Raw genomic sequence first — 55,592 nt, 5'->3', positions numbered from 1 at the left:
CGTCGGTGACGCCCATGTCGGCCTTGGCCTTGTCCACGCCCGCGGCGGCGGCGTCGTTGAACGACGCGTCACCACGGCCCCCGATGTCGAACGCGAGCGCGACCCGCAGCTTGCTGGCGTCGACCCGCTCGCCCGCGGCGCTCGAACTCGTCGACGCCGCGGTGGCCGCCGGCGCCTGTGCCGTCACGCAGGAACCGGCCGCGGCGTTGTCGTTGTTGCTGCTCCCGCTGGTGCCGGAGTCCTTCGCACACCCCGCCAGCGCGAGCGCCGCCGCCATGGCGGTGGCAGCCAGTGTGGTGGCACGCGTCTTACGCACCCTGTCTCTCCCTCCCCGCTGGTGTTCCAGCGGACCCGAGAACGACCCGGCTCATTGCCGGGCTCGACGGGCGAACGGTACCCGCCTGTGAGCAAATGGCCATGCCAGAGCCACAGCACGTAACCTAAATGTTTGCTTGTTCTCCGGCACGGCGACAGTTCAATCACATTGAGTCACGCCCACCCGACCGAGTGAGCGAGATTCACCTCACTTCGCGAAGTTTGGGCGACGTGCTAACGGGGATGAGACCTGCGACACGCAGAGGGTGTCTGGTCGATCACACACACCAACCACAGGTTGAGTGCGGTATGGCGAGCAGGTCTAGCATCCCCTTTATCCAAGCTCGATGGCCTTGAACACCCCGCCGGGGCGCCTGCGAAGTCCCAGGTGGACGCTCCCGCGGCCCGGTGGATTCGCAGGTCAGCCGGGCACAGTCCAACCACGACGTTGGAGGCCGTACACCGATGTCCACCACGGCGAGCACCGCCGCCGACCAGACGGCGGCGGAGGCGAGCGATCGGGCGGGTGCCTCACGCCGGAGCGGGACCTTCTACCGGGGCGACCCGGGCATGTGGTCCTGGGTCCTGCACCGGATCACGGGCGTGCTCACCTTCTTCTTCCTGTTCGTCCACGTCCTCGACACCGCGCTGGTCCGGGTTTCCCCCGACACGTACAACGAGGTCATCGAGACCTACAAGACCCCGCTGGTCAACCTCATGGAGGTCGGCCTGGTCGGCGCCGTGCTGTTCCACGCGCTGAACGGCATCCGGGTCATGCTGGTCGACTTCTGGTCGAAGGGCACCAAGTACCAGAAGCACATGCTGTGGACGGTCGCCGTCATCTGGGTGCTCGTCATGATCCCCGGTGCCATCGCGATGATGTGGCGCACGGTGTCGGAAATGTTCGGAGGCTGAGCGAGAGATGGCAACCGAGACCCTCGCACTCGACAAGCCGCGCTCGCCGCGGCGCCCCGCCGCCCGCCGCAGCAACTTCGAGCTCTACAGCTGGCTGTTCATGCGGATCTCCGGCCTCGCACTGGTCGTACTGGTGCTCGGCCACCTGTTCATCATGAACATCCTCGACGGCGGCGTGCACCGGATCAACTGGGGCTTCGTCGCAGGCCGCTGGTCCTCGCCGTTCTGGCAGTTCTGGGACCTGGCGATGCTGTGGCTGGCCCAGCTGCACGGCGGCAACGGCCTCCGGACGGTCATCGACGACTACGCACGCAAGGACAGCACGCGCTTCTGGCTGAAGATCGTGCTCTACGTGTCGATGGTCATCATCCTGTTCGTGGGCACCCTGGTGATCTTCACCTTCGACCCCGACATGGCCGGCAGCTGACCCACCACCACCCGAGGAAGAAGCGGACATGCAGTTCCACAAGTACGACGTGGTGATCGTGGGCGCCGGTGGCGCCGGGATGCGCGCCGCCATCGAGGCGGGCCAGCGGGCCCGCACCGCGGTCCTCACCAAGCTCTACCCGACCCGCTCCCACACCGGCGCGGCTCAGGGCGGCATGTGCGCCGCGCTGGCCAACGTCGAGGAGGACAACTGGGAGTGGCACACCTTCGACACGGTCAAGGGCGGCGACTACCTGACCGACCAGGACGCGGCGGAGATCATGGCCAAGGAGGCCATCGACGCCGTGCTCGACCTGGAGAAGATGGGCCTGCCGTTCAACCGGACGCCGGAAGGCAAGATCGACCAGCGCCGGTTCGGCGGGCACACCCGTGACCACGGCAAGGCCGCGGTGCGCCGGGCCTGCTACGCGGCCGACCGCACCGGTCACATGATCCTGCAGACGCTGTACCAGAACTGCGTCAAGCACGGGATCGAGTTCTTCAACGAGTTCTACGTGCTCGACATGATCACGACCGAGACCGAGAACGGGCCCGTCGCCACCGGCGCGGTCGCCTACGAGCTCGCGACCGGCGAGATCCACGTCTTCCAGGCGAAGGCCGTCGTGTTCGCCACCGGTGGCTTCGGCAAGGTCTTCAAGACCACGTCGAACGCGCACACCCTCACCGGCGACGGCATGGGCATCTACTACCGCAAGGGCCTGCCGCTGGAGGACATCGAGTTCTACCAGTTCCACCCGACGGGCCTGGCCGGCCTCGGCATCCTGCTCACGGAGGGCGCCCGCGGTGAGGGCGCGATCCTGCGCAACGCCTCGGGTGAGCGGTTCATGGAGCGCTACGCCCCCACCATCAAGGACCTCGCGCCGCGCGACATCGTCGCCCGGTCGATGGTTCTGGAGGTCCTCGAAGGCCGCGGCGCCGGCCCGCACAAGGACTACGTGCTCCTCGACTGCACGCACCTGGGCGCCGAGGTCCTGGAGACGAAGCTGCCGGACATCACCGAGTTCGCCCGCACCTACCTGGGTGTGGACCCGGTGAAGGAGCCGGTGCCGGTGTACCCGACCGCGCACTACGCGATGGGCGGCATTCCGACGAACGTGCACGGCGAGGCCCTGCTCGACAACGACACCGTCCTGCCCGGCGCCTACGCCGCCGGCGAGGTCGCGTGCGTGTCGGTGCACGGCGCGAACCGGCTGGGCACCAACTCGCTGCTGGACATCAACGTGTTCGGCCGCCGCGCCGGCATCGCCGCCGCCGAGTACGCCAACAACCACGACTTCGTCGAGCTGCCGGAGAACCCGGCCAAGATGGTCGAGGGCATGGTCGACCACCTGCGCACCGCGCACGGTGGCGAGCGGGTCGCGGACATCCGCACCGAGCTGCAGCAGACCATGGACACCAACGCGGCCGTGTACCGCACCGAGGACACGCTGAAGACCGCGCTGACCGACGTGCAGCGGCTCAAGGAGCGCTACGGCCGGATCTCGATCCAGGACAAGGGCAAGCGGTACAACACCGACCTGCTCGAGGCGATCGAGCTGGGCTTCCTGCTCGACCTGGCCGAGGCGCTGGTCAACGCGGCGCTGGCGCGCAAGGAGTCCCGCGGCGGGCATGCCCGCGAGGACTACCCGAACCGCGACGACGTCAACTTCATGCGGCACTCGATGTCGTACAAGATGCTGCCGGAAACGCCCGACCCGGACGCCCCGCTGGGCATCAACGGGTTCATGGCCGACATCCGGCTGGACTACAAGCCGGTGACCTTCACCCGGTACGAGCCGATGGAGCGGAAGTACTGACATGACCGCGGTAGCCGAACAGAAGACCGTGAACGGCATTCCCGCGCCCGAGGGCTCGGTCACCATCACGGTGAAGATCCAGCGGTTCAACCCGGAGATCGACGACGCGCCGCACTGGGAGTCCTACGAGGTCCCGGCGCTGCCGACCGACCGGGTGCTGAACCTGCTGTTCAACATCAAGAACTACGTGGACGGCACGCTGTCGTTCCGCCGGTCGTGCGCGCACGGCATCTGCGGTTCGGACGCGATGCAGATCAACGGCATCAACCGGCTGGCCTGCAAGGTGCTCGTCAAGGACCTGCTGGCGAAGGACGGCAAGGAGACCACGGTCACCGTGGCCCCCATCAAGGGCCTGCCGACGCTGAAGGACCTCTACGTCGACATGGAGCCGTTCTTCGAGGCGTACCGGGCGGTGAAGCCGTACCTGATCACCTACGGCAACGAGCCCACGCGCGAGCGGATCCAGTCGGCGGCGGACCGGGAGCGGTTCGACGACACCACCAAGTGCATCCTGTGCGCGGCGTGCACCTCGTCGTGCCCGGTGTACTGGAACGACGGGTCGTACTTCGGCCCGGCGGCGATCGTCAACGCCCACCGGTTCATCTTCGACAGCCGTGACGAGGGCTCCGAGGAGCGGCTGGACATCCTGAACGACGCCGAGGGCGTGTGGCGCTGCCGCACGACCTTCAACTGCACCGACGCGTGCCCGCGTGGCATCCAGGTGACGAAGGCGATCCAGGAGGTCAAGCGCGCGCTGCTGTTCAAGCGCGTCTGAGGTTCCTGCGGAAGAGGCCCCCTCGCCCTTGGTGGCGAGGGGGCCTCTCTCGTTGGTGGTGCGTCGGTCAGGTGCGGCGGCCGCGGACGGCGAGCACGATGATCGCGGCCACGACCACGACGGCCGCGCCGCCGAGCCAGAACGGCCAGACGGGCGTGCCTTCACCGGTCGTCGCGGCGACGGGCGTGGGCTCGGCGGTTTCGGTGGGCTGGTCGCCGAAGACGCCGCCGCTCGGGGTCGTGTAGTCCGGGCCGCGTTCCGGCGTGCCTGAGACCGTGAGATCCAGCGTGACCGGGACCGGGACGTTGTCGCCCTCGTCGAAGGTCGCGCCCAGCTTGACCGCGATGTAGTACCAGCCCGCGACGGCCTGCGTGCGCACCGTCGAGTTGTCGGCCTCGCGGTTGTGGTAGCGCACGGGCGCGGTGGCGATCGCGTCTTGGGCCGGCAGCACGCCGCCGGAGCCGGTGAAGACCGTGGTGTCGGAGTCGATCTCGGCGCGGTACGGGTTGTAGGCGGTGGTGGCGATGTTCGAGATGTTGTCGACGCCGCTGCCGCCCGCCTGTCCGAAGTGGACGCGGTAGGCCAGGCCCTGGCCCCAGCCCAGCTTGACGCGGTAGAAGACGTACTCACCGCGCTGGAGGGTGTCGGTGTAGCGGCCGCTGCCCGTCAGCGGGGCGGCGACGTTGAACGAGCCGCCGCCGACCACGGGCGTGCCGGCGCCGGTGGGTTCGGTGAACGCGGTGGTGGGCAGGACGGCCTTGGAGCCGCCGTCGGTGACGGCGGGCTCGACGCCGACGAGCAGTTCGACGGGCAGCCGCTCGGGCACCTGGGCCGACACGCGGTCCCAGGTCAGGGCGAAGTAGTACCGCCCGCCGCCGCGGCAGTTGTCGGTGCTGCCGCTGCCCTTCTTCGGCTCGGTCGCGCCGTCCCAGGCCTTGGCGATGGTGAGGGCGACGCCGTCGCTGGACATGGTCGCCTGCTCGGCCAGGAAGGCGTGGCAGTCCTCGCCGCCCGCGCCGTAGACGCGCAGCTGGAGCGAGTTGATGTCGTCGAGCCGGTCGACGCCGGGCAGGCGGGGGAAGGAGATCGTGCCGCTGAAGTAGGCGGTGGCGCCCTGCGGGACGTCGACCGCGTAGTAGCGGGTTTCCTTCTGGCCGAGGGTGTCCAGGTGCTGGCCGGAGGCGGCGACCGGCGCGGTGTCCCAGCTCGCGGCGCCGGTGATCGGGGTGCCCGCGGGCTCGTAGGTGCGCAGCGCGGTGGCGGAGACGCGCGGCAGGATGCGCTCCAGGGTCTTGCCGTCGGGCGCGTCGCTGTAGGTGCCGCCGGTGACCTGGGCGATGCAGGTGAGCTGCTCGCGGGACTTGGCGTCGACGTCGAAGCCGACCGCGTGCACGACGACCTTGGCGCCCTGGGCGGTGAGTTCCCTGGCGACCTCGCACGGGTCGGGCGGGGCGCAGGTGTCCTCGCCGTCGGAGACGAGGACGATGGCGCGCGGACCGGTCTGCGGAAGCTCCGCGGCGGCGGTGCGCAGGGCGGTGCCGATCGGGGTGTAGCCGCTGGGCTGGATGCCGTCGACGGCCGCGGTGAGGGCGGGTTTGTCGATGGTCTTCGGGGGGCTGAGGACCTGGACGTCCTGGCAGCCCTGGGCCTTCTCGGCGTCGGACGAGCCGGTGCGGGTGCCGTAGACGGTGAGGCCCACTTCAGCCTGCGCGGGAGCCGACCCGATGAACCGGCGGAGGGCGCTCTTCGCGGCGTCCATCTTGGTGCCGGTGGCGTCCGCCTGTTTCATCGAGCCGGACCCGTCGAGGACGAGCATGGTCGGGGCGTAGGCGGGTTGCTGCGCTTCGGGCTGAGCCTGCGCGTGGGCTGGGGCGAGCCCGACGGCCAGCAGACCAGCGACGGCCGCCGGGAGGAGCCTGGAAAGTCGGAACATGATCCCCCATCCGTGTGATCGATGCCGCTTGGATGCGATCGCAAACGGATGGGTTCCGCCTACTTCCGGAAGACGGTGGGCAACGGCCCGCGCGCGACGGCGCGTTCCAGGGTGAAGCCGAGCGCACGGGCAAGCGTGGCCAGCGTGCCGACGAATTCGGCCGCCGGTCGTTCGACAGCGGGAGCGGGATCAAGCCTGGCGGCGCCTAGCCATGTCGCGACAGCGCCGCGCGGGCCGGCTCTACGGGACGCCCTTCTCCAGGAGAGCTATCCACTCACCGCAAGCGGCTACCCCGCACCTTCGGCGGCGCGATGCTCCAGCACCCACTGCCAGCCGGTCAGGCGTCGACCTTCTCGGGGCGCTTCGTGCGCAGCCCGCGCCATCCGATGATCCCGATGATCGTGCCCAGCGTGAAGCTCACGATCGCCAGGATGAGGTGCACCACGAAGAACCCGGTGGCCGACCCGTCCGGCCCCCACGAGTTCTCGCTGGCCCACAGGTTCTTCACGAACGTGATCCAGATGACCCAGGACCAGATCCCGAAAGCCAGCAGGAACCACGCCACACGTCGAGACATGCTCCGAGTATCCCCCGATCGGATCAGGGCGCCGCGCCGGGGAACCCGTACGCGCGTCCTCTAGCCTGCTTTGGTGCGACGCGGTTTTCTGCTCTCCCTCGTTCTGGTCGTGTTGTCCGGTCTCGTGCCGTTCGCCGGCACCGCGGCGGCCGCTCCCGCCGTCTGCCCCGATGCGGTCGTGCCACCCCCGCCGGTGGACACCTCCGAACAGCCACCGCCCGGCGTCGCCTCGCCCGCTCCCCTTCCCGTGCCCAAGGCGGCCGTCGGCGGGGCTCGCATGGGCGAGTGCGGTGTCGTCTACCCGTCCGGCGCCGCCGTTCCGCCCGACACCACCGCCGCGTCCTGGGTGCTGCAGGACCTCGAAACCGGCGAGGTGCTCGCCGCGAAGAACCCGCACGCCAGGCAGCGCCCGGCGTCGCTGATCAAGACGCTGCTGGCGCTCGTGGTGATCCGCGACCTCAAGCCGGACCAGGTGATCGTCCCGACGGTCGAGGACGCCAGCCAGGAGTGCACCTGCGTCGGCCTCGTCGCGGGCGGGCGCTACACCGTCGACCTGCTGCTGCACGGCCTGCTGATGCACTCCGGCAACGACGTCGCCCACGCCTTCGCGACCGCGCTGGGCGGGGTGCCTGCGACCGTGCGGAAGATGAACGAGCTGGCCGCGGAACTCGGCGCGACGGACACCCGCGCCGCGACGCCGTCCGGCCTCGACGGCCCGGGCATGTCGGCGTCGGCCTACGACATGAGCCTGATCTTCAACTACGCGATGAAGCAGCCCGAGTTCGCCGACTCGATCGCGACCCGCGCGGTCCAGATCCCGGCGCAGCCCGGCAAACCGGCGTTCTCGATCGTCAACGACAACAAGCTGCTCGGCACCTACAACGGGTTCCTCGGCGGCAAAACCGGCTTCACCGACGACGCCCGCCACACCTACGTCGGCGGCGCCGAGCAGAACGGCCGTCGCGTCGCAGTGGTCCTGATGCGGGCCGAGAACCGCCCGACCCCGGTGGTGAACCAGGCCAAGGCGCTGCTGGACTACGGCTTCGCGCTGGCCCGGTCCAACGCCTCGCCCGTCGGGCACCTGGTGTCGCCCGTGGTGTCGGAGGAGACCGCGGGCAGCACCTCGGACGTCGCCGGTGTCTCCGACGCCGGGGCCGCCGCCGGGGAGAAGGATCCGTTCGGAGTGACGGGGTGGATCCTGACGCTGGTGGTGGCGGTGATCATCGTGGCCGGGTTCGTGATCGGGCACCACCGCAAGAAGGGGCAGGGGCCGCAGGCCTACTGACCGCCTTCGGACCGGCCGGCGCTGTTGTGCGGGAGCCGCGCTGCTACCGCCGGCGCCGGCCGAGCCAGGCCAGCATCGCGCCGGCGCTGAACGCTCCTGCCACGGCGCCCGCGCCGGGGCCGCGCCGCACCTCCACCGTCGGGCGGATGACCGCCGGTGGCGGGGGCTCGACCGTCGTCACGAGGTTCTCCCGCGCGGTCGCCGTCCAGGCCGTCACGAACAGCAGGAACCGGGACACCAGGTTGGCGAACACCAGCAGACCGATGATCGGCCCGAACAGGGCCCCGCTCGGCGAACTGGTCACGCTCGCCAGGTAGATCGAACCGACCTGCTTCAGCACCTCGAAACCCACCGAGGCGATCGCGGCGCCCTTGATCGCGCTGCGCGCCGACACCTTCTCCCGCGGCAGCCGCGACAGCACCCACAGGAACACCAGCATGTTCGCCAGCAGCGACAACAGGATCGTCGCCAGGCGGAGGATGAACACCGCCCACCCCTGGTCGTCCAGGCCGACCCACCGCAGGATCAGGTTGCCGACCCCGGCGCCGATCGCGGTCAGGCCGAACGACACCACCAGCGCCAGCCCGAGCCCGGCCAACGCGAGCAGGTCCTTGATCGTCGTCGAGACGATCGGTCGGCTCTTCTTCTCCTGCCCCCACTGGGCGGTCAGCGCGTCCCGCAGGTTGCTCATCCAGCCGATGCCCGAGTACAGGGCCAGCAGCAGACCGAACACCCCCGTGCCGCCGCGCGACTTCAACGCCGTGTCCACGATGTTCGCGACGAAGTCCCCGATGCCCGCCGGCGTCGACGACACGATCCCGTCACGCAGCTCGTTCAGGGCGGCCTCGTTGTTCGCCAGCACGAACCCGGCGATCGAGAACCCGACCATGAGCAGCGGGAACAACGACAGCACGCTGAAATACGTGATCGCCGCCGCGTAGTGGTTGCCGTAGCGCTCGCCGAACGCGTCGTTGGCCCGCACCAGGTGATCGAGCCACGGGTACTTCCGGCGCAGCCGCGGGACCAGCTTCTCCTTCTCTTCCGCCACGGGAAAACGCTAACGACCCCGCCCCGACCTCGCAATTCGGGGCCGGGGCGAGTCCACTGTGGACGTCAGGACGCGGGCGGCAGGAATCCGACGCTGTCGAACACCCGGGCCAGCGTCCGCGACGACACCTCGCGCGCCTTCTCCGCGCCGCGGGCCAGGACCTTGTCCAGTTCGGCCACATCGTCCAGATAGGACTGCACGCGCTCCTGGATCGGGGTGACCCACTCGACCAGGACCTCGGCCAGGTCCTTCTTCAGGTCGCCGTACCCCTTGCCCTCGTAGGCCGCCTCCAGGTCCGCGATCGTGCGGTCGGTCAGCGCCGAGTAGATCGACAGCAGGTTCGACACGCCCGCCTTGTTCTCCCGGTCGAACTTGACCTCGCGGCCGGTGTCGGTGACCGCCGAGCGGATCTTCTTAGCCGAGCGCTTCGGGTCCTCCAGCAGCTCGATGATGCCGTTCGGCGAGGACGCCGACTTGCTCATCTTCACCGCCGGGTCCTGCAGGTCGTAGATCTTCGCCGTGCCCTGCACGATGTGCGGCTCCGGCACGGTGAACGTCTTGCCGAAGCGCTGGTTGAACCGCTGCGCCAGGTTGCGGGTCAGCTCCAGGTGCTGGCGCTGGTCCTCGCCCACCGGCACCGCGTCCGCCTGGTAGATCAGGATGTCCGCGGCCATCAGCACCGGGTAGGTGAACAGGCCGACGCTCGCGTGGTCGGTGCCCTGCTTGGCGGCCTTGTCCTTGAACTGCGTCATCCGGCTGGCCTCGCCGAACCCGGTCAGGCACTCCAGCACCCAGGACAGCTGCGCGTGCTCGGGCACCTGGCTCTGCACGAACAACGCGCTGCGCTCCGGGTCCACACCCAGCGCGAGCAGCTGCGCGGCCGAGACGCGGGTGCGCTGCCGCAGCACCTTCGGGTCCTGCTCGACCGTGATCGCGTGCAGGTCGACGACCATGTAGAAGGTCTCGTGCGTGTCCTGCATGCGCACCCACTGCCGGAGGGCGCCGAGGTAGTTGCCGAGGTGGAACGAGTCGGCGGTCGGCTGGATCCCGGAGAGCACGCGCGGGCGGGCGGTGGTTTCTGGCGCTTCGGACACGACCCTGATTGTCTCAGGCCCCGCGGACGGCGATCGCAGCGAGGTCCGCCGCCGGGCCGCGCAGCCGCGACCCGGCGCGCCAGACCAGCCGGAGCTCGCGGTGCAGGTCGAGTCCGCCGACGTCGACGGCGACCAGCGTGCCCGCAGTGATTTCCGCGGCGACCGTGTGCGCGCCCAGCACGGCCGGGCCGATGCCCTCCATGACCGCCGACTTGATCGCCGTCGTCGACGAAAGTTCCAGCAGCGGCTCGGCCAGCTCCGCGGGCGCCAGCGCGACTTCCAGCGCGCGGCGGGTGCCGGAGCCGCGTTCCCGGCTGATCAGCGGCGTCGCGGCCAGCTCGTCCGCCCGCGTCGGCCGCCGTCGCCGGGCCCACGGGTGGCCGGGAGCGACGACGAGCCGGAGTTCGTCGACGGCCACCGTCTCGGCCTCGAGTCCCGCCGGCAGGTCCGGCCCTTCGACGAACCCGAGGTCGACCTCGCGGGCCAGCACCTGCGCGGCGACCTCCCCCGAATTGCCCGAGGTGAGCGCCACCGCGGTGCCCGGGTCGAGGCGGCGCAGCGCGGCGAGCCACCGGGGCAGCAGGTACTCGGCGACGGTCAGGCTGGCCGCCACGCGCAGGTGCTCGTCACGGCGGGCGCGCAGCGCGGCGATCCCGGCTTCCAGGTCGGTGGCGGCCTCCACGACCGGCCGGGCCCAGTCGGCGACCAGCGCGCCGGAGTCGGTGAGCCGGGAGCCGCGCGGCGACCGGTCGACGAGCGCGACGCCGATCTGCGCCTCCAGCTGGCGGATCCGGGCGCTGGCCGCGGGCTGCGAGATCCCGTGGGCACGCGCGGCCGCGCCGATGCTGCCGAGCTGCGCGACGGACAGCAGCAGCTCGAAGCCGGCGAGGTCGGTGACACGCAGGGGCATAGACACAGGTTATGAGCTCATCGGCCGGTGATCCCTACCGGATGCGGCGTGGTGGACCGAACGTGGAGGCATGCTCGAACGCGCGCCGCGCCTGTCCCGCCCCGGCACCACCCCGAACTGGTTCGCTTCCGTGATGGGCAGCGGCATCGTCGCGACCGCCCTCCCGGCGCCGCTGTCGGTGCTGCGGCCGGTGGTCACGGTCGTGTGGGCGCTGGCCGCGGTGTGGCTGGTGGTGCTGGTCTGGCAGCTGGTCGCGGACCGGCGGCGGCAGCACCGGCACCTGCGCGACCCGGTGCTGGTGCACTTCTGGGGCGCGCCGCCGATGGCGCTGCTGACGATCGGAGCGGGCGCGGTGGCCCTGGGCCGGGACTGGATCGGCACCGGCCCGGCGCTGGTGGCCGGCGCGGTGCTGTGGACCGCGGGCACGGCGCTGGGGCTGGTGACCGCGGTGGGCGTGCCGTACCGGATGATCACCGGCCGCATCCCGGCCGCGGAACCGTTCGCGGGCTGGCTGATGCCGGTCGTGCCGCCGATGGTCTCGGCGGCCACCGGCGCCGCGCTCGTGCCGCACCTGCCGGCCGGGCAGCCGCGGCTGGCGCTGCTGCTGGCGTGCTACGCGATGTTCGGGATCAGCCTGTTCGCCACGGTCGTGCTGCTGCCGCAGATCTGGCACCGGCTGGTGACCGCGGGGACGGAGGCCGCCCGGGTGCCCGCGCTGTGGATCGTGCTGGGGCCGCTGGGCCAGTCGATCACCGCGGCGAACCTGCTGGGCGCTGCCGCACCGGGGGTGCTGCCGTTCGGGGCCGCGGCGGAGGCGTTCGGGTTGTTCTACGGCCTCGCCGCGTGGGGGTTCGCGATGCTGTGGCTGGCGATCGCGGCGGCGGTCACGTTGCGGACCGTGCGCGCCGGGATGCCGTTCTCACTCACCTGGTGGAGCTTCACGTTCCCCGTCGGCACCTGCGTCACCGGCACGAGCGCGCTGGCCGCGGTGACCGGTTCGGCGTTGTTCGGCGGGGCCGCGGTGGCGCTCTACGTTTTGCTCGTGGGCGCCTGGGTAACCGTCGTACTGCGGACGGGTCAGACCTGGGGACGCCGGTAGGGGGTCAGAGCCGGGCGCGTGGGCTCTTCGGAGGTCTCGACGACGACGGGGACGACGGCCTCCGCCTGGGCCTTGCGGCGCTGGCGCACGATGCCCAGTGCCATGCCGATGATGCCGAGCAGGACCGCGGCGAGGCCGACGGGGCCGAGCAGGCCGAACGAGACGCCGGTCGGTTCGGCCTGGGTGGCCGGCGACGCCGCGGCGACGCCGGTGGTGGTCGCGGTCGCGAAGACCGCCAGGACCAGGCCGGCCCGCAGTACGTGCACTGTTCGGTTGCGCACCGGTGTGCCTCCTGAGACGAGACTGCCGTTCCAAGGTGTGCGTCACCCTAATGGGCGACGGTTACCAGCGTGAAAACTACCGACCGTGTCAAGGCCGATCGTTTTTGATCACGTGCGGGGCAGAGAGTAGCGCCCAACGGAGTGCCGGGGACACGGGGGCCACACCCGAACCAGCACCAAGCACGACGTGCCAGCTCAGACGGCTCGCGCTAGTCGGTCTGCTTCGGGTGCCCGACGCCCGCGTGCTGAACCCAGACCGTCCGCCGCGGCTCGTCGAGGAGGTACCAGACCCGGGCCGCGCCGGTCACCTCCAACTGCCACCGCGGGAGGCTGCGCCCCTGGTGCGTCCCGTGCGCGAGTCCGCCCTTGAGCTGGTGGTGGCGGCTGGTCGGCTTCCCGGGGCCCGGACCGGGGTCCGTCCGCATGGTCTCCCAGGCCTTCCGCAGGTTCCCCCGGGCCGCCGCTTCGAGTTCGTGCCGGCCCTTGACGGCTTCCGTGGTGCTGAACCGGATATCCCACTCGCCGCCGACGGCAGGCGGAGCGACCGGGTCACCACGCTTGGGGCTCACGCGTCCGCTGCCCCCGGAGCTGGGACCGGGCCGAAGTCGTCTCCGTCCCGCTGCAGCACGGCGAGCAGCTCGGGATCGGCGTAGACCTCCGCCGTGTGCCGCCACGAGGTGATGACCTGAGCCACGGGAGCCGGATTGCGCAAGGCCTCCGCACCTTCGAGCGCGTCGACGAGTTCGACGACGAAGGCCTGCACGTCCTCGCGCGGCAGGAAGCGCACCCACGGGAAGGCGTCTGGCACGACCTCGGTGACCAGGGACCGGATCTGGTCGTCGTGCTTCATCAGCGCCAGGAACAGCCGGGTGGTGGCGGACGCGGCTTCGTCCGCCTGCTCGGCCCGGCTCGACGTGGTCAGGACGAGGTCTTCCTCGTCCGCCGCGCGGCGGTGCACCCGCAGCGTCCGGGCACGCCGCAGTTTGCTCAAGGTGTCCTTGGGCTTGTTGAGCAGGTCGGAGAGGTTGACCTCCGGTGCGGTCATAGTTTCAAACTACTTGCGAACTACTGCGACGGCGAGTCAGGACTTGCTCTGGTCGTTGCTCAGCCACTTCTCCGGGCGCACGCGGACCAGCAGCGACTTCTCCCCAAGCGCGCCGTCCACGTATGCGCGCGCGTCGGGCTCCGGGAGGTACCTGGCGGTGATCGCGAGGGCCTCCTCGGGCGTCGGCGGGGCGTCGTTGGCCACGACGGGTCCCTCGATCGTCACGTACTTGTACGGCCAGTTCTCGGTCTGCACGGTCAGGCTGAGCCGGCCCGCCTTGCGCGCCAGCTTCTCCTTCACCGTCCCGCGTTCCATCCACAGCAGGACGTCGCCGCCGGGCCGGTAGTCGTACCAGATCGGCACGGCCAGCGGCGCCCGTCCGTCCCGCTCGACGGCCAGCACGCCGATGTGCACGGCGGCCAGGAAATCCTCACGCTCGGAAGCGGTCATCACGAATGACACGAGCTGCCCCCAATCAGTCGGTGTGCCAGGGACAACACCCGTGCTCATCCGGACATTCCGGCTATTCCGGGGAAAAGTCGAACGTCGCCGTCACCGGGGCGTGGTCGGACCAGCGCAGCTCGTAGCTCGGCGCCCGCTCCACCACCACCGACGTGCACTTCTCGGCCAGGCCGGGCGTCGTGACCAGGTAGTCGATGCGCCAGCCCGCGTCGTTGTCGAAGGCCTTGCCGCGGTAGGACCACCACGTGTACGGGCCGGGCCCCTCCGGGTCGAGCTTGCGCTGCACGTCCACGTACCCGGCCTCGCCGAACACGCGGCTCATCCAGGCCCGCTCCTCGGGCAGGAAGCCGGAGTTCTTCTGGTTGCCCTTCCAGTTCTTCAGGTCGATCTCGGCGTGCGCGATGTTCCAGTCACCGCCGACGACGACCTCGCAGCCCGCCGCCTCGGCCTTGCCGCGCAGCTCGACCAGGTACGGCAGGAACGCGGCCATGAAGCGCTCCTTCTCGTCCTGCCGCGGCGTCCCCACGTCGCCGCTCGGCAGGTACAGGCTGGCCACGACCACACCGGGCAGGTGCACTTCGAGGTAGCGCCCGCTGTCCTCGAACTCGGCCTCACCGAAGCCGACGCGCACCTCCGACGGCTCGGCCCGGCTGTAGACGGAGACGCCGTTGCGGCCCTTCACGGCGGACGGCGCGTGGTGCGCGTGCCACCCCGCCGGCGCGACGACGTCCTTGGGGAGCTGCCCGGCCTCGGCGCGCACCTCCTGGCAGAGGATCACGTCGGACCCGCTGGCGGCGAGCCACTCGACGAACCCCTTCTTGGCGGCGGCGCGCATGCCGTTGACGTTGACTGTGGAGACGGTGAACACGCCCAGCACGCTACCGGCCGCCCCCGACGTTCCCGGACACTGCTGCCATGAGCGAGCTCATCGTCCTCGGCAGCTGCGGCGCGTGGCCGGAGCCGGGCCGCGCGTGCGCCGGCTTCCTCCTCACGCACGAGGACTTCCGCGTCGTACTGGATCTGGGCTACGGCACCGTCGGCGCCCTGCTGGAGCACTGCCCGCGCGGCGAGGTCGACGCCGTGATCGTCACCCACCGCCACCCGGACCACTGCGTGGACCTCAGCGCACTGGCCCGCGTGCGGCACTACGAGGCCCCGGACGCGCCGAAGATCCCCCTCTACTGCGAGCCGGGTGTGCTCGACGTCCTGCGCGCCCTGGAGCCCCGGCCGGACCCCGCGACCGTGTTCGAGGTGCACGACCTCGGCCGTCCGGCGCGGGTCGGGCCGTTCTCCCTGACCCCGTTCCCGCTGCCGCACCACGTGCCGGACTACGGCGTGCGCCTCGCGGCGCCCGGCCTCACCGTCGCCTACACCGGCGACTGCGGGCCGACGGAGGCCCTGCGCGAACTGGCGCGCGACACCGACCTCTTCATCGCCGACGCGACACTGCAGGAAGAACCCCCGCCGGGCAGCCCGCGCGGCGTCATGACCGCCACGGAGGCGGCGACCTGGGCGGCTGCCGCGGGCGCGCGCCGGTTGCTGTTGACCCACTTCTGGCCGGGCAGCGATCGGGCGATCTCCGCGGCGCAGGCGAGCACGGTGTTCGGCGGCGAGGTGATCGTCGCCGAGGAGGGGCTCGTCGTGGCGCTCTGACGTCAGCAGTTCCCGCTGACCGGCTGCAGGTACTCCGTCTTCGCCCACTTGTTCTCGGCGATCTTGCGGAACCCGTTCTGGACCTCGGCCTGGGCGTCGGTCTCGGCGTTCTGGTTGAACTTGCCCACGATGTCCGCACCGGTGTCCGGCGCCGCCCGCACGTTGAGCACGTCCGCGGTGACGGTCACGCGGCAGCCGCCGGAGCCGCCACCGGTGGCGCCTTCCGAGACCTGCTTGTCGCTGCCCATCACGTAGATCAGCCCGACGCCGGCCAGGATCGCGACGATGATCAGTGCCCGCTTGGGGATGCCCAGGAACACGGGTGCTCCTCACCAGCTGAAAGTGCGCGTTCCGGGTAAGGGTAGCCACACTTCAGCACCCCCGACAGGCCCGCGCGGGCGAACCACCCGAGAGGCGTCACGACGCGGGCACGCTCGGTGACGAAACGGTCTGCCAGACGCTGTCATGGCGCACCACGTGAGTGCCGGCGCGGGCCAGGAGGGCGACGACGACCGGATCCCGGTACGGATCGAACGGGCGCTGCGCCTGCCACAGGTGACCGGACAGGGCCTTCGCCAGCTGTTCGGCCGCCCCGGTCCCGCGGACGGTCAGGACGGTGAGCGAGACGATCCGGTCGCCCGGGACGCGGCAGACCACGTCCAGGCGACTGCGCGCGGCGCCGGTCAGCCGCAACGCGCCGAGCACGAGCCCGCACAGCAGCTGCGCGAGCATCTCCAGCAGCGCGAACGGCACGAGCACGAGCCAGACCAGGAGCTGCAGGCCGGCCACGACCGCCTCCAGCGCCTGCCCGGCGAGCCCCACGACCAGCAGCAGCGGCGCGAGGTAGAGCCACTCCCAGCCGCGGATCTCCCGGTCCTTCGCCTTGCGCTGCTCCCGGCGCTCCTGGCGCCACTCCGACGGGGTGCGCCGCGGATCGGTCCGCACGGCGCGGTAGCGGTCGTACTCGCCGGACGCGATGTTCATCGGCTGGATCACGCGCTTCCACGGCGCGAAGCGGCGCGTCAGCGTCCAGACGTGGTTGTCGGGGTGGATCACCTGCACCCGCGCAGTCATACCGGAGACCGCGGGCGGACGAAGAAGAGGCCCGGTCACCGTGCGGTGACCGGGCCTCTCGCTGTGGCCGGAAAAACGCGGACTCAGCCCTGGGCGATCTTCGCCGCCAGGTTCTCGTCCAGGGTCGCCAGGAACTCCTCCGTCGTCTGGAACGGCTGGTCCTTGCCGACGAGAAGCGCCAGGTCCTTGGTCATCTTGCCGCTCTCGACGGTCTCGATGACGACCTGCTCCAGCTTGTTGGCGAAGCCGACCAGCTCGGAGTTGCCGTCCAGCTTGCCGCGGTGCTCGAGACCCCGGGTCCACGCGAAGATCGACGCGATCGGGTTCGTCGAGGTCGGCTTGCCCTGCTGGTGCTGGCGGTAGTGCCGGGTGACCGTGCCGTGCGCGGCCTCGGCCTCCACGGTCTTGCCGTCCGGCGTGCGCAGCACCGAGGTCATCAGGCCCAGCGAGCCGAAGCCCTGCGCCACGGTGTCGGACTGCACGTCACCGTCGTAGTTCTTGCACGCCCAGACGTAGCCGCCCTCCCACTTCAGCGAGGCGGCGACCATGTCGTCGATCAGGCGGTGCTCGTAGGTCAGGCCCTTGGCGTCGAAGTCGGCCTTGAACTCGGCCTCGAAGATCTCCTGGAAGGTGTCCTTGAACATGCCGTCGTAGGCCTTCAGGATGGTGTTCTTCGTCGACATGTAGACCGGCATGCCGCGGTCCAGGCCGTACTGCAGCGAGGCGCGCGCGAAGTCCTCGATCGACTTCCGGTAGTTGTACATGCCCATCGCGACGCCGCCACCCTCCGGGTAACGGGCGACCTCGAACTCGATCGGCTCGGAGCCGTCCTCTGGCACGTACGTCATGGTCACCGTGCCGGGTCCGGGAACCTTGAAGTCGGTGGCCTTGTACTGGTCACCGTGCGCGTGGCGGCCGATGATGATCGGCTTCGTCCAGCCCGGGACCAGCCGCGGGATGTTCTGGATGATGATCGGCTCACGGAAGACGACACCGCCGAGGATGTTGCGGATGGTCCCGTTCGGGCTCCGCCACATCTTCTTCAGGCCGAACTCCTCGACCCGGGCCTCATCCGGCGTGATGGTGGCGCACTTGACGCCGACGCCGTGCTTCTTGATGGCGTTCGCGGAGTCGACGGTGATCTGGTCGTCGGTCCGGTCGCGCTCTTCGATACCCAGGTCGTAGTACTCGAGGTTGATGTCGAGGTACGGGTGGATCAGCTTGTCCTTGATGAACTTCCAGATGATGCGAGTCATCTCGTCGCCGTCGAGTTCTACGACGGTGCCCTCGACCTTGATCTTGGCCATGAGCCGCGGTGCTCCTCTCGCGGATCTGCGCGGATCTGCGCGCGTTCGTGCAGCACATCTAATGCGGTACAAGCGTACTGCTATTGGGTGGCGGACACCTCAATTGGTGACGTACCTCAGTCTCGCAAAGGCCCGAAGTGGCAGAAGTCACGCCCCTCCGTGGAGCGGTGGAGCTGCGGTCGGTGCTGCTGGAGCGCTGCGCGGAGGCGCTGATCAGGTCGGGAAGTGCGCGCTGACGGGCACGAGTGCGACCATGGGCCCATGCCGAAGAAGCTCCGTCTCACCGGTGACGCCGACGCGGACAAGCTCCTCTCCGAGGACCCGTTCGCCCTCCTCACCGGGATGCTCCTGGATCAGCAGATCGCGATGGAGACCGCGTTCATCGGGCCCAAGAAGATCGCCGACCGCATGGACGGCTTCGACGTGCGCAAGATCGCCGAGTCCGACCTCGACGAGTTCGTCGAGCTGTGCGTGACCCCGCCTGCGATCCACCGCTACGGCGGCTCGATGGCGCGCCGCGTGCACGCGCTCGCCAACCACATCGTCGAGCACTACGACGGCAAGACCGACCAGATCTGGAAGCAGGGCAAGCCGGACGGCAAGGAGGTTCTGCGCCGCCTCAAGGAGCTGCCCGGCTACGGCGACCAGAAGGCGCGGATCTTCCTCGCCCTGCTCGGCAAGCAGCGCGGGGTCCAGCCCGAGGGCTGGCGGGAGGCCGCGGGCGCGTACGGCGAGGACGGCTCGCGCCGCTCCATCGCCGACGTCGTCAGCCCGGAAACGCTCGCCGAGGTCCGCGCCTTCAAGAAAGCCGCCAAGGCCGCAGCGAAGAACTGATCAGCCGGGGTGGGCGCCGACCGTGTCGCGGATTTCGGCGCCCAGTCCCGAACCGCTCTCCCGCGCGCAGTGCGCGCAGCAGAAGAACCGGCCCTCGACCTCGACGCCGTGCCCGAGGATCCGGCACCCGCAGTGCTCGCACGACGGCGCGATCTTCTGCGCCGCGCATTCGATGCTGTCGAACGTGTAGGTGTCCCCGCTGACCGTCCGGACCTCGAAGGACATCCAGTAGTCGTTTCCGCAGACCACACAGCTAGCCATCGCCAGAACTCCTTTTCCGCATCGGGATGAATCGAAGCCTGCTCGCCTTCCGGAAACCGGGCAACTTGATCAATTCCCGGTCCAGTGACAATTGCCCCGCGCCCGATTTACCCTGGTTTCGCGGGAGGTGGTCGGTGATGCACGCAGCCGTAGGAGACCGGATCCTGGTCCACGGTCGCACCGTCGGGGCGGCCGAGCAGCGCGGTGAGATCGTCGAAGTCCGCGGGGAGAACGGCGGGCCGCCTTACCTCGTGCGCTTCGCGGACGGCCACGAAGGCCTGATCTTCCCCGGCTCGGACTGCGAGGTCAGTCACGACAAGCAGGAGCACAACGCCTGACCGGGCCACGCACGTGGTCATGGTCACCCGGCCGGCGGGATGACATCGGGCTCCCGCCTGGTTGACACTGGTCGAGGGACAGCTCGTGCCGCCATGGACGGCGATGGGCTGTCCTTATTCATGCCCGTTGACTGTATCGATGCAGACGTTCCCTCGAAAGGAGAACCGTGCCCATCGCGCTGCTCGCGCTCGCCGTCGGTGCCTTCGGTATCGGCACCACGGAATTCGTCATGATGGGTGTCCTTCCGCAGACGGCCGCGACGTTCGGGGTGGACATCCCGACCGCCGGTCACCTCATCTCCGCCTACGCTCTCGGTGTCGTCGTCGGCGCGCCGCTGCTGACGGCGGTCGCCGTCCGGCTGCCGCGCAAGACGATGCTGCTGGCGATGATGGCGCTGTTCACGGCGGGCAACCTGCTCTTCGCCGTCGCGCCGAACCAGGAGTTCGGCGTGGTCTTCCGGTTCCTCGCCGGACTGCCGCACGGCGCGTTCTTCGGCGCAGGCGCGGTCGTGGCGTCGAGCCTCGTCAAGCCCGGCGACCGCGCGAAGGCCGTGTCGCTGATGTTCCTCGGCCTGACCCTGGCCAACGTCGTCGGCGTGCCGCTGGGCACGCTGCTCGGCCAGCAGGTCGGCTGGCGCGCCACGTTCGCCGTGGTCGCGGTGATCGGGCTGGTCGCCGTGCTGGCGATCGCGAAGCTCGTGCCGCACCAGGGCCGCCCCGAATCCCCGTCCCTGCGCGGTGAGCTGGGCGCGTTCCGCCGCCCGCAGGTGTGGCTGGCCCTGGCGATCGTGACCTTCGGGCTGGGCGGCGTGTTCGCCTGCCTGTCCTACGTGACGCCGATGATGACCGATGTCGCAGGCTACGACCCGCAGGCGGTGACGCTGCTGCTCGCGCTGGCCGGTGTCGGGATGACGATCGGCAACCTGCTCGGCGGGCGGCTGGCCGACAAGGCGCTGATGCCGAGCCTGTACGTGGCGCTGCTCGCGCTGGCCGCGGTGCTCGCGGTCTTCACGGTCACCGCGCACAACAAGGTCGGCGCGGCGATCACGATCTTCCTGGTCGGCGTCGCCGGGTTCATGATCGGCCCGATGATGCAGACCCGCGTCATGGTCAAGGCCGGTGGCGCGCCGTCGATGGTGTCGGCCGCGGTGCAGTCCGCCTTCAACGTCGCCAACTCGATCGGCGCCTACCTCGGCGGCCTGGTGATCGCGGGCGGGCTCGGCCTGGTCTCGCCGAACTGGGTCGGCGCGGGACTGGCCGTCGTCGGCCTGACGATCGCCGTGGTGTCCGGCTCGCTGGACCGCCGCGAGGAGGCCACGCGCGCCCCGGCGATGGCCGAGGCCTGAGTCAGGTGCCGAACGGCCCGTCGGTGATCGTGAAGGCCAGGAAGAGGATGAGCACGCCGAGCCCGGCGTAGCTGAGGACGTCCACCGGGCGGCCGCGGATGGCCAGCAGGCCGGCCCGCACGCCCGGCAGGACGGCCCGCAGGATCGCCGCCACGAGCAGGGCGCCGCCGATGATCGCGGCGCCCTGCCGCCAGTGGTACTGCCAGATCCGCACGCCCGCGACCGCCACCAGCAGCATCACCAGCGCGAACGGGACCTGCTCCAGGACGGCCGCGCGGTTACGCCGTGGCGAGTGCACGCTCGGCCGCCTCGACGACGTTGGTGACCAGCATCGCCCTGGTCATCGGGCCGACCCCGCCCGGGTTGGGCGACAGCCACCCGGCGACCTCCGCGACCGCCGGGTCCACGTCGCCGGTGAGCTTGCCGTCGACGTGCGAGACGCCGACATCCAGGACCGCGGCGCCGGGCTTGACCATGTCCGGCTTGATCAGGTGCGGCACGCCGGCCGCGGCGATCACGATGTCGGCGCGCTTGACCTCGGCCGCCAGGTCCCTGGTGCCGGTGTGGCACAGGGTCACGGTGGCGTTCTCGCTGCGGCGGGTCAGCAGCAGCCCCATCGTGCGGCCCACGGTGACACCGCGGCCGACGACGGTGACGTTCGCGCCCGCGATGGGCACGTCGTGGCGCTTGAGCAGTTCGAGGATCCCGTACGGGGTGCAGGGCAGCGGGCCCGCCTCGTTGAGGACCAGCCTGCCGAGGCTGACCGGGGCCAGGCCGTCTGCGTCCTTCTCCGGCGCGATGCGCTCCAGGATCCGGCCGGCGTCGAGGTGCTTGGGCAGCGGCAGCTGGACGATGTAGCCGTGGCAGGCCGGGTCGTTGTTGAGCTCGTCGATGACGGCTTCGAGCTTGTCCTGGCTGATGTCGCCGGGCAGGTCGCGGCGGATGGAGTTGACACCGATCTTCGCGCTGTCCGCGTGCTTCATCCGCACGTACGAGTGCGAGCCGGGATCGTCGCCGACCAGGACGGTTCCCAGCCCGGGCGTCACGCCCCGCTCGGCCAGGGCGGCCACCCGCGGCTTGAGCTCTTCGAAGATGGCGTTCTTGGTCGCTTTGCCGTCGAGAACCGTCGCAGTCACGGCTCCCATTCTGGCAAAGGAATGAACGAGGCCTCACGCGAGGACGGCGGAGGACACTATGGGTAGTTCCGCTGAAACGCTTAGTACCTCGATTGATGTATCTGCACTGGTCATTGCCCCTATTGGTGCGGGTGGTGTGCAATCGGATCAGTGACCAGTCAAAATGGCCTGGTGGCGCAACCGACGACCCAGCTGAACGCGACCGAGCAGGACACCCTGGTCAAGCAGATCGGACTGGCCCTGCTGCGGGCCGCTCCGCGGGACTGGCGGCGGGTGACCGCGACCTACCGGGCGGTCGGCCGCTACCACGAACTGTCCGGTGAGGTGCTCCTCGAAGACGGGTCGGCCCAGGAGTGGATGGCCACCCACGACATCGCCACGCTGTTCGGCCGGTTGCGGGCCGGGATGTACCGCGAGGGCCGCGGCACCTGGTTCAACGCGCGTTACCAGCTCGACCACCCATCGAGCTACAACCTGGAGTACGACCGCGACGAGCCGCGGTGGGACCTGATGCCCCCGCCGCAGGCCTACGCCGACGAGCTGCGGATGTTCCCCCGCTCCGAGGACAACGTGCCGGAGTGGCTGATGCGCCGCATGGCCGGCCTCGCGCCCGAGCAGCCCGGTCCGCGCTTCCGGATCGCCCGGATCTTCGACGGCCACGAGCCGAACGGCCGCCCGGTGCTCAACCGCCCCGAGCTGGACGCCGACGAGCAGCAGCGGGTGCTCGAGTACCTGAACAACGCGCCGGTCGTGCGTGCCGAGCGCGGGTTCGACCTGGACCGGCTGGCGCAGCAGCCCGCCGCGACCGTGCCGGTGGCCTTCCACACCGACGGGGTGTGGATCTGGCCCGCGGCGGTCAACTACTACCTGCAGGAGTACGGCGTCGCGCCGGAGGCCGAGCTGGTCGCGCACATCGCCGCGGCCGGGCACGCGCTGCCGGAGGTGCCGGAGCAGACCGTGCAGGCCGCCGGGGCGTACCTGAACCGCGGTCCCGCGCAGCCGCCGCGGCGGGTGCCGGAGCAGGCCGCGCCGCCGCCCGCCGAGCCTGGTCCTGCTCCTGCTGTCGAGGCGGAGCCGGTCGAGCAGCCGACGACGCTGAGACCGGTGATCGACCCCGACGCCGGGCCGCCCACCATGCTGGTGCAGCCGCCGGTGAAGGACGCCGAGCCGGAGCCCGCCGAGGAGACCGGGGACGAAACCCGCAGCTGGGACGCGCGCGAGGCGTTCACGGACTCGCCGCACGGTGGCGAAGCTGCGCGTGGCGCCGAAGGTGCTGCGCGTGGTGCCGAAGGGGCTGCGGAAGGCCGGCCGTGGGAGCCGACCTGGGAGCCGCGGGACGGTTCGGCCGCCGACGAGGATCCCACGGAGGGCCGGGGCTGGGACGGCCGCGAGGCGTACGCCGCGCAGGAAAGCGCTGAGGCGCGCGGTGTGGCTGGTGCCGAGGGTCGCGGTGCCGGCCCGGAGGGTGCGGAGGCGCGTGGCCTCGGCGCCGAGGGCGCGGAAGCGCGTGGCTTCGGCCCGGAGGGGCGCGGCTTCGGCGGTCCGGAGGGACCGGAGGGGCGCGGCTTCGGCGGTCCGGAGGGACCGGAGGCGCGTGGCTTCGCCGGCCCGGAGGGGCCGGAAGGGCGTGGGCTCACCCCCGAGGCTCGCGGGCCGGAGCGCTTCGGCCAGGAAGCCCCGGAGGGCCGTGGGCTGCCGCAGGAACGCCCCGGACCGGAAGCGCGGGGGCAGGAACGGTTCGGCCAGGCCGGCCCCGAAGGCATCCCCGGCCAGGAGGGACTCGCCGGCCCTGGCTTCGGCCAGGAAGGTCCGGAAGGGCGGGGCAGCGGTCCCGAATCCCGCGCCTTCGGCCAGGAAGGCCGTGGCGCCGGGCCGGAACCCCGCGGCTTCGGCCAGGAGGCGCCCGAGGGCCGTGGCCAGCACGGTCTTGCCGGACCCGAGTCCCGCGGCTACGGCCAGGAAGCGCCCGAGGGGCGCGGCCAGCACGGCTTCGCAGGCCAGGAAGGGCCGGAATCGCGCGGCTACGGCCAAGTAGCGCCCGAGGGGCGCGGCCAGCACGGCTTCGCAGGCCAGGAAGGGCCGGAATCGCGCGCCTTCGGCCAGGAAGCGCCCGAGGGGCGCGGCCAGCACGGCTTCGCCGGCGCGGAGCGCTTCGGTCAGGAAGCTCCCGAGGGACGCGGCCCCCGCGGCCCGGAGCGCTTCGGCCCGGAGGGGCAAGCCCCCGGCCAGGTGCCCGCGGCGGGGCTGGACGCCCGCCGTTCCGAAGGCTTCGGGCAGGAGGCTCCGGAGGGCCGCGGCCAGCGCGGCTTCGCCGGTCCCGAAAGCCCCGAGGGCCGCGAGGGCCGCGCCTTCGTGGGCCACGAGGGTCCCGACCAGCGCGCCTCCACCAGCCCCGAAAGCCCTGACCAGCGCGGCTTCGCCGGGCACGAGGGCCCCGACCAACGCGGCTTCACCGGCCAGGAAAGCCCTGATCAGCGCGCCTTCACCAGCCACGAAGGCCCCGACCAGCGCGCCTTCACCAGCCCCGAAAGCCCCGACCAGCGCGGCTTCACCGGCCACGACGACCAGCAGGACACTCCCCCCGGCGCGGATGGCCGCTCCGTCGAGGGGCGTCCGGGCTTCGAGCGGGGCGGCGATCCGCGCGGTGGCTCCAGGGCGTTCGCGGGGCAGGCGCCGCGCGGGGGGCGGCCCTCGAGTGACGGTCCGCCGACCATGCTGGCCCGCCCGGTGTCCCCGCCGCCCGGCCCGGCCGAGCCGAAGCCGTCCGGTCCGGCCGAGCCGGCCCTGGACAACCTGCGCTCCAAGCTCGCCGACCTCGGGGTTCCGGACGGGGCCTACCGCATCGGCGAACCGGCCGAGCACGGCTGGAGCCTCGAGAAGGTCGACGACGGCTGGCGCGTCGGCTGGTACGACGAGGCCCTGACGAGCCCCGCGGTCTTCGGCGACGCCGACGACGCCGCCGCGTTCATGCTCGGCAAGCTGCTGCTCAACCCGGGCGGCCGCACCGCACCGCCGGCACGGCCGGAGATGGACGCCACCGAGGTGCCGCTCACCCCGGCCCAGGAACCGGCCGAGCCGCAGCGGCACGACCTCCCGCAGCGCGCCCTCACCGACCGCCTCGACGAACCGGACCCGGCCGGGCCGCCCACGGTGCTCGCCGCGCCCCCGGTCGCGCCGCCCCCGCCCGCCCCGCCGCGACGCGAACCGCCGCCGCGACGGGTCGAACCGGCCGCGCCCGCCCCCGCGGCGGCCACGGCCTCGGCGGCCTCCGGTGGCGGCAACCAGCAGTGGCCGATCCAGCCGCTGCCCGGCGAGCCGCCGCTGACGCTGTTCCGCGGCAAGGAGATGCGCGAACTGCCCGCGGGCAGCGAACTCGACCGCTTCGGCGGCCCGAACGGCAACCTGACCTACGCGGCCGGGACCCCGTTCGAGGAGCGCTCGCTGGTGCCGGAGTGGGTGACCCGCCCGTACCACGTGTACCGGGTGCAGCGGCCGATCGAGGCGCTCGCCGGCGTCGCGATCCCGTGGTTCAACCAGCCCGGCGGCGGCGCGGCGTACCTGCTACCCGCATCGATCGAGGACCTGCTCGCCTCGGGCGACCTGATCGAGCTCGACCCGGGCGAACCGCCGATCGACTGACGCCTGCCCGGCGCGCGGCCCGGGGTCAGCCGACCATCAGGCCGTGCGCCGCGGCGAAGGCGATCGCCGTCTCCAGGTCGACCCGCGCGCCGCGCAGTTTCGCCTGCACCAAGGCGTTCGCGTCGAGCTTGGCGCCACGCAGGTCGGCGCCGGTCAGGTCCGCGCCGCCCAACCGGGCGCCGCGGAAGTCGCTGTCCCGCAGGTCGGCCTCGGTCAGGTTCGCGTCCACGAAACTGGCCTCCCGGAACCGCAACCCGGACAGCGACCGGCGCCGCAGGTTCGCCCGGCTGAAGTTGGCCAGCGAGAAATCGCTGTCCCGCACGGACATCCCACGCAACCCACCGTCCACGAAGGACGATCCGAGCAACGAGCACGCGCTCCACGTGCTGTCCGCCAGCACCGTCCGGTCGAACACGCACGACCGGAACGCCGAGGCCTGGTGCCGGGACTCCCCCAGATCCGCGCCCGAGAAGTCGCACTCGTCGAACGTGCAGCCCTGCGTGACCAGCCGGCGCAGGTCGGCGCCGCTGAAATCGCACCGGCTGAACTGCCGCTTCTCCCACGTCGTCCCGGGCAGCACGGCGTCCCGGTAGTCCTCGGCGATCTCCATCCGGCGAGCTAATCACACCCGCCAGACCGGGCTGTCGACGTAGTGGTTGTCGTAGCGCTCCTGCGACTCCCGGATCTCCCGCGGGTCCGCCTCGCCGCGGTTGACCCGGTCCAGCAGCCGGTAGTAGTCGAACCGGTCCATCCCGGGCGTGAACGTGACGAGCACGTCCGCGGGAGACCCGGCCGCCGGCGCGAACGCGTGCGGCACCCGCGGCGGCACGGTGAGGAAGTCGCCCTCGCCGAGGGTGACCACCTCCTCGTCGAGCAGGACGTCCAGGCGGCCGCTCAGCACGAAGAAGACCTCGGCGGCCTTGGTGTGGAAGTGCGGCGGCGCGCCGGTGGCGCCGGGCTCGAACGTCGCGCGGTTGCTGGTCAGCGTGTCCGTGTCGGTGAGCAGCGTGATGCGGCTGCCCGGGGCGTCGGCGAGGACTTCGGCTTCGGTGGCGCGGATCAGGTTCATGCCTCCACTCTCGCCGTCTCGAGCGCGGCGACCAACGACAAAACCAGGCTCGATCGATAACCTGGGTGTTATGGATGTGGAGCGGCGGGACATCGAGATCTTCCTGGTGCTCGCCGAGGAACTGCACTTCGGCCGCACGGCCGAGCTGCTGCGCGTCTCGCAGGCGCGGGTCAGCCAGACGATCCGCACGCTGGAACGGCGCATCGGCGCGCGCCTGTTCGACCGGACGAGCCGCCGGGTCGCCCTGACCGCCATCGGGCAGCGGCTGCGGGACGAGGTCGCGCCGGCCCACCGGCAGATCCAGGAGGCGTTCGAGCGAGCCAGGGCCGCCGGGCGCGAGCGGAACACCGTGCTGCGCCTGGGTTTCGCGGCGCCCGCGGTGGCCGACCTCATCGCGGACCGACTGGAAACCGTTCGCACACAAGGGTTCCGCGTCCACGTCAAGGAAGCCGCGTTCGACGATCCCCTGCGGTCACTGCGCGACGGCGAGGTCGACGCCCTGGTCACACTGCTGCCGGAACCCGGAGTGGTGGTGCACACCGAGCCGCTGGTGCTGGCGGTGGCGGCGAAACACCCGTTCGCCCGCCGGAAATCCGTGTCGCTGGAGGACCTCGCCCGCGACACCGTGCTCCGCGCCCTCTGGCCGCCACGGCTGCCGTGGACCACGCCCGCGGGCCGTCCCATCGAACTCGGGCCCGCGCCCGGGACGATCCAGGAACTGTTCCTCGCTGTGGAAGCCGGTGAGGGCATCAGCCCGCTCGCCGAGCACGCGACGCGTTACTTCGCGCGCCCGAACCTGGCGTTCGTGCCGTTCTCGGACGCGCCGCCGGTGGAGTGGAGCCTGGTGTGGCGGGAGGAGACCGCCGCGGTCCGTGCCCTCAGCGCAACCCGGTGACGCGCCGGGCGATCTCGGCGTCCAGCACGCCCTGGTCGCGCAGCAGGGGCGTGCGGGGGTTCCACCACGCGATCGCGGACACCTCGTCCTCCTGCGGGGTCACCGCGGGCTCGGTCGCGAACCCCGTCCGGTAGACCGCGGCGTACTCGCGGCGCACCGGATCGCTCAGCACGAACCGGGCCACCGCGGCGAACCGCAGGCCGCTCACCACGATCCCGGTCTCCTCGGCCAATTCCCGGACCGCGGCGTGGTGCGACGTCTCCCCCGGTTCGATCATCCCGCCGGGCAGCTCCCACTGCCCGCGCCGCCGGTCGAACACCAGCAGCACGCGGTCGTCCACCTCGACGACCACCAGCGCGAGCGGCATCGGCACCGCGGGATCCGTCGAGACCCCGAACCGCACGCTGACCAGGGTGTTCCCGCGCGCGTCGGTGATCGGCAGGCCGTTCACCGGAAGTCCCGCGACTTCGACGGCACCCGCATCGACAGGTGCTGCAACCGGTCCGCGCGCACGCTCACCACCCCGTCCGCCCGTTCGATCACCCCGCGGATCAGCATCGCCGCGCTGCCCCGCGCCACCCGGTGGTACCGGCGCCACAACCCGGCGCTGCACACGACGTTGACCATCCCCGTCTCGTCCTCGATGTTCAGGAACGTGACCCCGCCTGCGGTCGCCGGGCGCTGGCGGTGCGTCACCGCTCCGCCGATCAGTACCCGGGCGCCGTCTTCGACGTCCATCAGTTTTCCGGCGGGCACCACGCCCAGCGCGTCCAGCCGCTCGCGGATGAACTCCGTCGGGAAGCTGTCCGGCGACAGCCCGGTCGCCCACACGTCGGCCACCGCCTCGTCGATGTGGTCCATGCCGGGCAGCGTCGGCGCGTGCGCCCCGGCCAGCGTGACCGGCAGCTTCTCCGGCCGTTCCTGCGCCACCGCCCCGGCCGCCCACAACGCGCGCCGCCGGTCGCCGCCGATCTCGCCGAACCGGCCGAACGCCCCCGCCGTGGCCAGCGCCTCGATCTGCGGCGTGGTCAGCCGCACGCGCCGCGCCAGGTCGGCCATGTCGGCGAACGCCCCGCCCCGCTGCCGTTCCGCGACGATCTCCTCGGCGAGCTTCTGCCCGATCATCCGCACTGTGGCCAGCCCGATCCGCACCGCCAACCCGGAATCCCCGGGTTCGAGCGTCGCGTGCGGCAGGCTCGCGTTGATGTCCGGGCCGTGCACCGTGATGCCGTGCCGGCGGGCGTCGGCGACCAGCGACTGCGGCGAGTAGAACCCCATCGGCTGGGCCCGCAGCAGCGCCGCGCAGAACGCCGCCGGGTGGTAGCGCTTGAAGTAGGCGCTGGCGAACACCAGGTAGGCGAAGCTCAGCGCGTGGCTCTCCGGGAAGCCGAAGTTGGCGAACGCCATCAGCTTGTGGAAGATCCGCGCGATCAGCTCGTCGTCGAGGCCGTTGCGCCGGGCGCCCTCGTAGAACCGTTCCCGCAGCCGCTCCATCTTCCGCGTGGACCGCTTCGAGCCCATCGCGTGCCGCAGCTCGTCGGCCTCGGCGGCGGTGAAGTTCGCGACGTCCAGGGCGATCTGCATCATCTGCTCCTGGAACAGCGGCACCCCCAAGGTCTTGTCCAGCGCGTTGGACAGCAACGGGTGGTCGTGCCGCCACTTCTCCTTCTTCGTGGCGCGCCGGATGTAGGGGTGCACCGAGCCGCCCTGGATCGGGCCGGGCCGGATGAGTGCGACCTCGATCGCCAGGTCGTAGAACGTCTTCGGCTTCAGCCGCGGCAGGGTCGCCATCTGCGCCCGGCTCTCCACCTGGAACACGCCGATCGCGTCCGCGCGCTGCAGCATCCGGTAGACCTCCTGGTCCTCCAGGTCCAGGTTCGCGAGGTCGACCTCGACGCCCTCGAACTCGCGCACCAGGTCGAGCATGTAGTGCACCGCGGAGAGCATGCCGAGGCCGAGCAGGTCGAACTTGACCAGGCCGACGGAGGCGCAGTCGTCCTTCTCCCACTGCAGCACGCTGCGGTCGGCCATGCGCGCCCACTCGATCGGGCACACCTCGCTCACCGGCCGGTTGCAGATCACCATGCCGCCGGAGTGGATGCCCAGGTGACGCGGGAAGTCCTCCAGCGCGGCGGCCACCTGCAGCACCGGCAGCGGGATGTCGTGATCGGTGTCGTCCTTGGTGTCGTGCAGCGGGCCCCAGCGGTCGATCTGCTTGCTCCACGCGTCCTGCTGGCCGGGCGAGTACCCGAAAGCCCTTGCCGCGTCCCGGATCGCGGACTTGGCGCGGTAGGTGATCACGTTCGCCACCTGCGCGGTGCACAGTCGCCCGTACTTGCGGTAGACGTACTGGATCACCTCCTCGCGGCGGTCGGACTCGATGTCCAGGTCGATGTCCGGGTAGCCGTCCCGGTCCGGCGCGAGGAAGCGCTCGAACAGCAGTTTCCAGCGCACCGAGTCGACCTTGGTGATGCCGAGCGCGTAGCAGACCGCGGAGTTCGCCGCCGAGCCGCGGCCCTGGCACAGGATGTTGTTGCGGCGGCAGAACTCGACGATGTCCCAGACGATGAGGAAGTAGCCGGGGAAGCCCAGCTGCTCGATGATCCGCAGCTCGTGCTCGATCTGGTCCAGCGCCTCCGGCCGGTCGCGGTAGCGGTGCGCGGCGCCGCGGTAGACCTCCTCGCGCAGGAAGGACGCTTCGGTGTAGCCGGCGGGGACGTCGTAGGGCGGCAGTTCGGGCGCGACCAGTTTCAGGTCGAAGGCGCACTCCAGCCCGAGCAGCGCGGCCCGCTGCACCGCGCCGGGGTAGCGGGCGAACCGCTGCGCCATCTCCTCGCCGGACCGCAGGAACGACATGCCGGACGCGGGCAGCCAGCCCGCCATGTCGTCGAGGCCGCGGCGGGCGCGGATCGCGGCCATCGCGCCGGCGAGCCGTCCCCGGTCCGGGGTGGCGTAGTGGGCGGCGGTGGTGGCGACGGTCGGCAGGCCCTGCTCGGCGGCCAGCGCGGCGAGGACGTCGTTGTGCACCCCGTCCTCGGGGTAGCCGTGGTCGGTCAGCTCGACGTACACGCTCTCGAACCTCTCGCGGAGCCGCCGCAGCTCCTGCCCCGCCGCCTCCGGGCCGCCGCGGGCCAGCGCTTTCCGGACCGCGCCCTTGCGGCAGCCGGTGAGCACCACGACCTTGCCCGCGACCTCGCTCGCGACGGCGTCCAGGTCGTACACCGGGCGGCCCTTCTCGGCCCGGTCCGCCGACGCGGCGTGGTCGTGCCCGGCGAGCTGACCCGCGGTGATCGCCCGGCACAGGGCGGCGTAACCGTCCTGCTGCTTGGCGAGCAGGAGCAGGTGCTCGCCCTCCGGGTCGGCGACGCCGTTCTGCGGGCCGGACAGGCCGAAGCTCAGCTCGGTGCCGAACACCGTGCGCACGCCCAGGTCGCGCGCCGCGTCGGCGAACCGCACCACGCCGTACATGCCGTCGTGGTCGGTGAGCGCGATCGCGTCGAGCCCCAGCCGCGCCGCCTCCTCGACCAGCTCCTCGGGGTGGCTCGCGCCGTCCAGGAAGCTGAAGTTGGAGTGGCAGTGCAGCTCGGCGTAGGGCACCCGGCGCCGCCCGCCCGCGTGGTCGTCCCCGCGCGGGGCCTCGACGGTGCTCGGCCGGACGTAGCCCTCCCGTTTCCGGCTCCAGGCGGGGCTGTCCCCGCCGTCGGCCGTCGCCGGTTTGCCCGCCAGCCTGCGCTCCAGCTCCTCCCAGGGGACGGGCGGGTTGTTGAAGCCCATCAGTCCACCGGGCGGCGCGGCACCGGGATCGGCAGCAGCATCTGCTCGTCCTCGACCGGGTCGAGCGACTCGACCACCTTGCGCGGCAGGGCCAGCCAGTGCTGCAGGTCCCGGAAGTACTCGTCGTCCATCAGTCGTACACTCCCTCCACTGTCCAATGCGGACTCGATCCGCCCACTCTCGTCAGCAGGACCGCCGTTTCCGGTTCCCCGGCCAGCACGGCCTGCACCCGGGTGCGCACCCCGTCGCCACCCGGCGTCCACCAGTGCGCGTCGACCAGCCACGGGCCTGCCCAGTCCAGGACCTCCCGCGGCGGGCCGTCGCCCACCGAAACCCGGTGCGGTGGCGCGGAAAGCTCCCGCCGCCGCGTGATGTGCACCTCCGCGCCCGAGGCGTCGAGGACGCGCGCGGGCAGCGGCTGCGCGTAGACCGTGGCCGGGGACGGCGCGGGCAGCCGGCCCGGCCACGGCACGTCCGGCGGGCTCTGCGGGGTCCGCGGGTCGCCCCACGGCACCAGCCGGACGCGCTCGGCCGGGCCGCGGCCGCCGTCGAGCACCGCGGTGAAGACGCTGTCCGGGCCGAGCAGGCCCTGCACCCGCACCAGCGCGCGGCCGGCCCGCTCGGTGGTCTCGTCGGACAGGCCGCGCAGGCCCTCCTGCCACAGCCCCAGCTGCAGCGAGTGCCCCTCGACGGTCTCCTCGGGCGCCAGCCGCAGCCGCTCCACCCCGGCGCTGGGCCGTTCGCCGGGCGCGGCGCGCAGCCAGCCTTCGAACTGCCAGCGCACGCGGTCCGCGATGCCCTGCGGCGTCAGCGGTTCCGCGCACCGCCACACGCGGCTCAGTTCCTCGCCGTTCTCGGTGGTGGCGTAGATGCCGAGGCGCGTGCAGGCCAGGCCGTGCCGGGCCAGGCCGCCGTGGAACCGCTCGGCGAGGGTGCGGGCCATGAACGCCGCGGCGTCGACGCGGTCCAGCGGCGGGTCGAAGGCCTTGGTGACGGTGAGCTCGGGCGGCGGCCGTCGCCGGTGCGGTGGCCGCTCGTCGAGGCCGCGCGCCAGCCGGTGCGCGATCATGCCGGCGCGGCCGAACCGCGCGGCGACGTCCCGTTCGGCGAGGTCGGCGAACGCGCCGAGCGTGCGCAAACCCAGGCGGCGCAACAGGTCCACCAGCTCGGCGCGGCCGGCGGCCGGCTGGTCCAGCTCGTCGACCGGCAGGGGCGCGAGGAAGTCGGCGGCCCGGTCGCGGTCGACGATGCGGGACCGGTGGGCGGCCAGCGTCGCGGCGAACAAGCCGTCGGCGATGCCGATCTGGCACTCCACCTGGTGGGAGACGTGCTCGACGAGCAGTTCCGCGAGGCGCAGCTCGCCGCCGAAGTAGCCGGACGCGCCGTCGGCGGGCACCGCGACCAGGCCGGGGCGGACCACCTCGACGCCGACGACCAGCTCCTCGACGGCGGCCGCGACCGGCTCGAAGAAGCGGGCGTCGCGGTCCTCGTCCGGGCCGAAGACCTGGAGTTCGGGACAGCGGGACTGCGCGTCCCGGCGGCGCATGCCGCGCCGGATGCCCGCCGCCCTGGCGACGGCGGTGCACGCGACGACGCGGTTGGCGTGGAACACCGCGGCAGGCAGGTGCAGGGGCGTGCCGTCGGCCAGACACGCGGCGACGGCGGGCCAGTCCGGGCACCAGAGGACCAGCATGCGCGGCGGTTTGTCTACTGTGGACATGCCGCGCTCCTCGCGCCGGTGCGGTACCCCGGCCGTGCCAGGACACCCCACGCCGATGCCGGCATCGGCGAGCGTGGCACTCGCGGCCCGGCGCACCTCCCGCGCCGGGCCACCGTGCCGGTGGCGCCGCGCCGCGCCACCGCCGTCCCCGAGCCGCCTGCGCGCCTCGGCCCGTGGCCCGAAGCAACGGCGCTCGTCCCCGGAAGATCGCCGCGCATCAGCCCACCTCCCTGGCCAGTTCGAGCACCGGCTCGGGTGCTGCTGCCGGGGCCCCCGCAGACCCCGGCAGCAGCAGATCCGCCCGCCGGGGACGCGTCGCCGCGCCCCGGCCGGCACCCTGGACACGGACCCGCCGCTCACGCAGGTACCCGTGCCCGCCTTCGAGACCGGCCCAGCGGCCGGCCACGCAGTTCAGCTCCACCTCGGCGCCGGGCCACGGCCCCAGGGAGAGCAGCACGGCGCCCCGGTGCCGTGCCCGCGCCGAAAGACGCCGTGCCTCCTGCGGCGCCGCGCCCCGAGCGGCGACCGCCACCACGTCCACCCCGTCCAGCAGCGCGCCGGTGACCGCGGCGAACTCGGCCCCTGGCCGCGGCACCAGCGCGAGCCGGCTCACCTCGACCCCGAGTTCCGCGGCGGCCACCAGACCGAGGTCCGGCATCCCCACCGCCGCGGCCCACGATCCGGTCGCCGTCGCCTCGGCCAGCAGCGCCAGGAGCAACGACGTCGATCCGCGCACCGCGATCGTGCTCCCGCGCCGCAGGCCCGCCGACGGCAGCAGGCGGCGCAACTCCGGCAGCACCGGCAGGACACGCCCGGTCAGCTGGGCGTGCTCCGCCGCGGCGGCCACCCCGCTCGCCGTGCTCACCCCGGGCAGAGCTGCCAGTGTCGCGACCGACATGCCACCTCCCCACGACGCGCCTGCGAGAACCTGCGGACGTCACCGTGGGGAAGCCGGCGACTGTTCGAACTACTGTTCGATGCGCCTAGTTTGCCTCGAACACCTGTGCGATGTCAAGTCGAGGCGCGGTCCTCCGCGTCACGCCGCGTGAGCACCAGCGGGCCGTCCTCGGTGATGGCGACCGTGTGCTCGGAGTGCGCCGTGCGGGAGCCGTCGGCCGACCGGATGGTCCAGCCGTCGGGGTCGTGGACGATGCGGTCGGTCGTGCGCGCGAACCACGGTTCGAGCGCCAGTGTCAGGCCGGGCCGGAGCTTCAAGCCGCGGCCCGGACGGCCCTTGTTGGGGACGTGGAGGTCCTCGTGCATGGTGCGGCCGATGCCGTGACCACCGAACTCGGTGTTCACCGGGTAGCCGTACGCCTCGGCCACGGACCCGATCGCCGCCGAGATGTCGCCGAGGCGGTTGCCCGGGCGAGCCGCCTCGATCGCGGCCTCCAGCGCCTCCTCGGTGGCGCGGATGATCCGCAGGTCCTCCTCGGCGGCCGTCCCGACGACGACCGTGCGCGCCGAGTCGGCCGCCCAGCCGTCGATGCTCACCGCGAGGTCTGCGGTGAGCACGTCGCCGTCACGCAGCGTGTAGTCGTGCGGCAGGCCGTGCAGGACGGCGTCGTTGACCGACAGGCAGATGACATTGCGGAACGGGCCCTTGCCGAAGGACGGGGCGTAGTCCCAGTAGCAGGATTCGGCGCCGCGCCGCTTGATCATGCCGCGGACGTGGTGCTCCAGGTCCAGGAGGTTGACGCCCACGTCGGCGAGCCGGCCGACCTCGGTGAGCACCTCGGCCACGAAACGCCCGGTCACGTGCATGCGGTCGATCTCCGCAGGCGTCTTCAGTTCGATCACGGGTACCTCTTGTTCAGGGAACGGTATTGTTTGGACGGTATGATAATACCGCCTACCGTGCCCCTGCTGCGGCGCCAACCCGGATCACGCTCCGGACCAGCGGCGGCGCTCGAGGACCGGCGACGGGCGCGACGGTCACGGCCTTCGGCGGCTACCTCTAGGCCCTCGGTAAGGTCGCCGAACCTCGACGCCTCACGATCGTGCAGGGCGAAGACATGGGGCGGCGCAGCGAACTGCTCGTGGACGTCCACCCCGGCGACGAGCGGGTGACGATCACCAGGACCGCCACCCGCCTCCAGGCGATCAGTGGGCGAAGTGGCGCGTGCCCGTCAGGTACAGCGTCACGCCGGCCTCCTCGGCCGCCGCGATCACCTCGGCGTCCCGCACCGAGCCGCCGGGCTGGACGACGGCCTTCACGCCGGCGTCGATCAGCACCTGCAGCCCGTCCGGGAACGGGAAGAACGCGTCGGACGCGGCGACCGCGCCCTTGACCCGGTCACCGGCGCGCTGCACGGCCAGCCGGGACGAGTCGACGCGGTTGACCTGCCCCATGCCGACGCCGACCGTCGCACCGCCGCTGGCCAGCAGGATCGCGTTCGACTTCACCGCGCGGATCGCCCGCCACGCGAACACCAGGTCCGCGAGCGTGTCGGCGTCGGCGGCCTCGCCGGTGGCCAGCGTCCAGTTCGCAGGCGAGTCGCCGGGCGCGTCGATCCGGTCGACGGTCTGCACGAGCACCCCGCCGGAGATCGGCCGGAACTCGATCGGGTCGGCGTCGGTCAGCGCGGGCAGCTTCAGCAGGCGCACGTTCTTCTTGCGCTTGAGCACGTCCAGCGCCTCGTCCTCGAAGTCCGGCGCGAGCACGACCTCGGTGAACACCTCGGCGATCTGCTCGGCGGCCTCGCGGGTGATCGGCCGGTTCGCCGCGATCACGCCGCCGTAGGCCGACACCGGGTCGCAGGCGTGTGCCTTGCGGTGCGCCTCGGCGATGTCCAGGCCGACCGCGATGCCGCACGGGTTGGCGTGCTTGATGATCGCGACCGCCGGGCCCTCGAAGTCGTACGCGGCCCGGCGCGCGGCGTCGGTGTCGACGTAGTTGTTGTAGGACATGGCCTTGCCATGCAGCTGCTCGGCGTGCGCCAGCCCGCCGCGCCAGTGGCGGTACACCGCGGCGCGCTGGTGCGGGTTCTCGCCGTAGCGCAGCACTTCGCCGCGCTCCCAGGTGGCGCCGGTGAAGTCGGGGAAGCCGGAGTCGTCGGCCGGGGCGTAGGCGTTGGCGAACCACGACGCGACCGCGATGTCGTAGCTCGCGGTGTGCGCGTAGGCCTGAGCCGCCAGCCGCTTGCGGTCGGCCAGCGCGAAGCCGCCGGCGCGGACCTGCTCCAGCACCCACTCGTAGCGAGCCGGGTCGACCACGACGGCCACGTTGTTGTGGTTCTTCGCCGCGGCGCGCACCATCGCCGGACCGCCGATGTCGATGTTCTCCACGCAGTCCTCGGGGCTCGCGCCCGAGGCCACGGTCTCCCGGAACGGGTAAAGGTTGACGACCAGCAGGTCGAACGGCGCGATGTCCAGCTCACGCAGCTGCTCGACGTGCTCGGGCCGGTCGCGGTCGGCCAGCAGGCCGGCGTGCACCCGCGGGTGCAGCGTCTTCACGCGGCCGTCGAACGACTCCGGGAACCCGGTGACCTGCTCGACCGGCGTGACCGGCACGCCGGCGTCGGCCAGCGCCTTCGCCGTGCCGCCGGTGGAGACGATCTCCACACCCGCCGCGTGCAGCGCGGTGCCCAGCTCCAGCAGGCCCGTCTTGTCCGAAACGCCGATCAGCGCGCGCTTCACCGGACGCCGGTCTTCCACCGTCACCGCAACCTCACCTTCCGTCCCTCGACCGTGGCACCGGCCCGGCCGAGTCGTTCCACCACGTCCACGAGCAGCCGTCGTTCCACGACCTTGATCCGCTCGTGCAGCCTGTCCTCGTCGTCGTCCGGCTCGACCGCCACCGCCTCCTGGGCGATGATCGGCCCCGTGTCGACCCCGGCGTCCACGAAGTGCACCGTGCAGCCGGTCAGCTTGACGCCCAGCTCAAGCGCGTCGGCCACGGAGTGCATCCCCGGGAACGACGGCAGCAGGGCCGGGTGCGTGTTGATCACGCGGTTCGGGAAGCGCGTGAGGAAGTTCGTCCCCAGGATCTTCAGGAAGCCCGCCGACACGACCAGGTCCGGCTCGTAGGCGGCGACCGCCTCGGTGAGGGCCTTGTCCCAGGCGTTGCGGTCCGGGTGGTCGCTCAGCCGGACGGTGAAGTGCGGCACCCCGGCGCGCTCGGCGCGGGCCAGCGCCTCGACGCCCGTGCGGTCGGTGCCGACGGCCACGATCTTCGCCGGGAAGCCGACGCGTTCGGTCGCGTCCAGGAGCGCCTGCAGCAGCGTGCCCGATCCGGAGGCGAGCACCACCAGCTTGACCGGGACGGGCAGTTCCAACCGGCTGGAGTTCAACGCCTCTCCTTCGCCCGTGCCAACGTCCTGACCAGACTAACTGGGCTCGTCGGGCTTCCCGTTGGTGGGCGGTCGCTCCTCGCTGTCGTCCGGCTCGTCCTCGGGCTCCCCTTCGGTGTCCTCTTCCGGGTCCTCCTCGGCAGGCTCCTCGGCGCTCTCTTCGGCCTCGGCCTCCAGCTCTTCGAGCTCGGCGTCGAGGTTCTCCAGCTCGGCCTCGATTTCGGGCTCCACCTGGGGTTCCTCCGGCTCGGGCGCCGGCTCGGGGCGCGCGTGCGGGCCGGCGAACCAGGCGATCAGACCGCCGGGCACCGCGATCCAGCCGAACGCGGCGACGGACACCAGCCCGACCGGGATGGCCACCGGGTCGAACGCACCGCCGCCGAGCCTGCCGCCGGCGAGCGTGCCGAGCAACACACAACCGAACCCGACGAGCGCACCCGCGATGGCGACGATCCGCAGCCGCGCGAGCGGGTTCTCGTCGGCGCGCCGCAGCGACCAGCCGAGCAGCGCGCCGACCCCGGCCGGCAGCAGCATCAGGACCGGCCACCACGGCGCGGCGTGCTCGGGAACGCCGGCCAGCACCGGCAGCCCGGGCACCGGACCGCCGGTGAACGAGAACGCGCTCGCCGAGAACGACCCGATCGAGAAACCCGGACCGGTGACGAAGGCCAGGCCGCCGACCACGGCGTTGGGCAGGTACCCCAGCGACAGCAGCAGCATCCCGGCGCCGCTGCCGAACCCGGGGGCGTTCGCCGCGAACAGCTGGCGGATCGTGCCCGAGGCGAGGACCAGGCCGACGGTGTGCACGAGCGCGCCGACAGCGAGCAGCCCGGCCAGGCCCAGCGCACCGGCCCTCAGCCCGCGCACCGCGAGCGGGTCCAGGTAGTCGCGGGCGGCTGCCGCGACACCGGACCGCGACGCCGCTCCGGCCGCGGCGGCGACGCCCGCCAGGACCGCAGGCACGGCGAACGCGGACAACGGCTCGACGCGCACCCCGGCGCCGTCGTCGAACAACGCGATACCGAGGCCGGCGAGGGCGTGCGCACTGGTCACGGCGGCGATCAACGGCACGGTCGCACCCGGCTCGGCATAGCCGAGGCGTTGCGTGGCGGTCGCCGCCGACCGGGCGACCAGCGCCAGCGCGCCGATCGTCGCCAGCAGCGGCAGCACGCCCAGCGGGCGCCCGGCGATCTCCACAGGCACCTGGTAGGCGGCGAGCCAGCCCGGCCCGGCCGCGCGCAGCACACCGCCGATCGAGAACTCCCCCGCCGCGGCCATGGCCGTGACCAGCCCGAACAGGGCCGCGACCACGACGTACCCGGCGACGATGGGACCGAGGACCGCCGCGGCGAACACCCTCGCCCGGACGACCGGTGAGCGCTCGCCCCGGTCTCCCGGGTCCGTCACCCCTTTCCCGGATCGGCGGTACGAGGTGAGCACCTGCATGCCTCGCACCCTCGCACCAACACTGCTCCGGCCGGGTGAGCCACGCCGTTCCTCCCTCATGCGGGTTAAGCCACACAACGGTGGTGTCGAGCAAGACGCGGCGCGCGAAACGAAAAGCGCCCCTTCCCTGGCCGGGAAGGGGCGCTCCTGCGGAGAAGATCAACCCTGGGGGCTGCCACCGGGCGGGGTGCCGGGGTGCTGGCCCTGCTGGCCCTCGGGCTTGGCCGCCGGGTTGTAGAACTGGCCCTGCTGCGGGGCGTAGACGGTGGACTGCTGCTGCGGCGGCGTCACCGGCGGGCCGTACTGGGTGCCCGACGGGCCGCCCTTCTGCTCACCGGGGCCCTGGCCGAACTGGCCCGGCTGTCCGTAGGGCTGGCCGTACTGCGGCTGCTGCGGCTGCGGCATCTTCAGCACACCCGCGTCGAACAGCAGCGCCGCGACCGCGACCAGCATCTGCAGGATGCCCAGGATCAGGATCACCGTGTAGATGCCCGGGGTCTCGGCCTGCTCCGGGATGTGCACGACCACCAGGATCGCGGTGAGCGCGCCGAGCACGCTGAACAGCACCGCGAACGGGAGCGTCCGCGGGCCCCTCGGCAGCACCGACAGGCCGGCCAGCAGACCGCCCACGAGCAGGAACAGGACCGGCTGGTCGGCGCCCTGCGCCTCCTCGGAGAAGCCGATGAAGTAGTTCACCAGGCCCAGCAGGGCGATGAACAGCGTCAGGATCATGCTCAGGTTCGCCGGCGACAGGCTCGGGCCCTGCTGCGGCGGGGGCTGCTGCTGGGGGAACCCGCCGGTCCCCGGGGGCTGGCCACCGCCGCCCTGCTGCGGGTATCCCGGTCCACCACTGGGGAACGTCATCGCGCTTGCTCTCCTGTCTTCGCCCGAACCGGGGTGCCGATATGTCCGGGAACGATGCAACACGTCCCGGGGTTCCCGGTCACCCCATCCGGCTATCCGACGTGCCGGGACGGCAAACGGTTGCGTCGAATTTCGGGGGCCGGGAAGCACGCCGGCCGGGCACCGCGAACGGTGCCCGGCCGGGGTGTGGACCGCTACGGGTCAGTGCAGGTTCTCGTACAGCTCCCGGGCCAGCGCGGCGGTCTCGGACGGCGTCTTGCCGACCTTCACGCCCGCGGCCTCGAGGGCCTCCTTCTTCGCCTGCGCGGTGCCTGCGGAGCCGGACACGATCGCGCCCGCGTGCCCCATCGTCTTGCCCTCGGGGGCGGTGAAGCCCGCGACGTAGCCGACGACCGGCTTGGTCACGTTCTCCTTGATGTAGGCCGCGGCCCGCTCCTCGGCGTCGCCACCGATCTCGCCGATCATGACGATGACCTCGGTCTCCGGGTCGGCCTGGAAGGCCTCCAGAGCGTCGATGTGCGTGGTGCCGATGACCGGGTCGCCACCGATGCCCACGGCGGTGGAGAAGCCGATGTCACGCAGCTCGTACATCATCTGGTAGGTCAGCGTGCCCGACTTCGACACCAGCCCGATCTTGCCGGGGCCGGTGATGTTGGCCGGGATGATGCCGGCGTTCGACTTGCCCGGCGAGATGACGCCGGGGCAGTTCGGGCCGATGATGCGGGTCTTGTTGCCCTTGGCGACGGCGTGGGCCCAGAAGTAGGCCGAGTCGTGCACCGGGATGCCCTCGGTGATCACCACGGCGAGCGGGATCTCGGCGTCGATGGCCTCGATCACGGCGTCCTTGGCGAACTTCGGCGGCACGAAGATGACCGACACGTCGGCGCCGGTCTCCTTCATGGCCTCCTCGACCGTGCCGAACACGGTGAGGTCCTTGCCCGCGATGGTGACGGTCTGGCCTGCCTTGCGGGCGTTCACGCCGCCGACGATGTTCGAGCCGGCCTGCAGCATCTTGGTCGCGTGCTTGGTGCCCTCGGACCCGGTGATGCCCTGAACGATGATCTTGCTGCTGGAATCGAGGAAGATCGACATGTCTCTTACGCTCCTGCCGCGGCCAGCTCGGCAGCCTTGTCCGCTGCGTTGTCCATGGTGTCCACCTGCGTGACCAGCGGGTGGTTGGCCTCGTTGAGGATCCGGCGGCCTTCCTCGACGTTGTTGCCGTCGAGACGGACCACGAGCGGCTTGGTGGCCTCGTCGCCCAGGATCTTGAGGGCTTCGACGATGCCGGTCGCGACCGCGTCGCACGCGGTGATGCCACCGAAGACGTTGACGAACACCGACTTGACGGCCGGGTCGTTCAGGATGACGTCCAGGCCGGCGGCCATGACCTCGGCCGAGGCGCCGCCGCCGATGTCGAGGAAGTTGGCGGGCTTGACGCCGCCGTGCTTCTCACCGGCGTAGGCGACCACGTCCAGGGTGGACATGACGAGGCCCGCGCCGTTGCCGATGATGCCGACCTCGCCGTCGAGCTTGACGTAGTTGAGGTCCTTCGCCTTGGCCTTGGCCTCCAGCGGGTCCTCGGTCTGCTTGTCGACGAGCTCTTCCTGCTTCGGCTGCCGGAAGGCGGCGTTCTCGTCCAGGGTGACCTTGCCGTCGAGGGCGACGATCTTGTCCTGCGGGTCGCGGACCAGCGGGTTGACCTCGACCAGGGTGGCGTCCTCGGCCACGAAGGTCTCCCACAGCTTGACGACCACGTCGGCCGCCTGGTCGCGGATGGCCTCGGGGAAGTTGCCCTGGGTCAGGATCTCCAGCGCCTTGGCCTTGTCGACACCGGCGATCGCGTCGACCGGCACCTTGGCGAGCGCCTCGGGCCGCTCCACGGCCAGCTGCTCGATCTCCATGCCGCCCTCGGCGGACGCCATGGCCAGGAAGGTGCGGTTGGCGCGGTCCAGCAGGAAGGAGAAGTAGTACTCCTCCGCGATGTCGGACGCCTCGGTCACCAGCACGCGGTGCGTGATGTGGCCCTTGATGTCGAGGCCGAGGATGGCTTCGGCCTTCTCCTTGGCCTCGGCCGGGTCCTTGGCGAGCTTCACGCCACCGGCCTTGCCGCGGCCACCGGTCTTCACCTGGGCCTTGACGACGACCTGTCCACCGATCTTCTCGGCGGCGGCCTGGGCTTCTTCCGGGGTGCTCGCTACGGCGCCGGGCAGTACCGGCACGCCGTGGGCGGCGAAGAGGTCCTTCGCCTGGTATTCGTAGAGGTCCACTACTCCAGTCTCCTGACGACACACACCGCCTGAGTCACCGGTCGTCTCGCGAGGGGCGATCCGCAGGCGGGTGCTTGTTGCAAACCATGCTGCCGGACGGAGACGACCCTAGCGACCTGGGCTTTGGCTCGGGGCGGCGCATCCGGTGAACTCGGTCACCGTATGGATCCAGAGCGTGGTTTCGGGGTGTGAATCGAGCCACGCGCGGCCAGAACCGCGGCGATGACCAGGGCGAGGGCGCAGCCCAGCGCGAGCCACCAGCCCAGCCCGGCGTGCGCTCCGGCGATCTCATCACCCACGAGTGGCAGCTCCGCGGCACGCAGCCCGGCGACGCAGGCGGCACCGGCGAGCAGCGCCGCGGCGCGGGCGGGACGGCACCGCGGGGCGAGGACGCACGCGCCGAGGACGGTGAGCAGCGCGACCAGCAGGCCCCACGAGGGGGTGCCGAAGCTCGACCAGAGGGCGGGTTCGACGTAGTCCGGCGCGAGGATCGAGGGCGTGCCGAAGGCGCCGATGGCGAGTATCCCCGCGGCGACCAGCGGGGTGAGCAGGTCCGCGCCGGGCAGGGCGGGTCCGTCGCCGAGCGCGGTGGCCGGGTCGGTGGTCTCGTCCCGTTCGACCATCCCCGCGACGACGGAGCAGCAGGCGGTGATGGCCGACCCGACGATCGCGAGCGCGGTCCAGAGCACGCCGGGCCCCGGGGTGAGACCGGCGCCGAGTTCGGTGGCGGTGACGGCCATGGTCAGGACCGCGGTGCCGGCGAGCGGGACCGTGACCCAGGCGACCGAGAGCGCGGGCCGGGCGTAGGCCGCGGGGCCGGCGGTGAACATGACGAGGCCGAGCACGCCGACCAGCAGCCCCGCGACGAGCAGTGCCGAGCGGGAGGGACTCTGCGGGCCGTTGAGGGTCTCGGTGATGACCACCTGGGGCGTGAGGGCGCCGGCGATGGCCGCGGCGGAGGTGAGCACGGCGAGGACGCCGGTGACGATCCGCAGGCGGCGGATGCCGGGCAGGGTGATCTCGCCCGCCTCGTCGTCCTGGGCGGCGTCCCGGGTGGCCGCGGTGGGCAGGAACGCGGCGGCGATCATCCCGGCCGCCCCGACGAGCACGAGGATCGGCCCCGCCGAGAGGCGCACGCCGGGCAGGCTGAGCCCGGAGACGAGGTTCGGCAAGCCGACAACGGCGGCGGTGACGCCGAGCCCGAGCAACCCGCCCCGGGCGACGGCCGTGCCCGAGCCGGCGAGCAACACGGTGGCGACGGGCAGAGCGAAGGCGAGCAGGAGACTCCCGGCGAGCACGAGGCCCGGGCTCTCGAACGCGCTATCGGCGGGCAGGAAGGCGTCGGTCGAGGTGAAGGGCGCCATCATGACCCCGACGCCCGCGACGACCGCGGCGAACATCCCGAAAACCAACCCCCCACGGCTCACCTCGGCCGCCTCGGGCCAGGTGCTCTCGGGAGCAGGGGCCTGGTCGGCGGGGTCGGCGGGGGTGGCGGCCCGGCCAGGGCCCGCGCCGGGGGTGCGGCCACGGCGGGCGCCAGCGGCTCGGCCAGGGCGGGCGCCAACGGCCGGACCAGAGGCGCGGCCGGAGGCAGGCGCCGAGTCGGAGTCGCCACCGGGCGCAGCGGTGGGGCCGGAGCCGGCGTCGGGGGCAGCGGTCTGGCCGGAGCCGCCGCCGGGGGCAGATGCCCGGTCCGAGCCGCCGTCGGCGGCCGCAGGCCGATCAGAGCTGCCGTCGGGGGCAGAGGCCCGGTCGGCGGCGTCGGCGCGGGTGGTGGCTCGGCCAGCCTCGTCGGCGCGGGTGGCGGCGTCGCTGGAGGTGGCGGCTTCGCCCGAGGTGGCGGCGTCGCTGGAGGTGGCGGGCCTGTCGGCGGCGGAGTCGTCTGTGCCTGCATCGCCAATGGTGGCGGAATATTCGGTTCGCGAATTGCGAGCCGGAAGGGCGCCGGTCTTCTTGTCGGCGTTCCCGGTGCGCTCCCCCTCATCACCGGCGGACAGGTCATCACTTCCGCTGGCAGCTGCGCCACCGGCCGCATCCGCGGCGTTGCGGCCACGCACCGCGGTGCCGCCAGGTGCGTCACCGCCGGTGGTCCGGGCAATGCTGCCGGGATTGGTGCTGGGGCTGCTCGGGCCAGGGCCTCCGGTGGCGCGGGCGGCGGCAGCTTCGGCGGCGGCGGACGCCCTCGGAGTCCACGGGGTGTCCGCCTTCGGCGCGGCGGCTCGTGTTGCCATCACCCCGGCGGCGATCGCGGCCACGTGGCCCGCCAGGAGGAGCCACAGTCCGGGCGCGGTGCCGGGGTCGGCCAGTGAGTGCAGCCGGAACAGCTCCGGGCGCGCCGCGCGGACCGGGTCCGTCAGCAGGATCAGGTCGAGCACCAGCCGCCCGGGGGCGAGCGCCGCCACGGCTGCCAGCACTCCCGCCGCCGTCTGGTGGCGTCCCTTCAGCGCGAGCACCGCGACCACGGCCATCGGCGCGACGGCGAGCACCACCAGCAACGGCACGCTGTTGAACCCGCGCGCCACGCCGTTCACCACGGGCACGGCGGCACCCACGGCGAGCAGCACGGCCGAGACCGCACCCACCACGTAGGCCGCGACGGACGGGGACCGGCCCGCGGTGGCCGTGTCGGGAATGGCGTCGAGCTGCACGGCAGCCGCGCCGCCGGTGCTGTCAGTGTCCATGTGTTCTCACGTCGTCGAGGGTCGGAGGAGCGGTCAGGACGGCCGGCCTCGGCGTCCGAGAGCCGCGGGCGCACCGCAGCCTGTGCCTGACACCGGCGCCCGGCACCACCGCCTCACAGACGATCGCGGGCCCGCGCGGTCTCGCTACCGACACCGGCGCCGACGCTAGCAAGCCTCCGAGGTTGCCCCCGGAACGCCACGAACTAACAAACCGTGTCGCACGTCACACCAACGGCGGAATATCCCCTCTACCCAGTGTCATCGCTGCTGCTGGACAGCCGGCCCGCGCCCCACGTTCGGCCCAGACGGCGGCCGGTTCTTGCCGTCGACCACGTCCCTTCGTTACTGTCCCCCGGTCCCCATCACGGTCAGGTCACGATGTGGGCGACGGGCAGCCAACCCCCGAACGGTTGCCCACCGGGATCCCCCGCCCGGCGCCCGCGGTCTGACCCCCCGAGCAACGGAAGGCCCTGACTTGGCTCGATACCGCTCCCCCGGCGGCCAAGCTCCTTCCCCGGAACTCGACGACGACGCTATGGACGGCGCCGTCGTCCGTGTCCGGGGCGCCCACCGGCTCCCTGCGCCCTCGTCGGCGCTGCGCGGCCGGGTCGTCGTCGCCGCGGTCGCGGCCGGCGCGTTCGCCGCTGCCGCCGCAGGACAGACCCTCCAGGCCGTGCAGACCTCCGACGCCGGTGTGACCCCGCTGGCCAACGCGGAGGACGCCAGCGCGTCGTTCGCCGTCGGTGGTGACGCCCCCACCGGCGCTCCCGAGATCCTTCCCGCGGCCAACTTCACGGACGCGTCGGCCGAGGTGCAGCGCCTCACCGACAGCGAGAACGTCACGATGGCCCGCCAGGCCCGGGACGCCGAAGCCGCCCGCGCCGCCGCCGAAGAGGCCGCCCGGCCGAAGACCTGCCTGCCCGCGAAGGGCACCTACACCTCCGGCTTCGGCGCCCGCTGGGGCACCAGCCACTACGGCATCGACATCGCCAACTCGATCGGCACCCCGATCTACGCCGCCTCCGACGGCACCGTGATCGAGGCCGGCCCGGCCAGCGGCTTCGGGCTGTGGGTGAAGATCCAGCTGGAGGACGGCACCGTGCAGGTGTACGGCCACATGAACAGCTACTCGGTGCGCGAGGGCCAGAAGGTCAAGTGCGGTCAGAAAATCGCCGAGATCGGCAACCGCGGCCAGAGCACCGGCCCGCACCTGCACTTCGAGGTGTGGCTCAACGGCACCAAGAAGGTCGACCCGCGCACGTGGCTCGCCGCTCGCGGCGTCTACCTCTGACGGCCCCTCCCTGGCTCGCTCACGGGGCGTCCGGCCGCACGAAATAGGCCACCGCGACCTGCCAGACCCCACACAGCCGCCGCGAAGTGCGCCGGCACAGCACGCACCGGCCGTCCGGCCCGCCGTGCCGCTCCAGCAGCGCCTGCCAGGCTCCGAGGACGACGAGCGCCTCCGCGGCGGGTAGTGCGCCGTCGCGAGTCGCACGCGCGACCATGCGCTCGACGCGTTCGAGGACGCCCGCCCGCACGTACGGGAACCACTGCCTGCCCACACCATGACCTCCCGAGGGTTCGAACTTTCGTTCGAGACAGTTGTATCGGAGGGGTCTGACAGTTTTGGCGCGGTCGGGCAGCGGGGGTGGACGTTCGCTCGAACGGGTTAATGGGGCGTGCTCACGCTTGAGTTGCGGGCAGCGGTAGGCGGGGCGCAAGGCAGCTGGCAGCGGCGGCGGCCGGGGGACGGCACGCGCCGCGGCGGGGCTCATGCCATGGCGGCAGATACGGCGCAGGCGGCCAGCAGCCGTGGCGCGCGGCCAGACGGCGCGTGACGGCGAACAGGATCTACAGCGTGAATGGATGCCGCGGTCGGCGGCGGAAACGGCACCAGCGGGCGACCGCGGTGACGGCAGCGGCGGTGGCGGTGGCGGCCGAGGAACGGCACGCCACCGCGGCCAGCAACACCTACAGCTTCACCATCGGCACGCTGCCGATCAGCATCAGCTTCACCTTGCCCGCACTGCCGAAATCGATCGTCGCCGTGGCGCGGGGGCCCTCGCCGGACGCCTCGACCACCGTGCCGAGTCCGTACTTGTCGTGGTTGACCCGGTCGCCCACCTCGAGCTTCAGCGCGACCGTGTTCTGCCAGCCCTTGAACGGCGTCGACCGCATGCCGCGGGCCGCGATGCCCGCCTGCGCGGAATCCTCGCCGAAGCGGGAGCGGCGGCCCCAGGTGGTCGCGGCGCGCGGAGAACCGAAGGACGACTCGGCGGCGGACGACGGCTCCTCGCGGCGCCAGTCGAGCAGCTCGGACGGCACCTCGTCGAAGAACCGGGACGCCGGGTTCGTCATCGGCTGCCCCCACGCCGACCGGGTGATCGCCCGGCTCAGGTACAGCCGCTGCCGCGCCCGCGTGATCGCCACGTACGCCAGCCGCCGCTCCTCCGCCAGCTCGGCGGGCTCGCCCAGCGCACGCAGGTGCGGGAACACCCCGTCCTCCCAGCCCGTGCAGAACACCACCGGGTACTCCAGCCCCTTGGCGGTGTGCACGGTCATCAGCGTGACCACGCCGGAGTCCTCGTCCTCGCCGTCGGAGTCCGGCGTCGGCACCGAGTCGGCGTCCGCGACCAGCGACACCCGCTCCAGGAACGCCGCCAGCGAGCCCGGCTCGGGCACCCCGTCGTCGTCCTCGGCGAGCGGCGCCATCTCGGCCGCCTGCTCCGCGAACTCGCGGGCGACGGTGACGAGCTCGGTCAGGTTGTCCACGCGCGAGGCGTCCTGCGGGTCGTCGGACTCCTCCAGCTCCGCCCGGTACCCGGTGCGCTCCAGCACCGCTTCGAGCACGTCCGCGACCTCGGCGCCGCTGTCGACCAGCTCGATCAGCCCGTCGAGCAGCTCGACGAACCCGGCGATCGCCTTGGCCGAGCGCGGGTTGAGCAGCGCCACCCGGCCCGCCGCGGCGTCGCGCAGCGCGGCCGCGAACGAGATCCGCTCGCGCTCGGCGTGGGTGGCCACGCACGCCTCGGCCCGGTCGCCGATGCCCCGCTTGGGCACGTTGAGGATGCGGCGCAGGCTGACCGTGTCCTCCGGGTTGGCCAGCACCCGCAGGTACGCCAGCGCGTCCCGGACCTCGCGGCGCTCGTAGAACCGGACGCCGCCGACCACCCGGTAGGGCAGGCCGAGCCGGATGAAGATCTCCTCGAACACCCGCGACTGGTTGTTGGTGCGGTAGAAGACCGCGACGTCGGAGTACTTCGCCTGGCCCTGGTCGACCAGCGCGTCGATCTCGCCCGCGACGAACGCCGCCTCGTCGTGCTCGTTGTCGGCGACGTACACGCCGATCTTCTCGCCGTCCCCGGAGTCGGTCCACAGCCGCTTGTCCCGGCGATTCGGGTTGCGCGCGATGACCGCGTTGGCCGCGGACAGGATGGTCTGGGTGGAGCGGTAGTTCTGCTCCAGCAGGATCGTGCGGGCGTCCGGGAAGTCCCGCTCGAACTCCTCGATGTTGCGGATCGTGGCGCCGCGGAAGGCGTAGATCGACTGGTCGGCGTCACCGACGACGCACAGCTCCGCGGGCTCGACGCCGGACTCGCTGGTCGACGTGCCGACCAGCTCCCGCACCAGCGTGTACTGGGCGTGGTTGGTGTCCTGGTACTCGTCGACCAGCACGTGCCGGAACCGGCGGCGGTAGTGCTCGGCGACGTCCGGGAAGGCCTGGAACAGCTCGACGGTGCGCATGATCAGGTCGTCGAAGTCGAACGCGTTGGCCAGCCGCAGCCGCCGCTGGTACTCGGCGTAGACCTCGGCGACGCGGCGCTCCAGGTCGTTGGACGCCTTCGCGGCGGCGTCCTCCGGGTCGGTCAGCTCGTTCTTGTGGTTGGAGATGTGCACCGCCAGCGCGCGGGCCGGGTAGCGCTTGGGGTCGATGTCCAGGTCGCGCGCCACGAGCGTGACCAGCCGTCGCGTGTCGTCGGCGTCGTAGATCGAGAAGTTCGACGACATGTCCAGCGTCTTGGCCTCGCGGCGCAGCAACCGCACGCACATCGAGTGGAACGTGGAGACCCACATCGCGTTGGCCCGCCTGCCGACGAGGTCGCTGACGCGCTCGCGCATCTCGGCCGCGGCCTTGTTGGTGAACGTGATCGCCATGATCTCGCCCGGGTGCACGCCGCGTTCGGCCAGCAGGTAGGCGATCCGGCGGGTCAGCACCCGGGTCTTGCCCGACCCGGCGCCCGCGACGACCAGCAGCGGCGCGCCCGCGTGCGTGACCGCCTCCCGCTGCGCGGGGTTCAGGTCGGCGAGCAGGTCGGCGTGGCGGCCCGGCGCTGGGCGCGCGGGCGGCTCGGCGGGGAGGTCGAACAGGGTGCTCATCGGTTCTCCACGCTACTCGGGGGCACTGACGGTTTACCGCGCCGGACGTACCGCCAGGTGTCGTCGGCGGACGGACGCGCGCCCGCTCGCCGCGGCGGAGGATCGACGGCATGGACGCACCATCGAACCGGATCCGCGCCGGGGACCAGGACCGGGAGCGCGTGGCGACCCGGCTGCAGGAAGCGAGCGGCGAGGGCAGGCTGACCCTAGGCGAAGCCGAAGATCGCCTCGCCGCCGCCTACGCCGCGACCTACGTCGACGAACTGTCCGCGCTCACGCGGGACCTACCGGAACCAACGCCGCCGCGCCCCTCGCGCTTCCCCGTGCCCCTGCGGGTGCACGCCGCGGTGGTGGCCGTGCTGTCCGCGCTGCTCGTCACGCGGTTCGCGGTGTCGGACGCGGAGTTCTTCTGGCCGGCGTTCCCGATGTTCTGGCTCGGCGTGAGCCTGGTCGCACACGCGGCCGCCCGCGGCCGGGGGCGAGTTGTGCCATACTGATCTCGTGCAGCACCACGCGTACCGATTTTTCTACGGGATCCGGACTCCGGCTCCCGTGATCGCGTAGGTGCCCACACCACACCGTCACCACAAGCCCCGGAGTCCGCGGACCCGGGGCTTTCGTCGGCTTCGGGGCCGTGCGGGTCCGGGAACCGACCGGAGGGCCCGATGAACGCACAGACGAACGAGAAAGCAACCCCGCCGGAGACCTCCGGCGAACCCGTCGCCACGGCCGAGGAGATCGCCGAGTTGCGCAAGGAGATCGACTGGCTCGACTCCGAGATCCTGCGGCTCGTCAAGCGCCGGGTCGAGGTCTCCCAGACGATCGGCGCCGCGCGGATGGCCGCGGGCGGCACCCGCATCGTCTACAACCGCGAGATGGACGTGCTCGCCCGCTACCGCGAACTCGGCCCGGACGGCCGCCAGCTCGCGATGGCGTTGCTGAACCTGGGGCGCGGTCGGCTCGGCCGCTGAAAATCGTCCGATTTCCGGGGCTTCCCGGAGGTCCGGTGGCTCGGCGGACGGGCACACTGGAGACATGATTAACGTCATCGCGGTCATCATCGCGATCGCCAGTGTGCTCGCCTCGCTAGCCCATGTGGGTTACCTGGCGCTGCTGAACAACGCGGCGAACAAGCGGGCCGGCGGCGCGCCGGTCGCGCAGTACGTCCGCAGCCGGTGGGCGCTCGCCGGCGGAACCTCCGCCGCGGCGCTCCTCGCGTGGCTGTTCACCGCGGGTGGGCCGGCAATGGACATCCTCGCGATCATCGTCGCCGCGGGCAGCGGCGCGGTCGCGACCAAGGCCCTCCAGTCGACCCAGGCGCGCTACCGAAGCGGTGGGTGACCGGAGCGCCGACGCCCCAACAGAGTGAACTTGCGGGCTCACGCTTTGACGACCGGCGCGGGCTCTTACTCTTTAGGGCGTGGGATGCCCCAGATTCGGCTCCGCGCGCCCGGCGACAGGCCGTGCGCGTGCAGACGAACGTGCACCCGCACATGCACGGCCTGCTCCATTCGGTCGAATCGGCCTCTTTCCGGCGTCAGACGACGCAGAGGGCGGTGTCCACACGGCATGACACGCGGGGCCGATTTCACGGAAAGCTCTCGTTCCCGGACCGGCCGGCACCGCCGTGGTGCCGGAACCTGGACCCCGGTCGTCCCGGCGCATCCGCCGGCCGCCCGGCGGGCTCCGGAGCCGTTCCGGCCGATGCCGGTGCACCCGCGAAGCTCCGAGCCGTTCGACGCCCCCGCCCGCGGCTCGCTGCCGCTGACCGAACGCATCTCCACCACCGACGTCTTCCCGGCCGCGCACGGTGAGCTCCCCCTGCCCGAGCCGCCAGCCGCGCCCGAGCCGCCCGCGCCGCCTGCCGCGAAACCGGGGCAGCGCCCCCAGCGGACCAAGGTCAAGCTGACCCCGCCGCGCCGCCGCGAGGCCGAGGACACCGACGTGCGCGTGTACGAGGCGGCCCCGGTGACCGGCCTCGGCTCCTTCGACCTCGGCAACGTGCCCGCGTCGGTCACCCCGCCGCGGAGCTGGCGCAAGGCCGCCTGGTTCGCCACCGCCTCGTCGGGCGGCGTCGTCGTCGCGCTGATGTTCGCCGGCTCGGCGTTCGTGGCGAAACCGGCGCCGGACCAGGCCGGCGGCGCGTGGGTGCCCGGCCTCGGCGGCGGGGTGCCCACCCTCTCCGGCGAGCAGATCGCCCCGCCCAGCTCCGGCGGCGACGAGAGCGGCACGTCCAGCACGTCCCGCGACGACATCCGGGACACCGGCGCGACCAGCGCCCGGCCGACCGAGAGCGCGGGCGTGCGCGCGCCCGCGGGATCGAGCACGGTCCGCGACACCTCGGCGACCGGCGGCCCGGCGAGCGGCACGACCACCGCGACGCCGACCACCAGCAGCGTCCCGCCCAAGCCGGCGCCATCCCCCGCGCCCTACGAGGCGGACCCGTACCGGTTCGCCGCGTACGCGGACGAGGACCCGAAGACGCTGGCCAGCAACTCGCAGACCTACCTCGACACGGTGACCGAGAACCCCGAGGCCGCCGCGAGCCTGACCGACGGCGAGCTGAAGCAGGAAGGCCCGCAGGGGCTGGAGCGCAAGTACGCCGAGGTGGCGTACTTCCAGGTCAAGCACATCCGCGTGCACCAGTACGACGGCAAGACGGTGTGCACCGTGCAGACCGTCTACAAGGACGGCCGCGAGGTCACCGAGGAGCGCACGCTGGAGTTCTCCGGCGACAAGATCACCAACGACGGTGCCTGACCACCGCACTGCTCCAGGTGGGTGACGGTGACTGCCGTTCGTCGTTCCCCGGTGCCCCTCCACCGATCGGGTGTGGCAGGTAACGCGGTACGGGGGTTCGCTGATTAACAGCTAGACAGCCCCGGCCAGTCCCCCGAGACGGAAGATCCAGACGACAGGTCCATGAGAGTCGCACACGAACGGCGTCGCGCCACCCGCACGCCGGACGCACTCCGCGTCGAGGAGCTGATCTCCCCCGAGATCCTCGACAACGAGATGGTCGACCGCGAGTACCTCACACAGGTGTTCCGCGAGCCGCGGAAGTACCTGCCGCCGCCGCGCGTCCGGACCAGGACCGAGCCGCAGCGGGAGCCGGAGAGCCGGGGCGCGAAGCTCGCCAAGCTCACCGGGCTCACCATGGCGGGCACGCTGCTCGTGGGCGCGGTCGTGGCGTCGTCGGTGCTCAGCCGCGGCCGGGACCAGTCGGCCGCGCCGGTCAGCCCCGCCCCGCCGCAGATCACCGGGGCGGCCGCGCTCGGCGGGTTCGCCGCGGGCGGCGCGCCGGGCGGCAAGCAGGGCAGCAACACCGTGGGTCACGCCGAGGCGACCAGCACCCCGCTCACCCAGGTGCCGGTGGCCCAGACCCAGCCCGCGGAGACCGGGGCGCCCGTCGCGCCCGAGGGCTCCGCGACCACGACGACGACCGCCCCCGTGCTGACCGACGCGGAGAAGCTGGCGGTGGTCAACGAGTTCTACCGGCGGGTCGATTCCGCACCGGAGAAGGCGCTGGACCTGCTCAGCCCGGCGCTGGCCGGTGAAGAGGCCGGCGACCTGGTGCGGGCGTGGAGCACCATGCGCCAGGTCGAGGTGGTGGAGACGCGCGTGCAGCCGGACGGGTCCGTGCTCGCCGTGGTGCTGATGCGCCGCGACGACGGCACCCGGCTGCGCGTCACCCAGCAACTGGGGCTCGACGAGGCCGGACGCAGCATCTCGGAAGCGGTCCTGCTGGCCGCCGAGGAGCTGTAGCGGACGTCATACCAGGCACGGTCCGGGCCGCCCCAGACAGTGCCGGATGCATGCGCGCAGAGTGAGCACCCTAGCCTTGATTGACGGATCTGGCCCAACCCCCGGCCCACGGGCCGAGCTACGTGCATAGGCTTCCAGGCGTGCGGCACTGTCGCGCCCTGAAACAGCCCCCGAAGGAGGTCGCGTGAGCGACGAGGGTCGCCTGGTCGCCGGCCGGTACCGGATCGAGCGGCGAATCGGCAGCGGCGCCATGGGTGCCGTGTGGCAGGCGCACGACGACGTACTCGGCCGCTCGGTCGCGATCAAGCAGTTGCTTCTGCAACCTGGACTGGACCAGCACGAGGCCGAGGACGCCAAGCAGCGCACGATGCGTGAGGGCCGCATCGCCGCCCGCCTGCACCACCCGAACGCGATCTCCGTCTTCGACGTCGTCACCGACGACAACGGCCACCCGTGCCTGGTGATGGAGTACCTGCCGTCGACGAGCCTCGCCGAGCTGCTGCGCGACCGGAAGACGCTGCCGCCGCGCGAGGTCGCGCGCATCGGCGCCCAGATCGCGGCCGCCCTCAAGGAGGCGCACGCGGTCGGGATCGTGCACCGGGACATCAAGCCGGGCAACATCCTGCTCGCCGACAACGGCGTGGTGAAGATCACGGACTTCGGCATCTCGCGTGCCAAGGACGACGTGACGGTCACCAAGACCGGCATGATCGCGGGCACCCCGGCCTACCTGGCGCCGGAGGTCGCGATCGGTGGCGACCCGGGCCCGGAGGCGGACGTCTTCTCGCTGGGCTCCACGCTGTACGCGGCATGCGAGGGCCAGCCGCCGTTCGGTCTGAGCGAGAACACCCTGAGCCTGCTGCACGCGGTCGCCGCGGGGCAGATCAACCCGCCGCGGCAGTCCGGTCCGCTCGCCAGCGTGCTGGCCGTGCTGCTGCACCCGGAGGTCCAGCACCGCCCGACCGCCGCGGAGGCCGAGGAGCTGCTCGCGGCCGTGGCGCGCGGTGAGACACCGCTGGGCGGTCCGGACGACGAGACGCGGTTCTCGCCCTCCGGCGGAGCGCTCGCCGGTGGCGCGCTCGCGGCTGGAGCGCTGGGCGCGGCGGCCGGAGCCGGCGCCACGCGGGCTTTCCGCGGTGACGAGCTCGGCGCGCACTCCGGCACGCTGGCCGGCGGCGCGAGCGACCAGTTCTACGACGAGTACGACGACTACTCGGACGACCCGTACGCCGCCACCGCCGCGTACCCGACGGACGACTACGACCGCCAGGGCGCGACGCGCGCGGTGCCTGCGGGCTACGACGGCTACGACGACGAGCCCCGGGCCGCCGCGGCGGACGACGAGGACGAGAAGCGGGGCAAGTGGAAGGTGCCCGCCGCCATCGGCGCCGTCGTGGTGGCCGGTCTCGTGGCGCTCGGCATCTGGTTGTTCACGCCGGTGAACAACAACACCACGAACACCACCGAGACCAGCCCGCCGGTGGTGCCGCCGCTGGTGACCAGCTCGTCGGTGGAGACGACGGAGAGCTCGACGCCGACCGCGACGCGCTCGAGCCAGGCCAACGAGCCGACGAAGTCCTCCCCCTCGCGGCGCAGCTCCGCCGAGGAGTCGACCCCGCGGACCAGCTCGCCCACCAAGTCGAGCCCGTCGAAGACGCCGACGAGCACCCCGACTTCGGACGACAACGAGCCGACCGGGTCGGGCTCGGCCACGCCTTCGCCGTAGGAAACGACTGCCGGAAACGTTCAGGATCGGTCAGTAGGGTGGTGGGTGACTATCCGACAGGCCGGAACGACGAGAGGGTGTAGTGGGTACTGAGGGCGCACTCGTCGGCGGCCGGTACCGATTGGACCAACCGATCGGTCGTGGCCGCGCCGGAATCGTGTGGCTGGCGTACGACACGCAGCTGAACCGCACGGTGGCCGCCAAGAAGATGTCGGTCGCGCCGGGGCACAGCGAGCAGTCCGTCGCCGCCGCCCTGGAAGAGGGCCGCGCCGCGATGCGGATCCAGCACGCCTGCGCGATCGGCGTCTACGACGTGCTCCGCGACGGGCCGGACCCGTGGGTGGTCATGGAGTACGTGCCCTCCCGCAACATGGCGGACTTCCTGAGCGAGTACGGGACGCTCACGCCCGACCAGACCGCGTTCCTGGGCATCCAGCTCGCGTCCGCGCTGGCCGCGGCGCACCGGGCCGGAGTGGTGCACCGCGGGCTGGAGCCGGGCAACGTGCTGCTCGCCGACGACGGTGGCGTCAAGGTCACCGACATCGGGTTCACCGGCGCCGGTTTCAACCCCGCCTATCGGGCCCCGGAACTCTCGCGGGGCGCGACCGCCGCGCCGGCCACCGACGCGTTCTCGCTCGGCGCCACCCTCTACACGGCTGTCGAAGGCGTGCCGCCCTACGGCGACCACGGCGGCGGGCCGCTGCGGCAACCGGAGAAGGCCGGTGTGCTCGCGCCCGCGCTGATGAAGCTCCTGCGCGAGGACCCGCTGAGCCGCCCCACGCTCGGCGACAGCATCACCTCGTTCCAGGCGATCACGCAGGGACGGCAGACCGCGTTCATCCCGCCCACCGCGCCCGCGCTGCCGACCGTGCCCGCGTTCCGGCCGCCGTCGCCGCCGCCGCCTCCGCCGAAGGAGCCGTTGGTGCGGATCTCACCGGTCCGGGCGCGGCAGTTGATCCTCGCGACGATGGCTGTGCTGGTCGCGGCGGCTATTGGGATCGGGGTTACGCAGCTTCTTTTTCTCTGAGCGGGCGCTACGCTTTCTCAATCGCCGGCTTCGCTTCGCTACGCCCCGGTTGAGTCCTCCCGAACCCGATCTTTCAGTGTTCGGTTGCCGAGACACCGCGTCAAGGCGGGAAAGCGTGC

54 protein-coding genes (1 of these 54 running past the window's edge) are annotated in these 55,592 nt (G+C 71.9%); 20 read left to right on the top strand and 34 right to left on the bottom strand.

Annotated elements, in window-relative coordinates:
- Positions 1 to 277 carry the beginning of a BMP family ABC transporter substrate-binding protein gene (locus ABZ215_RS21165; protein WP_354950963.1) on the bottom strand. Its footprint begins 827 nt before the window's first position, so the window shows 277 of its 1,104 coding nt (coding positions 1-277); its start codon is at positions 275 to 277; the stop codon falls past the left edge of the window.
- Between the two features lie 503 nt (positions 278 to 780).
- On the opposite strand from ABZ215_RS21165, the gene sdhC reads away from it, so the two are divergent.
- From sdhC to ABZ215_RS21145, 4 genes are read left to right on the top strand one after another with little or no spacing between them, the layout of a single operon-like run.
- A complete protein-coding gene (gene sdhC / locus ABZ215_RS21160; protein WP_017986770.1) occupies positions 781 to 1,230 on the top strand; it encodes a succinate dehydrogenase, cytochrome b556 subunit in 450 nt (149 codons plus the stop codon).
- A 7-nt stretch (positions 1,231 to 1,237) separates the two neighbouring features.
- A complete protein-coding gene (locus tag ABZ215_RS21155; RefSeq protein ID WP_020421792.1) occupies positions 1,238 to 1,657 on the top strand; it encodes a succinate dehydrogenase hydrophobic membrane anchor subunit in 420 nt (139 codons plus the stop codon).
- 28 nt (positions 1,658 to 1,685) lie between these two features.
- On the top strand, positions 1,686 to 3,473 hold the full coding sequence (gene sdhA / locus ABZ215_RS21150; protein ID WP_020421791.1) for a succinate dehydrogenase flavoprotein subunit: 1,788 nt from the start codon (positions 1,686 to 1,688) through the stop codon (positions 3,471 to 3,473).
- Between the two features lies 1 nt (position 3,474).
- Positions 3,475 to 4,248, top strand: coding sequence for a succinate dehydrogenase iron-sulfur subunit (locus ABZ215_RS21145; RefSeq protein WP_020421790.1), 774 nt, complete (start codon positions 3,475 to 3,477; stop codon positions 4,246 to 4,248).
- A gap of 67 nt (positions 4,249 to 4,315) precedes the next feature.
- Here the strand turns inward: ABZ215_RS21145 and ABZ215_RS21140 are convergent, their stop codons facing one another.
- Both ABZ215_RS21140 and ABZ215_RS21135 read right to left on the bottom strand, forming a co-directional pair.
- On the bottom strand, positions 4,316 to 6,181 hold the full coding sequence (locus tag ABZ215_RS21140; RefSeq protein ID WP_354950952.1) for a VWA domain-containing protein: 1,866 nt from the start codon (positions 6,179 to 6,181) through the stop codon (positions 4,316 to 4,318).
- A gap of 337 nt (positions 6,182 to 6,518) precedes the next feature.
- A complete protein-coding gene (locus ABZ215_RS21135; RefSeq protein ID WP_027936416.1) occupies positions 6,519 to 6,758 on the bottom strand; it encodes an SCO4848 family membrane protein in 240 nt (79 codons plus the stop codon).
- Positions 6,759 to 6,882: 124 nt separating this feature from the next.
- Between ABZ215_RS21135 and ABZ215_RS21130 the strand changes: the two genes are divergently transcribed.
- On the top strand, positions 6,883 to 8,043 hold the full coding sequence (locus tag ABZ215_RS21130) for a D-alanyl-D-alanine carboxypeptidase family protein (RefSeq protein WP_354950961.1): 1,161 nt from the start codon (positions 6,883 to 6,885) through the stop codon (positions 8,041 to 8,043).
- A 43-nt stretch (positions 8,044 to 8,086) separates the two neighbouring features.
- Here ABZ215_RS21130 and yhjD read toward each other — a convergent pair whose 3' ends face one another.
- The 3 genes from yhjD to ABZ215_RS21115 form a co-directional block, all read right to left on the bottom strand.
- On the bottom strand, positions 8,087 to 9,091 hold the full coding sequence (gene yhjD, locus ABZ215_RS21125; protein ID WP_354950950.1) for an inner membrane protein YhjD: 1,005 nt from the start codon (positions 9,089 to 9,091) through the stop codon (positions 8,087 to 8,089).
- Positions 9,092 to 9,156: 65 nt separating this feature from the next.
- Positions 9,157 to 10,185 carry a tryptophan--tRNA ligase gene (gene trpS, locus ABZ215_RS21120; RefSeq protein ID WP_354950948.1) on the bottom strand — a complete coding sequence of 343 codons (1,029 nt, stop codon included), beginning with the start codon at positions 10,183 to 10,185 and terminating at the stop codon, positions 9,157 to 9,159.
- A 13-nt stretch (positions 10,186 to 10,198) separates the two neighbouring features.
- Positions 10,199 to 11,095, bottom strand: coding sequence for a LysR family transcriptional regulator (locus ABZ215_RS21115; protein WP_020421783.1), 897 nt, complete (start codon positions 11,093 to 11,095; stop codon positions 10,199 to 10,201).
- Positions 11,096 to 11,165: 70 nt separating this feature from the next.
- Between ABZ215_RS21115 and ABZ215_RS21110 the strand changes: the two genes are divergently transcribed.
- A complete protein-coding gene (locus ABZ215_RS21110; RefSeq protein ID WP_020421782.1) occupies positions 11,166 to 12,194 on the top strand; it encodes a TDT family transporter in 1,029 nt (342 codons plus the stop codon).
- Here ABZ215_RS21110 and ABZ215_RS21105 read toward each other — a convergent pair.
- The 5 genes from ABZ215_RS21105 to ABZ215_RS21085 form a co-directional block, all read right to left on the bottom strand.
- Positions 12,173 to 12,460, bottom strand: a complete 288-nt coding sequence (locus tag ABZ215_RS21105) for a hypothetical protein (protein ID WP_354950959.1) — start codon at positions 12,458 to 12,460, stop codon at positions 12,173 to 12,175. The two genes, ABZ215_RS21110 and ABZ215_RS21105, sit on opposite strands and share 22 nt — an antisense overlap.
- A gap of 224 nt (positions 12,461 to 12,684) precedes the next feature.
- Complete coding sequence (locus ABZ215_RS21100; RefSeq protein ID WP_354950946.1) at positions 12,685 to 13,044, bottom strand: hypothetical protein; 360 nt, start codon at positions 13,042 to 13,044, stop codon at positions 12,685 to 12,687.
- A complete protein-coding gene (locus ABZ215_RS21095; RefSeq protein ID WP_020421779.1) occupies positions 13,041 to 13,520 on the bottom strand; it encodes a hypothetical protein in 480 nt (159 codons plus the stop codon). The genes ABZ215_RS21100 and ABZ215_RS21095 overlap by 4 nt, the downstream gene beginning before the upstream one ends.
- A gap of 36 nt (positions 13,521 to 13,556) precedes the next feature.
- Positions 13,557 to 13,970: a pyridoxamine 5'-phosphate oxidase family protein gene (locus tag ABZ215_RS21090; protein WP_354950944.1), complete on the bottom strand. Its 414-nt coding sequence runs from the start codon at positions 13,968 to 13,970 to the stop codon at positions 13,557 to 13,559.
- A 73-nt stretch (positions 13,971 to 14,043) separates the two neighbouring features.
- Positions 14,044 to 14,859, bottom strand: coding sequence for an exodeoxyribonuclease III (locus ABZ215_RS21085; RefSeq protein ID WP_027936414.1), 816 nt, complete (start codon positions 14,857 to 14,859; stop codon positions 14,044 to 14,046).
- 38 nt (positions 14,860 to 14,897) lie between these two features.
- On the opposite strand from ABZ215_RS21085, the gene ABZ215_RS21080 reads away from it, so the two are divergent.
- The gene (locus ABZ215_RS21080) at positions 14,898 to 15,635 is read left to right on the top strand and encodes an MBL fold metallo-hydrolase (RefSeq protein ID WP_354950942.1); all 738 of its coding nucleotides are present in this window, start codon (positions 14,898 to 14,900) and stop codon (positions 15,633 to 15,635) included.
- Positions 15,636 to 15,637: 2 nt separating this feature from the next.
- Here the strand turns inward: ABZ215_RS21080 and ABZ215_RS21075 are convergent, their stop codons facing one another.
- The 3 genes from ABZ215_RS21075 to ABZ215_RS21065 all read right to left on the bottom strand — a co-directional run bounded on the left by ABZ215_RS21075 (position 15,638) and on the right by ABZ215_RS21065 (position 18,016).
- A complete protein-coding gene (locus ABZ215_RS21075) occupies positions 15,638 to 15,955 on the bottom strand; it encodes an SH3 domain-containing protein (protein WP_020421775.1) in 318 nt (105 codons plus the stop codon).
- Between the two features lie 97 nt (positions 15,956 to 16,052).
- Positions 16,053 to 16,709, bottom strand: coding sequence for a hypothetical protein (locus ABZ215_RS21070; protein WP_354950940.1), 657 nt, complete (start codon positions 16,707 to 16,709; stop codon positions 16,053 to 16,055).
- An 83-nt stretch (positions 16,710 to 16,792) separates the two neighbouring features.
- Complete coding sequence (locus ABZ215_RS21065) at positions 16,793 to 18,016, bottom strand: NADP-dependent isocitrate dehydrogenase (RefSeq protein ID WP_020421773.1); 1,224 nt, start codon at positions 18,014 to 18,016, stop codon at positions 16,793 to 16,795.
- Positions 18,017 to 18,277: 261 nt separating this feature from the next.
- Here ABZ215_RS21065 and ABZ215_RS21060 point away from each other — a divergent pair, with 261 nt between their 5' ends.
- The gene (locus ABZ215_RS21060; RefSeq protein WP_354950938.1) at positions 18,278 to 18,850 is read left to right on the top strand and encodes an HhH-GPD-type base excision DNA repair protein; all 573 of its coding nucleotides are present in this window, start codon (positions 18,278 to 18,280) and stop codon (positions 18,848 to 18,850) included.
- Here ABZ215_RS21060 and ABZ215_RS21055 read toward each other — a convergent pair whose 3' ends face one another.
- Positions 18,851 to 19,111, bottom strand: coding sequence for a Prokaryotic metallothionein (locus ABZ215_RS21055; RefSeq protein WP_354950936.1), 261 nt, complete (start codon positions 19,109 to 19,111; stop codon positions 18,851 to 18,853). It lies immediately after the preceding gene.
- A gap of 137 nt (positions 19,112 to 19,248) precedes the next feature.
- Between ABZ215_RS21055 and ABZ215_RS21050 the strand changes: the two genes are divergently transcribed.
- Together ABZ215_RS21050 and ABZ215_RS21045 are read left to right on the top strand one after the other, a co-directional pair.
- Positions 19,249 to 19,449 (top strand): DUF1918 domain-containing protein, encoded by a 201-nt coding sequence (locus tag ABZ215_RS21050; RefSeq protein ID WP_020421769.1) that lies wholly within the window; start codon positions 19,249 to 19,251, stop codon positions 19,447 to 19,449.
- 167 nt (positions 19,450 to 19,616) lie between these two features.
- The gene (locus tag ABZ215_RS21045) at positions 19,617 to 20,795 is read left to right on the top strand and encodes an MFS transporter (RefSeq protein ID WP_354950934.1); all 1,179 of its coding nucleotides are present in this window, start codon (positions 19,617 to 19,619) and stop codon (positions 20,793 to 20,795) included.
- Position 20,796: 1 nt separating this feature from the next.
- Here ABZ215_RS21045 and ABZ215_RS21040 read toward each other — a convergent pair whose 3' ends face one another.
- Both ABZ215_RS21040 and ABZ215_RS21035 read right to left on the bottom strand, forming a co-directional pair.
- The gene (locus tag ABZ215_RS21040; RefSeq protein ID WP_354950932.1) at positions 20,797 to 21,093 is read right to left on the bottom strand and encodes a DUF3017 domain-containing protein; all 297 of its coding nucleotides are present in this window, start codon (positions 21,091 to 21,093) and stop codon (positions 20,797 to 20,799) included.
- Positions 21,074 to 21,940: a bifunctional methylenetetrahydrofolate dehydrogenase/methenyltetrahydrofolate cyclohydrolase gene (locus tag ABZ215_RS21035; protein ID WP_354950930.1), complete on the bottom strand. Its 867-nt coding sequence runs from the start codon at positions 21,938 to 21,940 to the stop codon at positions 21,074 to 21,076. The genes ABZ215_RS21040 and ABZ215_RS21035 overlap by 20 nt, the downstream gene beginning before the upstream one ends.
- A gap of 162 nt (positions 21,941 to 22,102) precedes the next feature.
- Between ABZ215_RS21035 and ABZ215_RS21030 the strand changes: the two genes are divergently transcribed.
- Positions 22,103 to 25,570, top strand: coding sequence for a glycohydrolase toxin TNT-related protein (locus tag ABZ215_RS21030; RefSeq protein ID WP_354950928.1), 3,468 nt, complete (start codon positions 22,103 to 22,105; stop codon positions 25,568 to 25,570).
- Positions 25,571 to 25,595: 25 nt separating this feature from the next.
- On the opposite strand, the gene ABZ215_RS21025 is transcribed toward ABZ215_RS21030, so the two are convergent.
- Both ABZ215_RS21025 and ABZ215_RS21020 read right to left on the bottom strand, forming a co-directional pair.
- Positions 25,596 to 26,180 (bottom strand): pentapeptide repeat-containing protein, encoded by a 585-nt coding sequence (locus ABZ215_RS21025; protein ID WP_354950926.1) that lies wholly within the window; start codon positions 26,178 to 26,180, stop codon positions 25,596 to 25,598.
- Between the two features lie 12 nt (positions 26,181 to 26,192).
- Entirely contained in the window at positions 26,193 to 26,639 is a 447-nt protein-coding gene (locus ABZ215_RS21020) for a cupin domain-containing protein (protein ID WP_354950924.1), read from the bottom strand.
- Between the two features lie 70 nt (positions 26,640 to 26,709).
- Here ABZ215_RS21020 and ABZ215_RS21015 point away from each other — a divergent pair, with 70 nt between their 5' ends.
- A complete protein-coding gene (locus ABZ215_RS21015; RefSeq protein WP_354950923.1) occupies positions 26,710 to 27,534 on the top strand; it encodes a LysR family transcriptional regulator in 825 nt (274 codons plus the stop codon).
- Here the strand turns inward: ABZ215_RS21015 and ABZ215_RS21010 are convergent.
- The 13 genes from ABZ215_RS21010 to ABZ215_RS20950 form a co-directional block, all read right to left on the bottom strand.
- Positions 27,518 to 27,985: an NUDIX hydrolase gene (locus ABZ215_RS21010; protein ID WP_237339212.1), complete on the bottom strand. Its 468-nt coding sequence runs from the start codon at positions 27,983 to 27,985 to the stop codon at positions 27,518 to 27,520. The two genes, ABZ215_RS21015 and ABZ215_RS21010, sit on opposite strands and share 17 nt — an antisense overlap.
- Positions 27,982 to 31,308 (bottom strand): error-prone DNA polymerase, encoded by a 3,327-nt coding sequence (locus ABZ215_RS21005; RefSeq protein ID WP_237339211.1) that lies wholly within the window; start codon positions 31,306 to 31,308, stop codon positions 27,982 to 27,984. The genes ABZ215_RS21010 and ABZ215_RS21005 overlap by 4 nt, the downstream gene beginning before the upstream one ends.
- Positions 31,308 to 31,439 (bottom strand): hypothetical protein, encoded by a 132-nt coding sequence (locus ABZ215_RS21000; protein ID WP_020420077.1) that lies wholly within the window; start codon positions 31,437 to 31,439, stop codon positions 31,308 to 31,310. Before ABZ215_RS21000 ends, ABZ215_RS21005 begins: the two co-directional genes overlap by 1 nt.
- The gene (locus ABZ215_RS20995) at positions 31,439 to 33,001 is read right to left on the bottom strand and encodes a DNA polymerase Y family protein (RefSeq protein ID WP_354950957.1); all 1,563 of its coding nucleotides are present in this window, start codon (positions 32,999 to 33,001) and stop codon (positions 31,439 to 31,441) included. Before ABZ215_RS20995 ends, ABZ215_RS21000 begins: the two co-directional genes overlap by 1 nt.
- Before the next feature lie 244 nt (positions 33,002 to 33,245).
- Positions 33,246 to 33,926, bottom strand: a complete 681-nt coding sequence (locus tag ABZ215_RS20990; RefSeq protein ID WP_020420075.1) for a hypothetical protein — start codon at positions 33,924 to 33,926, stop codon at positions 33,246 to 33,248.
- A gap of 113 nt (positions 33,927 to 34,039) precedes the next feature.
- Entirely contained in the window at positions 34,040 to 34,828 is a 789-nt protein-coding gene (gene map / locus ABZ215_RS20985; protein ID WP_237339210.1) for a type I methionyl aminopeptidase, read from the bottom strand.
- 303 nt (positions 34,829 to 35,131) lie between these two features.
- Positions 35,132 to 36,691, bottom strand: coding sequence for a bifunctional phosphoribosylaminoimidazolecarboxamide formyltransferase/IMP cyclohydrolase (purH, locus tag ABZ215_RS20980; RefSeq protein WP_020420072.1), 1,560 nt, complete (start codon positions 36,689 to 36,691; stop codon positions 35,132 to 35,134).
- A complete protein-coding gene (gene purN, locus ABZ215_RS20975; protein ID WP_027936174.1) occupies positions 36,688 to 37,305 on the bottom strand; it encodes a phosphoribosylglycinamide formyltransferase in 618 nt (205 codons plus the stop codon). Before purN ends, purH begins: the two co-directional genes overlap by 4 nt.
- Before the next feature lie 51 nt (positions 37,306 to 37,356).
- A complete protein-coding gene (locus ABZ215_RS20970) occupies positions 37,357 to 38,766 on the bottom strand; it encodes a DUF6350 family protein (protein WP_354950921.1) in 1,410 nt (469 codons plus the stop codon).
- A gap of 159 nt (positions 38,767 to 38,925) precedes the next feature.
- Positions 38,926 to 39,630: a DUF5336 domain-containing protein gene (locus ABZ215_RS20965; RefSeq protein WP_020420069.1), complete on the bottom strand. Its 705-nt coding sequence runs from the start codon at positions 39,628 to 39,630 to the stop codon at positions 38,926 to 38,928.
- A 201-nt stretch (positions 39,631 to 39,831) separates the two neighbouring features.
- Positions 39,832 to 40,722 (bottom strand): succinate--CoA ligase subunit alpha, encoded by an 891-nt coding sequence (gene sucD / locus ABZ215_RS20960; RefSeq protein WP_017986721.1) that lies wholly within the window; start codon positions 40,720 to 40,722, stop codon positions 39,832 to 39,834.
- Between the two features lie 5 nt (positions 40,723 to 40,727).
- Positions 40,728 to 41,897 (bottom strand): ADP-forming succinate--CoA ligase subunit beta, encoded by a 1,170-nt coding sequence (sucC, locus tag ABZ215_RS20955; protein ID WP_020420068.1) that lies wholly within the window; start codon positions 41,895 to 41,897, stop codon positions 40,728 to 40,730.
- Positions 41,898 to 42,052: 155 nt separating this feature from the next.
- Positions 42,053 to 44,578: a hypothetical protein gene (locus ABZ215_RS20950; protein ID WP_354950919.1), complete on the bottom strand. Its 2,526-nt coding sequence runs from the start codon at positions 44,576 to 44,578 to the stop codon at positions 42,053 to 42,055.
- A gap of 535 nt (positions 44,579 to 45,113) precedes the next feature.
- Between ABZ215_RS20950 and ABZ215_RS20945 the strand changes: the two genes are divergently transcribed.
- On the top strand, positions 45,114 to 45,869 hold the full coding sequence (locus tag ABZ215_RS20945) for a M23 family metallopeptidase (protein WP_020420066.1): 756 nt from the start codon (positions 45,114 to 45,116) through the stop codon (positions 45,867 to 45,869).
- 19 nt (positions 45,870 to 45,888) lie between these two features.
- Here the strand turns inward: ABZ215_RS20945 and ABZ215_RS20940 are convergent, their stop codons facing one another.
- Positions 45,889 to 46,140, bottom strand: coding sequence for a hypothetical protein (locus ABZ215_RS20940; RefSeq protein WP_354710250.1), 252 nt, complete (start codon positions 46,138 to 46,140; stop codon positions 45,889 to 45,891).
- Positions 46,141 to 46,549: 409 nt separating this feature from the next.
- Positions 46,550 to 48,955: a DNA helicase PcrA gene (gene pcrA / locus ABZ215_RS20935; protein ID WP_354950917.1), complete on the bottom strand. Its 2,406-nt coding sequence runs from the start codon at positions 48,953 to 48,955 to the stop codon at positions 46,550 to 46,552.
- Between the two features lie 110 nt (positions 48,956 to 49,065).
- Here pcrA and ABZ215_RS20930 point away from each other — a divergent pair, with 110 nt between their 5' ends.
- From ABZ215_RS20930 to ABZ215_RS20900, 7 genes are all read left to right on the top strand, one after another.
- Positions 49,066 to 49,452, top strand: a complete 387-nt coding sequence (locus tag ABZ215_RS20930) for a DUF1707 domain-containing protein (RefSeq protein ID WP_354950915.1) — start codon at positions 49,066 to 49,068, stop codon at positions 49,450 to 49,452.
- 168 nt (positions 49,453 to 49,620) lie between these two features.
- Positions 49,621 to 49,926 carry a chorismate mutase gene (locus ABZ215_RS20925; protein ID WP_020420062.1) on the top strand — a complete coding sequence of 102 codons (306 nt, stop codon included), beginning with the start codon at positions 49,621 to 49,623 and terminating at the stop codon, positions 49,924 to 49,926.
- Positions 49,927 to 49,990: 64 nt separating this feature from the next.
- Positions 49,991 to 50,296, top strand: coding sequence for a hypothetical protein (locus ABZ215_RS20920; protein ID WP_354950913.1), 306 nt, complete (start codon positions 49,991 to 49,993; stop codon positions 50,294 to 50,296).
- Between the two features lie 363 nt (positions 50,297 to 50,659).
- The gene (locus ABZ215_RS20915; RefSeq protein ID WP_354950911.1) at positions 50,660 to 51,715 is read left to right on the top strand and encodes a hypothetical protein; all 1,056 of its coding nucleotides are present in this window, start codon (positions 50,660 to 50,662) and stop codon (positions 51,713 to 51,715) included.
- Between the two features lie 162 nt (positions 51,716 to 51,877).
- Positions 51,878 to 52,720 carry a hypothetical protein gene (locus ABZ215_RS20910; protein WP_027936172.1) on the top strand — a complete coding sequence of 281 codons (843 nt, stop codon included), beginning with the start codon at positions 51,878 to 51,880 and terminating at the stop codon, positions 52,718 to 52,720.
- A gap of 184 nt (positions 52,721 to 52,904) precedes the next feature.
- Entirely contained in the window at positions 52,905 to 54,446 is a 1,542-nt protein-coding gene (locus tag ABZ215_RS20905; RefSeq protein ID WP_354950909.1) for a serine/threonine-protein kinase, read from the top strand.
- Positions 54,447 to 54,528: 82 nt separating this feature from the next.
- Positions 54,529 to 55,473, top strand: coding sequence for a serine/threonine-protein kinase (locus ABZ215_RS20900; RefSeq protein ID WP_354710252.1), 945 nt, complete (start codon positions 54,529 to 54,531; stop codon positions 55,471 to 55,473).
- Positions 55,474 to 55,592: the final 119 nt, after the last annotated feature.

This window comes from Amycolatopsis sp. NPDC006131 (assembly GCF_040614175.1).
GTDB classification, from domain to species: domain Bacteria; phylum Actinomycetota; class Actinomycetes; order Mycobacteriales; family Pseudonocardiaceae; genus Amycolatopsis_E; species Amycolatopsis_E tucumanensis.
The sequence above is the reverse complement of the archived record's forward strand: the minus strand, read 5'-3'. Positions and strand labels throughout refer to the sequence as shown.

What these genes read in the sequence shown, in the direction of transcription:
- sdhC (WP_017986770.1), top strand. Translation starts at nt 781, where the DNA reads ATGTCCACCACGGCGAGCACCGCCGCCGACCAGACGGCGGCGGAGGCG.
- ABZ215_RS21155 (WP_020421792.1), top strand. Translation starts at nt 1,238, where the DNA reads ATGGCAACCGAGACCCTCGCACTCGACAAGCCGCGCTCGCCGCGGCGC.
- sdhA (WP_020421791.1), top strand. Translation starts at nt 1,686, where the DNA reads ATGCAGTTCCACAAGTACGACGTGGTGATCGTGGGCGCCGGTGGCGCC.
- ABZ215_RS21145 (WP_020421790.1), top strand. Translation starts at nt 3,475, where the DNA reads ATGACCGCGGTAGCCGAACAGAAGACCGTGAACGGCATTCCCGCGCCC.
- ABZ215_RS21140 (WP_354950952.1), bottom strand. Translation starts at nt 6,181, where the DNA reads ATGTTCCGACTTTCCAGGCTCCTCCCGGCGGCCGTCGCTGGTCTGCTG.
- ABZ215_RS21135 (WP_027936416.1), bottom strand. Translation starts at nt 6,758, where the DNA reads ATGTCTCGACGTGTGGCGTGGTTCCTGCTGGCTTTCGGGATCTGGTCC.
- ABZ215_RS21115 (WP_020421783.1), bottom strand. Translation starts at nt 11,095, where the DNA reads ATGCCCCTGCGTGTCACCGACCTCGCCGGCTTCGAGCTGCTGCTGTCC.
- ABZ215_RS21110 (WP_020421782.1), top strand. Translation starts at nt 11,166, where the DNA reads ATGCTCGAACGCGCGCCGCGCCTGTCCCGCCCCGGCACCACCCCGAAC.
- ABZ215_RS21095 (WP_020421779.1), bottom strand. Translation starts at nt 13,520, where the DNA reads ATGACCGCACCGGAGGTCAACCTCTCCGACCTGCTCAACAAGCCCAAG.
- ABZ215_RS21090 (WP_354950944.1), bottom strand. Translation starts at nt 13,970, where the DNA reads ATGACCGCTTCCGAGCGTGAGGATTTCCTGGCCGCCGTGCACATCGGC.
- ABZ215_RS21080 (WP_354950942.1), top strand. Translation starts at nt 14,898, where the DNA reads ATGAGCGAGCTCATCGTCCTCGGCAGCTGCGGCGCGTGGCCGGAGCCG.
- ABZ215_RS21070 (WP_354950940.1), bottom strand. Translation starts at nt 16,709, where the DNA reads ATGACTGCGCGGGTGCAGGTGATCCACCCCGACAACCACGTCTGGACG.
- ABZ215_RS21065 (WP_020421773.1), bottom strand. Translation starts at nt 18,016, where the DNA reads ATGGCCAAGATCAAGGTCGAGGGCACCGTCGTAGAACTCGACGGCGAC.
- ABZ215_RS21060 (WP_354950938.1), top strand. Translation starts at nt 18,278, where the DNA reads ATGCCGAAGAAGCTCCGTCTCACCGGTGACGCCGACGCGGACAAGCTC.
- ABZ215_RS21055 (WP_354950936.1), bottom strand. Translation starts at nt 19,111, where the DNA reads ATGGCTAGCTGTGTGGTCTGCGGAAACGACTACTGGATGTCCTTCGAG.
- ABZ215_RS21050 (WP_020421769.1), top strand. Translation starts at nt 19,249, where the DNA reads ATGCACGCAGCCGTAGGAGACCGGATCCTGGTCCACGGTCGCACCGTC.
- ABZ215_RS21035 (WP_354950930.1), bottom strand. Translation starts at nt 21,940, where the DNA reads ATGGGAGCCGTGACTGCGACGGTTCTCGACGGCAAAGCGACCAAGAAC.
- ABZ215_RS21025 (WP_354950926.1), bottom strand. Translation starts at nt 26,180, where the DNA reads ATGGAGATCGCCGAGGACTACCGGGACGCCGTGCTGCCCGGGACGACG.
- ABZ215_RS21020 (WP_354950924.1), bottom strand. Translation starts at nt 26,639, where the DNA reads ATGAACCTGATCCGCGCCACCGAAGCCGAAGTCCTCGCCGACGCCCCG.
- ABZ215_RS21015 (WP_354950923.1), top strand. Translation starts at nt 26,710, where the DNA reads ATGGATGTGGAGCGGCGGGACATCGAGATCTTCCTGGTGCTCGCCGAG.
- ABZ215_RS21005 (WP_237339211.1), bottom strand. Translation starts at nt 31,308, where the DNA reads ATGGGCTTCAACAACCCGCCCGTCCCCTGGGAGGAGCTGGAGCGCAGG.
- ABZ215_RS21000 (WP_020420077.1), bottom strand. Translation starts at nt 31,439, where the DNA reads ATGGACGACGAGTACTTCCGGGACCTGCAGCACTGGCTGGCCCTGCCG.
- ABZ215_RS20995 (WP_354950957.1), bottom strand. Translation starts at nt 33,001, where the DNA reads ATGCTGGTCCTCTGGTGCCCGGACTGGCCCGCCGTCGCCGCGTGTCTG.
- ABZ215_RS20990 (WP_020420075.1), bottom strand. Translation starts at nt 33,926, where the DNA reads ATGTCGGTCGCGACACTGGCAGCTCTGCCCGGGGTGAGCACGGCGAGC.
- ABZ215_RS20970 (WP_354950921.1), bottom strand. Translation starts at nt 38,766, where the DNA reads ATGCAGGTGCTCACCTCGTACCGCCGATCCGGGAAAGGGGTGACGGAC.
- ABZ215_RS20965 (WP_020420069.1), bottom strand. Translation starts at nt 39,630, where the DNA reads ATGACGTTCCCCAGTGGTGGACCGGGATACCCGCAGCAGGGCGGCGGT.
- sucD (WP_017986721.1), bottom strand. Translation starts at nt 40,722, where the DNA reads ATGTCGATCTTCCTCGATTCCAGCAGCAAGATCATCGTTCAGGGCATC.
- ABZ215_RS20950 (WP_354950919.1), bottom strand. Translation starts at nt 44,578, where the DNA reads ATGGACACTGACAGCACCGGCGGCGCGGCTGCCGTGCAGCTCGACGCC.
- ABZ215_RS20945 (WP_020420066.1), top strand. Translation starts at nt 45,114, where the DNA reads ATGGACGGCGCCGTCGTCCGTGTCCGGGGCGCCCACCGGCTCCCTGCG.
- pcrA (WP_354950917.1), bottom strand. Translation starts at nt 48,955, where the DNA reads ATGAGCACCCTGTTCGACCTCCCCGCCGAGCCGCCCGCGCGCCCAGCG.
- ABZ215_RS20930 (WP_354950915.1), top strand. Translation starts at nt 49,066, where the DNA reads ATGGACGCACCATCGAACCGGATCCGCGCCGGGGACCAGGACCGGGAG.
- ABZ215_RS20925 (WP_020420062.1), top strand. Translation starts at nt 49,621, where the DNA reads ATGAACGCACAGACGAACGAGAAAGCAACCCCGCCGGAGACCTCCGGC.
- ABZ215_RS20920 (WP_354950913.1), top strand. Translation starts at nt 49,991, where the DNA reads ATGATTAACGTCATCGCGGTCATCATCGCGATCGCCAGTGTGCTCGCC.
- ABZ215_RS20915 (WP_354950911.1), top strand. Translation starts at nt 50,660, where the DNA reads ATGCCGGTGCACCCGCGAAGCTCCGAGCCGTTCGACGCCCCCGCCCGC.
- ABZ215_RS20910 (WP_027936172.1), top strand. Translation starts at nt 51,878, where the DNA reads ATGAGAGTCGCACACGAACGGCGTCGCGCCACCCGCACGCCGGACGCA.